This window comes from Dactylosporangium sp. NPDC006015 (assembly GCF_040614215.1).
Lineage (GTDB): Bacteria > Actinomycetota > Actinomycetes > Mycobacteriales > Micromonosporaceae > Dactylosporangium > Dactylosporangium maewongense.
On the sequence record NZ_JBEXUD010000002.1, the window covers coordinates 316,692 to 371,309 of the forward strand.

Here is a 54,618-nt window from a genome sequence, read left to right on the forward strand (position 1 = left end):
CCGTACTCGCCGATGTTGTTCCAGCTGCGGATGTCAGAGCCGTCGGAGGCCTTGATGAGGCGGATCGTGTCGTCGCCGTCGACGCTGACGAGGTCGTCGCGGGCCTTCATGTCGCGGACGGCGGGCGCGCCGGCGAAGTTGCTCGGGCCGCGGAGGTCCGTGTTCCTGGTCTGGCTGTAGATGGCGGAGCCCTTGGCGTGGTCGGGCCGGCTCCAGCTGTCCTTGCCGGCCCAGGTGACCGTCTCGATCTTCTTCCCCTCGTACCGGTGGATCGCCAGCACCGGGCCGAGACCATAGAGCACGTCGTAGGAGTTGAACGGGGCGTCCCAGAGCTTCTTGCCGCTCTTCCAGTCCAGCAGGAACATCTTGCCGGGGTCCGAGCCGGTGGCGGTGACGACGATGCCGCCCTGGTACGCCGCGAGGCTCCACTTGCTGTAGTCGCCGTCGAGGGTGACCTTCGACCAGGCGGCCTTCATGCCGTCGAGGTCGATGGCCTGGACGAAGAACTGCTTGTCGACCTGCCAGCCGATGACGGCGCGCTCGTTGAGGGTGACCGACAGCGTGGCGTCGATCTTCGAGGGGTCGTCCATCTCGAACGACTTCTCGGCCTTCAGGGTGGCGAAGTCGACGGCGGTGTTGCCGTCGCGGAAGAACCAGAACCAGCCGCCGGCGGCCACGAGGGCGAGCACGACGACCGCGGCGATGCCCGCGACGAGCAGGCCACGGCGGGAACGGCGCGGGGTGTCACCAGGAGGAATGGAGATGGACTCGGTCGGCGGAGCCGTCGCACCGTACTGACCGGGCGGGATGACCTGCGCCGCCGACATCGGAAAGCCAGTCGGCGCGGGCCTGCCGGTCGGCGCGGGCCCGCCGGACGTCGGCGCCCCGAACCCCGGCGACACCGGAGCGGACGGCGCGCCACCAAAAGCACCAGTCGAAGGATGAGCCGGCGAACCGACCGGAGAACCAGCCGGGGAACCAGCCATGAAGCCGGTCGGGCTGGCGCCGTAACCGGTCGCGGAGGTCACCTCGGCACCGCCGAACCCCACCTGCGCGGGCGGCGGCGCCACCTCAGCCAGCGCCCCTTCGGCTACAGGAAGCTCCGGCTGCTCCAGTACAGTCGGCGCGATCCCCAACTGAGCATGCAACTGCCTCGCCGCCAGCGGCAGCCGGGACGATCCCCCGACCAGGAACAGCCCGGCGAGCTGGTCGCCCCGCAGGCCCGCGGACGCGATCACCGATCCGGTCTCCCAGACAGCGCGGTGGATCAGCGGCCCGACGACCCGGTCCAGCTCCTCGCGCGTGAGGTGGATCGCCTGGTCCGCGCCGGGCACGGTGATCGGCGCGACGGTGGAGCGGGACAGCATCTCCTTCGCGCCACGGATGTCGTCCCAGAAGAGCCGGCGGTCCCGGCGCTGCGTCGTCGTCATCGGGTTGCGCAGCGCGTCCCAGGTCGCGGGCGCGAACCCGGCGATGACCTGCCCGAGGTGCTCGACCAGCGCGGCGTCGATGTCGAGGCCGCCGAGGTCCTCGACGCCGCCGGAGCCGATGACCGTGAAGCGGCCGTTGTCGTTGCGGACGACGGCGATGTCGAGCGTGCCGCCGCCGAAGTCGAACACGGCGAGGGCGGAGCCAACAGGAACCGGGCGGCGCAGTACATCGGCGAAATAGCGGGCGGCGGCCACCGGCTCCGGGACCAGCATGACCGGCGGCCAGCCCGCGCGCCGGGCGGCGGTGGCGAGGGTGTCGCGGCGGCGGGCGCCCCACGCCGCCGGGTAGGTCAGGACCGCCGTGGGCAGGAACCCGACCGCCTCCACGGCCGCGCGGGCGACCGCGGCGAGGATGGCGGCGAGCAGGTCGACGGTCGGGATCTCGCGGTCGCCGAGCAGGACGGTCGGCTCGTCGATGCGGCGCTTCGGGTTGGGCTCGAAGCGCGACGGGTCGAGCCCCGCGAGCCGGGCCGCGTCACGGCCGACGTGCAGCCTGCCGTGCTCGTCGACGTACACCCCGGACGGCATGATCGGCGCACCGTCGACCAGCAGCGGCCGCGTGCGGCCGTCGGGCCAGCGCACCACGGCCACCGTGTTGGACGTGCCGAGGTCGACGCCGATCGCGAAGCCCTGCTGAGGCTCATTCACCGGCCCATCCTAGGTGCGCCGCCAAATCGTTCGTTTAGCCTCACATCGTGGCGACCATCGAGGACCTGGTGCGGCTGGCGCCGCCGCCGGCCGAGCCGGTCGACGCGGACGCCGACTGGGCGGCGGTCGAGGCGGAGCTGGGGCTGCCGCTTCCCGCGGACTACAAGGCGCTCGTCGGGCGGTACGGCCACGGGGAATTCCACGAAATCGGGCTGCTGACGCCGGCGAACCTCATCGCGCGGGCGCGGCAGCTGCTGCCGGCGTTCGGGCCGTCCCGGGAGCGGTTCCCGGAGTACTACCCGCACCTGCTGTACCCGGAGCCGGGCGGCCTGCTGGAGTGGGGTTCGCACCCCGCCGGGCACCAGTTGTGCTGGGACACCACGAACGGCTGGACCATGGCGCTGGTGAGCGAGGACGGCGAGGCCTACCGCTACGACCTCGACCTCACCGGCCTGCTCCACGCGTACTTCAGCGGCGAGCGCGAGTTCGAGCCGCTCCTGGAGGCGCCGCCGGTGCCGTGGTTCGAGTCGTGGGTGGCCCGCCAGACCGTCACCGTGCGGTTCGGCGAGGCCGGCCTGCCGTTCGAGGAGCGGCTGCGGACCCTGCGTGAGCTGCTCGCGCCGACGGAGTACCGCCACGTCTACAGCGACTGGGCGGTGCGCTTCAAGGCGGTCGGGCGGGACTGGCTGGTCACGTACCAGGACGGGTCCACGCACCAGCTCGACATCGCGTGCCGGCCGGACGGCTTCGAGGAGGCGCGGGCGTTCGTCACAGTCGCGGCGCGGGCGATGGGCTGTGCAGTGCGCTGAGCTCATCAAGAGCGGCGCGGATGCACGCCGGGAAGTCCGGCGAGTCGGTGATCCACTGCTCGAACGCCACTTTGAAGACCGCCACACCGAGTTCGGCGGCGAGGGCGGCGGCAACGGGCGGCACGCCCCGGTCTCGGAGCGCTGCGGCGGCCGCGGTACCGAGGGTGGCCAGTTTCAGCAGCTCACGCTCGTGCAGGCTGGGGGTGGCGGCGATGATGGCGGCCCGTTGGCGGGCGAAGTCGCGGCGGTCCTGCATCGACACAGCCGCGCGTTCCATGGCGGCGCCGACGACGTCGAGCGGCGGGGCACCCAACCGCGCGTCAGCGATCGCGGCGACCACGGTGTCCTGCAACATCCCGGAGCCGTCGAAGAGGACCTCGCGCTTGTCGGCGAAGTGGCGGAAGAACGTGCGCTCCGTCACGCCGGCGCGCTGGGCGATGTCGGCGACGGTGGTCTGTTCGTAGCCGCGTTCGGTGTACAGCGCGAGCGCCGCCAACATGAGGCGTCCCCGCGCGTCCGGCTCCCAGCGTGCCATAGCTCACGAGTCTAGTGATGACAGCTCCTGACATCACGCGCTATGGTCGGTGATGTCAGCGACTGACATCGTCCAAAGAAAGGCACCATCATGCGCATCTTCGTCACCGGAGCGACGGGCTGGATCGGATCGGCCGTCGTCCCCGAGCTCATCGCCGCAGGCCACGACGTCGTGGGCCTCGCCAGGGACGCCGATAAGGCGGACGCCCTGCGGAAAGCCGGAGTCGCACCCCAACGAGGCAGCCTCGACGACCTCGACAGCCTCCGGGCCGGCGCCGCGAACGCCGACGCCGTCGTGCACCTCGCGTTCAAGCACGACTTCACCGACTACGCCGGCGCCGGGCGGACCGAGCGGGCCGCCATCACCGCCCTCTGCGAGACCCTGACCGAGGACCAGCCGTTCCTCTTCGCGTCCGGCGTCGCGCTCATCACGCCCGGCCGGGTCGCCACCGAGCACGACCAGAACCCCTCCAGCGGCCCCGACGCCCCACGCGGCGGCGCCGAGCAGCTGGCGTTCGAGTTCGCCGCAAAGGGCGTCCGCAGCGTCTCGCTCCGCTTCGCCCCGACCGTCCACGGCGCCGGCGACCACGGGTTCGTCGCCGAGCTGGTGCGCGTCGCGCGCGAGCGGGGCGTCTCGTCGTACGTCGGCGACGGCACCAACCGTTGGCCGGCGGTGCACCGTTTCGACGCCGCCGCCCTGGTACGACTGGCGCTCACCGCACCCGCCGGCGCCATCGTGCACGCGGTCGACGAGGAGGGCGTGCCGGCCCGCGACATCGCCACGGCGATCGGCGACGGCCTCGGACTGCCGGTCGCACCCGCCGCCGCCGAGGAGCTCGGCTGGATCGGCCGGTTCTTCGCCGCCGACATCCCCGCGTCCAGCACCGTCACCCGGGAGCTGCTGGGCTGGCAGCCGACCCACCCCGGCCTGCTCGAGGACCTGGCGGCCGGCCACTACTTCCGTGCAGCTTCGTGACGATCGCCGACATGTAGCCGGCGACGGTGCCCGCGGCCAGGCCGAGGCGGGTCGCGACGGTCGCGGCGGGCAGACCGGCGGCGACGAGCTCCAGCACCTGCCGCTCCTTCGCGCTCAACCCCTTCGCGCTCAGATCGGCCGCGGCGAAGTGGTCCAGCATCCGGCGGGCGACGCCGGGCCCGAAGAAGGCCCGGCCGGCCGCGACCGCCGCGATCCCGTGGCAGATCTCGTCCTGCGTGGCGCCTCTGACGAGGTACCCGCGGGCGCCGGCCAGCATCGCGTCGAAGAGCTGCGCCGCACCGTCGGACATGCCCAGCACCAGCACGGCGGTGCGGGAGACCACGGCGTCGAGGCCGGGCAGGCGCAGGTCCATGACGAGCACATCCGGGCGGGCGGCGGCCACGGCCTCGGCCGCCTCCCGGCCGGTCGCCACCGAAGCGACCACGTCGATGCCGGGCAGCGCCGCGAACAGGGCACGACTCTCGGCATGCTCGGCGGCGACGGCCACGCGGATCACGAATCCAGCGTACGGGTAGCAGTCCGGCCCGCTCTCGCGCAAGATCAGTGGCGGTGACGGATTCCTGACTTCGATCCGGCGAACAAAGTCCCCGAGGGGCGCATCGAACCCTGCGACACCGAAACAACAACCGTTCAGGGAGCCCATCATGCGTACCAAGGCCATCACCGCGATCGTCGCCGCCGCCCTCCTGCTGACCGCCTGCAGCACGTCGCCCGAGCGCAAGGACGGCGCCGCCGCCCCGGCCGGTGCCACCACCCCCACCTCGTCCGCCCCCGCCGCGCCGACGTCGGCCACCACCTCGGAGGCCGCGCCGGCCGCCACGAAGACCAGCGCCACCAGCACGACGCTGGTGCTCGGCCCGCAGGGGTACGGCGCGCTCCGGCTCGGCATGACCCGGGAGCAGGCCGTCGCCACCGGGCTGCTGACCGCGTTCGACGACTCCGGTTGCGCCCAGGCGTTCATCAAGGGCCGACCGGCGGGCCAGGGCAGGGTCTTCCTGTCCCCGGACCGGGGCATCGCCGCGATCCAGGCGTGGCCCACGCTGTCGACGGCCGAAGGGCTGCGGGCCGGCATGTCCGTCACCGAGGCGCGCGGCCTGTACTCGAACTGGACCATCGTCGACGGCACCCTCACCCAGGGCCGGCACTTCGCCAAGGTGCCCAGCAACGACAAGGCCGTCTTCCGGATCGCGACGGTCGACAACAAGGTCGCGGACGTGACCCTGCAGCTGGCGAACCAGAACTGCTACGAGTAACCGCACAGCCGCTGCTCGCGGCACCGCACCCATACACTGCACGAAGACAGGTCCGGCGCAGGAGATCCCGCGCCGGACTTTTCGCATGTCCGGCCATCGCCCCGATCGCCCGGCGTCGATCCGTGACGGATCCATGACGAGCTGACCCTCCAGCTGGGCAACCAGAACTGCTACGAGTAGGCGGACAGCCGCAGGCCGGCCAGGACCTCGTCGGTACGGTCCGCGGCGCCCACCTGCCTGACCTGCACGTACACCCCGTAGCCACGGGCGGAGAGCAGCACCTCGCTGTAGGAGACAGGTCCGGCGCAGGACGTCCAGCGCCGGACCTGCGCCTGTCCGCCGGCGACGGCCACGGTGCGGTCCGGCTGCCGGACGCAGGGGGCGGCGTGCTCGGGCAGCGTGGGTGCCGGGCCGCTGGTGGTGAAGGCGCCCGCGAAGACGCCGGGCAGCGCGCTCGCCGGGTCCGCCCAGGCGACGACGTCGGTCGTCACCACGAGGCCCGGGGCGCGGCCGCCGCGCAGCCCGAGCACCGCCGGGTCCCAGCCCGCGTCGCGCAGCTGGCCCGCCCAGGCCGGCGGCACCGCGATCGACAGCACGCCGTCGGCGTCGTGCACCCGCACCCAGCCCGGCGGCGGCCCGCCCGCGGCGGCGGAGCCCGCGCTGCCTGCCAGTACAGCTGCCACGGCGGCAACCAGCGTCACCGACCGCCACACCTTGTGCCGCCGGGTGGTCCGCCCGATCGAGTCGACGGCCGACCGCAGCTCAGCGGAGAGCTCGGCCGCCGACGCGAAACGCTTGCGCGGGTCGGGGTGCAGCGCCCGGCGCACGATGTCGTTGACCGGGCTCTTCCCGGCGATCCGCTCGCCCGCGGTGGGCGGTCGGCCGGTGAGCATGTGGAACAGCGTCGCGCCGACCCCGTAGACGTCGGCCCGCACGTCCAGCCCGCCGCCGAGCCGCGCCTGCTCGGGTGCCGCGTAGCCCGGCGTACCGGCGGCGATCGTGAAACCGGATGCGGTCGCAAGGGCCTTGGCCAGGCCGAGGTCCGCGACCAGGACCCGGTCCCGGCCGGGCGCGGGCTGGAACAGCACGTTGGACGGCTTCAGGTCACGGTGCAGCACCCCGGCCGCGTGCAGCTCCGCTACGGCGTCGGCGATGTCGGCCGCGACCAGCAGCGCCTCCTCGACCGGCAGCGGCCCGCCGGCGAGCCGGTCGGCGAGGGTGCCGCCGGCGGCGAACGGCATCACGAGATACGGGCGGCCGTCCGGCAGCTCGCCGACGTCGAGGACCCGGACCAGCAGCGGCGAGTCGGCCCGCCGCATGATCCGCCCCTCCTCCTCGAACCGCGCCCGCAGGTCCGAGTGGTACGTCCAGTTGTCCGCCAGCACTTTGATCGCCACGGATGCGTCGAGCGCGTCGTCGGCCCCGAGCCACACGGTGGCGAACGCCCCGGACCCGATGCGCCGCAGCACGCGGTATCGACCGATATTGTCAGGCACTGGCACGCCGCAATTATCGGCCATGGAGGGCTTCGTTGACCGACATCGAACAGCTCGCGGCGCGCGCCGCGACCGGCGACACGGCCGCGCGTGACGCGCTGCTGGCCGGCATCGCCCCGCAGGTCATGCGCCAGTGCCAGCGCATCCTGCCCTGCCGCCAAGACGCCGAGGAGGCGTGCCAGGACGCGCTGCTCCAGGTGGCGATGAAAATCACCACGTTCGACGCCCGTTCCCGCTTCTCCACGTGGCTGTACGTGGTGACCGCGAACTGCGCCCGGCAGACGTACCGCAGCCTGAAGCGCCGGGCGAGCGAGCAGTCGACCCCGCAGCTGCCCCTCGACACCGCCGACCCCCGCACGACGAGCGTCATCGCCGGGTCCCGGCTGGATCTGCTGGACGCCCTCGAGCAGCTGGAGGCGCACCGGTCCGAGCTGGTCGGCCCGCTGGTGCTCCGTGATCTGTGTCAGCTGTCGTACGAGGAGATCGCCGCCCACCTCGACATTCCGGTCGGCACCATCAAGTCCCGAATCCACGACGCCCGCCGCCACGTCCGGGCGTCGCTTTCATAAGCGGGCCAGCGCCCGCTCCGCACAGCCGCGCACGCTGCGGTTCTCGTCGCCGAGCAGCTCGCGCAAGGCCGCCCGCGCCGTCTCCGCCTGAGCGGCGGTGGCGGCCTTCGTAGACGGTCGCCAGGTGGGGGCGAGCAGCTGCGCGACGGCAACGCTCAGCACCTCGCGGACCAGCACCGACGGGTCCGTCCGGAGCGCGACCATGCTGTCCAGCGCCGCGAGGTCGCCGTAGTACCCGAGGCTCATCAGCGCGCCGCTGCGCAGGCCCAGCTCCGGGTCCCGCAGCATGCCGACCATCGCCGGCACCACGCGCTCGTCGCCGTGCAGCTCGGACAGCGCGCCGAGGGCCGTCCCCCGCACCCGCCGGTCGGCGTCGCGAAGGGCCGCTTCGAGGAGCTCGACGTCTGCGGGCGTGACCACATGGCCGAGGGCCCACAGTCCGGCACACCGCAGGTCGCGGTGCCGCTCGGCGGCGAACGCCAGCACCGCCGGCCGGCACCCCGCCGGGTCGGCCGCCATGAGCACCGCGAGGGTCGCCTGGAGCCCCTCCCACTCGTGCTTTACCGGCCGCGCGACCGCCCGCAGCAGCAGCGGAAACGCCCGCGTGCCGCGGATTCCGGCCAGGATCTCGGCGAGAAGCTCGACCCCTTCGTGGTCCTCGTCGTCCAGACAACGCTCCAGCGCCGCCTGCACCCGCGGGACGAGGCTGCGGTCCCCGCTCGCCGCGAGTTCCTGGACGGCACCCGGCCGGAGCCTGACGGTGATGTCATCGATGCTCGCCAGTACATCCGCCAACGCCGCCTGCATGTCGGCCATGGCGCGAACATTAGCGCCCGGCGCTGTAGGGTCGCTCGATGAGTGAGCAGGGGTTCGTGTGCCGGGGCTGCGGCCAGCGCCACGGCGGGATGCCGTTCTCCTACGGGGCGGTCGCCCCGCAGGTGTGGAGCGACGACTACGCCGGCGACGAGAGCAGCACGCTCGAGGACGAGCTGTGCATCATCCAGGCCGAGCATTTCTTCGTCCGGGCCCGCATCGTCATCCCCGTGCTCGACGCCGACACCGACTTCGACTGGGGCGTCTGGGTGTCGCTCAGCAGGGCCAACTTCGAGCGGTCGCTGGAGCTGTGGACGACGCCGGGTCGGGAGCAGGAGCCGCCGTACTTCGGCTGGCTGTCCACCGAGATCCCCGTGTACGAGCCGACGACGCTGAGCCTGAAGACCCACGTGCACACCCAGCCGGTCGGCAGCCGCCCGCGGGTCGAGCTCGAGGCGACCGACCACCCCCTCGCCGTCGAGCAGCGCGACGGCATCACGCGCGACCGGGTGCAGGAGTTCGCCGAGCGGCTCCTGCACCCGTGACGCTTGTAGATCGTCAGGAGCCCAGCTCGACGGTGTCGAGCTGGAATCCGAACGGCTCCTCGGCGATCAGGGTTTCGCCGTGCTTGGCGACCGCGTGCTCGACGTAGTGCCCGCCGTCCAAGCGCAGCAGGCGCAGGCTGACCGAGTGCGACGATTCCGGCTCGACCAGCAGATACCAGCCAATGCGGGCGGCGGCGTACAGCTGCATCTTCAGCACCCGGTCGTTGCCGGCGTTGCCCGGGGAGACGATCTCACCGACGAGCGCCACCTCGCCGGCCTCGATGACGGCGCCCTCGTTGTCGGTGTCGGCGACGACGAGGTCCGGAATGACGATCCGCCCAGCGTGCAGGCGGACGTTGACGGCTTCGAAGACCAGCAGACCGCGCGGCTTCGCCGCGCGGTGCAGCTCATACGCCAGCAGCAGGGACAGCTGCTGGTGCCGCTTGCTCGGTGCCGGGCTCACAAGCAAGCTCCCGTCGAACAGCTCGATCCGGTTGGTGGTCTCGCCCAGCGCGAAATAGTCGTCTTCGGTCCACGGCCCTACGTGATCCGCCGTCGCCACACTCATCTCAGCCGCACCTCCTGACCTTCCTCGTCCAGCGTAAGTGGCGCTACTGGGTGCGGCGGCGGTTGACCTCGGCGAGGGTGACCGCGGCGGCTACCGACGCGTTCAGCGACTCGATGTCGGAGATCATGGGAATGGAGACCTTCAGGTCGCAGGTCTGGCCCACGAGGCGGGACAGGCCGCGGCCCTCCGAGCCGACCACCACGACCAGCGGGCCGACGGCGGCCTCCAGGTCGTACAGGGAGGTGGCGCCGTCGGCGTCGAGGCCGGCGACCATGAAGCCCTCGTCCTGACACGCCTTCAGGGACCTGGTCAGGTTCGTCACCTGGGAGACCTTGACCCTGGCGGCGGCGCCGGCGCTGGTGCGCCACGCGGTGGCCGTGATCGCCGCCGACCGGCGCTCGGTGAGGAACACGCCCTGGGCGCCGAACGCCGCGGCGGAGCGGATGATCGCGCCGAGGTTGCGGGGATCGGTGATGCCGTCGAGGGCGATCAGCAGCGGCGCCGTGTGCTCCTTGGCGGCGGCGAGCAGGTCGTCGAACGGCTCGTACGCGAACGGCGGCACCTGCAGGCCGAGGCCCTGATGCAGGACGCCACCGGTCATCCGGTCGAGCTCTGCGCGGGTGACCTCGAGGATCGCGATGCCGCGCTCGGCGGCGGTGCGGACCGCCTCCTTGACGCGCTCGTCCATGTCGATGCCGAGGGCGACGTACAGCGCGGTGGCCGGCACGTGGGTGCGCAGGGCCTCGACGACCGGGTTGCGGCCGACGAGCAGCTCCGGCCCGTCCTTCGGCTGCGACGACTTCCGCCCGGGCGAGACGCGCGGCGTGGACCGTGCCCCTGCCGAGGTCGGCTTCGAGGCACCGAACGGCCCCTTGCCGGCGGTGCGCTTCGTGCCGGGCTGGCCGATCTTCGGGGCCCGGCCCTGGGCGGCCGCCGCGCGCAGCTCGTTGGCCTGCTTGCGGGCGGTCTTCTGGGGAAGCTCCTCGTCGCCGCTGTACCCCTTGTGCCAGGGGCGCTCGTCCGCGGGCAGGGTGCGACCGCGGCCCGTCAGGGACTGCCGGTTCTTCCCACCGGAGCCCTTGACGGCGCCCTTCTTCGAGACGACCCGCTTGCCGCGGCGTTCAGAATTGCCTGGCATTGTTCTCAGCTCTCCAACGTCCATCGTGGACCGGCCGGGGTGTCCTCCACCGCGATACCGGCGTGCTTCAACTGGTCCCGCACCGCGTCGGCGGCGGCCCAGTCCTTGCGGCCGCGGGCCGCGGTGCGCTGCTCCAGTGCGAGCGCCACCAGCGCGTCGACCACCCGCGTCAGGTCCCCGGCCTGCGTGTCGCTCCACTGGGCGTCCAGCGGGTCGAGCCCGAGCACGTCCAGCATGCCCCGCACCGTGGCGAGGGCCGCCGACACGGCCGCCGGGTCGCCGGCCGCCAGAGCGGTGTTCGCGTCCCGTACGACATCGTGAAGGACGGCGAGCGCGCGCGACGTGTTCAGGTCGTCGTCCATCGCCTCGACGAACGCGTCGGGCAGTTCCGACAGTTCGCCGGGGCCGACCAGCTCCACCGCGCGGGTCACGAAGTTCTCGACCCGGCGGAACGCGGCGGCGGCCTCCTCGAGCGCCTCCTGCGAGTAGTCGATCACCGACCGGTAGTGCGGCGCCAGCAGGTAGTACCGCACCTCGACCGGGCGCAGGCCGGCCTCGACCAGCGCTTCGAGGTTGATCACGTTGCCGAGCGACTTGGCCATCTTCGACCCGCCGAGGTTCAGCAGCGCGTGATGCACCCAGTACCGGGCGAACGGGTGCCCGGCGGCGTGCGACTGGGCGACCTCGTTCTCGTGGTGGGGGAACTTCAGGTCCAGCCCGCCGCCGTGGATGTCGAACTCGATGCCGAGGTACCGCCAGCACATGGCCGAGCACTCGATGTGCCAGCCCGGCCGGCCGGTCCCCCACGGCGACGGCCAGTTGGCCTCGGCCGGCTCCTCGGGCTTGGTGCCCTTCCACAGCGCGAAGTCCCGCGGGTCCTTCTTCGCCCGCTCCGGCCCGTCCGTGGCGGGCTCCATGTCGTCGGGCCGCTGCCCGGACAGCGCGCCGTACTCGGCGTGCGAGCGCACGTCGAAATACACGTCGCCGCTGCCGTCCGTCGCCGGGTACGCGTGACCGCGGTCGATGAGCAGCTGGATCAGCTCGTGCATCTCGGTGATGTGCCCGGTCGCCCGCGGCTCGTAGGTCGGGGGCAGCACGCCGAGCTTCAGGTAGGTCGCCGACAGCAGCCGCTCGTTGGCATACGCGACGGCCCAGAACGGCTTGCCCTGCTCCTCCGCCTTGACCAGGACCTTGTCGTCGATGTCGGTGATGTTGCGAATGAACGTGACGTTGTACCCCGAGCGCAGGAACCAGCGCCGCAGCACGTCGTAGTTCACCCCGGAGCGCAGGTGGCCGATGTGCGGCCCGCCCTGCACGGTGAGCCCACACAGGTAGATACCGACCTGCCCGGGCGTCATCGGGACGAAGTCCCGGACCGATCGGGTCGCGGTGTCATACAGGCGTAGGGTCACGGATGCAAGAGTAACGGTCGGACCGCTCCAAACCCGCACCAGCACTAACCTGAGCCTGTGGCTACCGAGACCGCCCAGACCCTCGACCGTGGCCTGCGTCTGCTGCACGTGGTCGCGGAGACGCCCGGCGGCCTGACGATGACGGAGGCCGCAGCCCTCCTCGGCGTCGGTCGCGCCGTCGTGTACCGCCTGGTCGCCACCCTCTCCGAGCACGGCATGGTCCGCCGCGACCGCTCCGGCCGCCTCCGCCTGGGCGCCGGCGTCCTCCAGCTCGCCCGCCGCGCCCAGCCTCTCGTCGCCGACGCCGCCCTGCCGGCCTTACGCCGCCTGGCCGAGACTGTCGGCGCCACCGCCCACCTGACCATCGCCGACGGCGGCGAGGCCTACGCCCTGGCAGTGGTGGAGCCGAGCTGGACCCAGTTCCACGTCGCCTACCGGACCGGCTCCCGCCACGCCCTGGACGTAGGCGCCGCCGGCAAAGCCATCCTCGCCGGCCGCCGCGGCGACTACACCGCCATCACCACAGTCGGCGAACTCCAGCCCGGCGCCTACGGCGTGGCCGCAGCCGTCGCCGGCGTCGAGGGCCTGGAGGCGAGCGTGGGGGTGGTCGCCCTGACCGCCCTCGACCCGACCTCAGTCCCCACCCTCGTCACCACCGCCGCCACCACGGTCGCCTCCGCCCTGCGCTGACCCCACGCACCGGGCCAGCTCTGGAAACCGGTTCTCCCAGAGACCGCGAAGCCGAGCGGGCAGCCACATCGCCCGCCAGAGCCCGACCAGCAGCACACCGTCGAGCCAGGCCCGCAGATCGTCCTCCGTGGCAGCCTCGACCAGCACCGTTCGATACATCGAGGCGAGCCGGGCCGGCCGGTCCAGGTCGTGCTCGGCGCTGCCTGACCAATCCAGGTGGCGGGGCAGCACGACCGTGCCGCTCGTCGGACCACGCAGCTCGGTCAGGCTGTCCGCAACGACGTATGGCCTGCGGTCGCCGTACGGCACATAGTCGGCCGGCGGTCGTTCAGAAGCCGTCTTGGATCGTGGCGCTCGCCGGCCAGTTCAAGCCACGTGGAGTTGAATGTTGCCGATGCGGGCCACGATGTCGAGGTGGCCGCCGAGCCCGGTCACGTAGGCACGCAGCGTCTCCAGCCCCACGGCATCGCCGTTCTCGATCTGGCTGATCCGTGCCTGGGTCAGGCCAGCCGCCTCGGCGAGCTGTACTTGCGTCATGCCGAGTTGCTGGCGGATCTCGGCGAGCTGCGCGCCACTGACCGAGGCAAGCATCTGCTCACGCATCTCGCGGCGACGAGCGACGCGTTCGGCGCTGTCCCACGTCGGGTCGGCGGCACGAGCCTTCGCTTTGACGTCGCGCCAGTTCGCGGCTTCGGTCATAACCCGTTCTCCTCTTTCAGCGCCGCAAGATGCTCGGTGAACCGCTCGTCGGCCAGCGGGATCGCCTTGCTGTACCAAGTCTGCCATCGGCCTGACTTGTCGCCTGCGATCAGGAAGATCGCTTCACGTGCCGGATCGAACGCGAAGATCATCCGAACCTCGGTTGTGCCGGTTGAGCCGGGCCGTAGCTCTTTCATGTTGTGATAGATGCTGCCCTTCAACCGGTCCACCAGCGGGCGACCGAGCGCTGGCCCCTGCTCGGTGAGCACGTCGACGGCCTCGGCGACGAGATCGGCGGTGCCTGGGTCGGCCTGGCAGAGCTCCAGAAACCATGCCTCGACCTCTGGGTGAAGCCTGACCTCCCACATGCCGACAGTATAAGCCCGGCTTATGCCGCATGTGCCGAGTCAGGTGCGTGAATCAGGTGGCTTACAGCGGTGGGGCGGGGTCGGTGCGGAGGCGGCTGTAGAGGTAGCCGTCGTGCCAGCGGCCGGCGCGGAATTCGCAGGCTCGGACGATGCCGTCCAGAGTGAAGCCGGCCTTCTCCAGGGATTTCTGTTCGGCGATGTTCTCCGGGTGGGTGCCGGCCTGGATGCGCTGGACCGGGGAGTGGGCGAAGAGGTGGTCGCACAGCATGGCCTGGGCGCGCCAGCCCAGGCCGCGGCCTCGCCATTGCGGGAGGAGGGCGATGCCGATCTCCCAGTAGCCGATGGGGCCGCTGTACTTGCCGGCGACGTAGCTGACGAAGCCCGCCGCTACGCCGTCCGGGTCGGCCTCCACCATGAGGCGGCCCGATTCGGGGCCGAGGTAGCCGTCCTGGGCGAAGCGCCGGTCGGCCGCGTGTGGGTCGCGGTAGCCGGACCAGTCCAGGCCGATGAGGCCCGGCTCGGTGGCGAACCGGTGGAACATCGCCAGGTCCGATTCGGTCACCGGGCGGAGGCGGATGGCGCTCATCGAGCCTCATCCGGAGCCGGAAACGAGTCCGCAGCCGAGTCCGCAGCCGAATCCGCAGGCGAAGAAGAAGGCGAAGAAGAAGGCGAAGGCGGCGCTGAGGCGAGGAAGGCGCGGCTGATCGTGGCGAACAGCAGGCCGAGCAGCAGGGCCACCGTGGCGAGGGAGAGGTCGGTGTCGGCGGAGTCGATGGCGGGGTTGCCGGCCAGGGACGTCATCGCCGCGCCGACCGCGGAGCCGATGAAGTACAGCAGCAGGTACGCCGGAATCAGCGCCAACGCGCAGGCGCCCGTGATGGCGAGGAGGCGCAGCGGGGGCACGTCGCCGGTGGCGGTGACCGCGGCCGCGGCGGCCGACGGCAGGAGGACCAGGCCGAGGGCGCCGAGCCAGCCGTACGCGGCGGTGGCCGGCCACGCGGCGAGCGCGGCCAGCGCGGCGAACGGCAACGCCCACAGGAGACGGTCCAGCGGCAGGAGCCCGACCGTGACGGCCGCGAGCATGACGATGAGGACGACCTTGAGCAGGGAGAGGCCGTTCTCGACGCGGACGTCCGCGGCGTCGGTGACCGGCTCGTCCCACGGCGTCGTGATCAGCACGGTGACCGCGGCGGCCACCGCGAAGACCGTCGTCAGGAAGTGCGCCGGTCCGGGTTCGGGGGTCGCCACCGTACGGGCGGCGAACACCATCCCGGCGAACGCCACGGCGCCACCGACGGCCAGCCAGACGGCCGCCGCGCCACCGCTGACGCCGGCCCGGTCGAGCGCCAGGTCAGCCCCGACCCAGATCACGGCCCCCACGGCGGCGGCGAGGACGGCCCGCAGGTCGGCACGGAAGATGAGGACCACCCCGCCGAACGCGAGCAGGATCGCGAGCTGCCGGATGTCCCGCGGCCAGTACGTGTTGTTGCCGACGAACTCGGCCGCCGGAGACGGCTCCATGTACGGCTGGTAGATCGCCAGGCACACCGCCCAGATCACCGCCGCGGCGAGGCCGCTGAGCCCGCCGATCACGCTCCGCCAACGCATCCCCATCGCTGCATCCTGATCCCTGCCCGCCCCGAGCGGAACCCCTCCGGCCTGCCTGTCCGTCAGGAGGAGGCATGCAGGAGTACGGGCCGCAGACCAACACCGTGCACAGCGGCGACATGTACGTGACGCAGGGTGGCGACATCACCGTCACGGGGCGGTCGACGCCGGTGCCGGAGCGGAAGATCCGGGTGCTGATGCTGGCCGCCAACCCCGGCAGCACCGAGCGGCTCGCGATCGACGAGGAGGCGCGGCAGGTCACCGAGCGGCTGCGGCTCGCGCACGACCGGGACGTGTTCGAGCTGATCACGTGCTGGGCGGTCCGGCCGTTGGACCTGCTGCAGTACCTGAACCAGCACAACCCGCAGATCGTGCACTTCAGCGGGCACGGCAACCGCGCCGGCGAGGTGTACCTGTCCGCGGGCGACGGCACCGACCGGCGGGTGTCCGCGGCGCGGATCGGGGAGCTGTTCCGGACCGCCGGCGAGCAGATCCGGGTCGTCGTGCTCAACGCCTGCCACTCCGCCGCGCAGGCCGCCGAGATCGGCCGGCACGTCGACCACGTCGTCGGCATGAACGCGTCCGTCACCGACGAGGTCGCCACCATCTTCGCCGCGTCGTTCTACTCCGCGCTGGGCTTCGGCCGCCCGGTCCCGCAGGCGTTCGACCAGGCGGTCGCCGTGCTCGGCATGCACGACCCGGCCAGCCACACCATCCCGCAGCTGGTGTCGCGCCCCAACGCGAAGGAGCACCTGTGAGCAACGGCGGCCAGAACAACTCGGTCAACAACGGCGACCTGTACGCCACCCAGAGCGGCGACATCCACATCAACCACGGCGCCCCGCCCGCCAGGCGCGGCCCGCGCACCGACACCAAGGTCCTCTTCGGCACCCTGCTCGCCGACGCCGGCTACTTCCTCTATGGCGTGAAGGCGTACACGGGGAACAACACCACCGCGGACATGTGGCGCTCCTGCACCTTCCTCCTCCTCTTCCTGGTCACCTGCGCCCTGCTCGGCCGCTGGGTCCGCCGCCGGATCTGACCAGGTCCTCGAACTCCCGCCGGAGGTCGAGGAGGCCGCGGCCGGACCGGCCGGTCGCCTGCTGGATCAGTTCGGTGAGCGGCCACTGTACGAGGCAGCCGAACCGGGCCGCGTAGATGCCGGCGCCGCGCAGCGCGTACCGGTCGCTGAAGTCCATCAGGGCGTAGCCGAGCAGCTGGTACACGTCGGTGGCGGCGAGCGCCGGTGACCTGGTGCCGTCCAGGCGCGGCCGGCCGCCGGAGCCCGACTTGATGTCGATGAGGAGCCCCGCGACGACGAGATCGGCGTCCGCCGCGAGCAGCTCGCTGCCGTCGAACGTCGGTCCACTGTGCACGGTCACGGCCGCCAGGCACGGCAGCAGCCGCGTCCGGGCGAGGTCGCGCATCGCGATCAGGTCGGCCACCTCGTCGTCGTTGGCGAGGGCGAGCAGGTCGTCCGCCCTGCTGCCGGCGGGGAGGGTGAACAGCCGCGAGCCGGTGGCCATCGGGTTGCGGAACCGCTCGACCAGCAGCGCCAGCGCGTAGCAGGTCCGCGCCCACCACTCGTCCGGCCGGCCTTCGTGCAGGCCGGCCTCGAGCACGGTGGGGCGGCGCGGGCAGAGCACCTCCAGCAGCTCCCGGCCCGCCCCGTCGAACGCCGCCCGGCGGTCCCACAGTCCCCGGATCGGCAGTTCGAGGGACACCCGCGGGTCGACCAGCAGGCGGATCCACCAGTCGATCGCCCCGCCCTGCGTACCGAGGGCGACCGCCGCCGACGCGGTGACCGCCAGTTCGTCGGCCGCTTCCCGGACGGCCTGCTGCAGCGGCGCCAGGTGCGGGAACGTGGCCCGCATCCACCGCCCCACCGGACTGTCGGCCCGCTGCACGGCGGCGGTGAGGCTCGGCATCCGTGCAGCCTAAGTCCGCGTCAGGGATGCGTCATCGACAGCAGGTCGAGGGCCTCGTCGAGCTGGGCCTGGGTGAGGGTGCCCTTGTCGAGGTGGCCGCGGGAGATGACGACGTCGCGGATGGTGTGGCCGGTGGCGAGGGCCTCCTTGGCGATGGCGGCGGCCTCGTCGTAGCCGAGGTAGCGGTTCAGGGGCGTGACGATCGACGGGGAGCCGGCGGCGTACGAGTGCAGGACCTCCTCGTCGGCCTCCAGGCCGTCGACGCAGCGGGCGGCGAAGAGGCGGGCGGCGTTGGCGAGCAGGCGGATGGACTCCAGGAGGTTGCGGGCGATCACCGGGAGCATGACGTTGAGCTCGAAGTCGCCCTGGGAGCCGGCGAACGCGACGGCGGCGTCGTTGCCGATGACCTGGGCGACGACCTGGCGGACCGCCTCGGGGACGACGGGGTTGACCTTGCCGGGCATGATCGACGAGCCGGGCTGGAGGTCGGGCAGGCGCAGCTCGCGCAGGCCGGCGCGCGGGCCGGAGCCCATCCACCGGATGTCGTTGGCGATCTTGTACAGGCCGACGGCGATGGTCCGCAGCTGGCCGGAGGCCTCGACGAGGGCGTCGCGGGCACCTTGGGCCTCGAAGTGGTTGCGGGCCTCGGTGAGCGGCAGGCCGGTCGTCCCGGCCAGGGCGGCGATCACCGCGGCGGAGAACGACGGCGGGGTGTTGATGCCCGTCCCCACCGCCGTGCCGCCGAGGGGCAGCTCGCAGACGCGCGGCAGGACGGACTGAACTCGATCGATGCCATACCGGACCTGAGCGGCGTATCCGGAGAATTCCTGCCCGAGCGTCACCGGCGTCGCATCCATGAGATGTGTCCGCCCCGCCTTGACCACAGACGCAAACGAGTCCGATTTATCCGACAAGGCGTCAGAAAGCACGGAGAGAGCCGGCACCAATTCGGATGTCAGAGCCGACGCGGCGGCGATGTGAATGGAGGTGGGAAATACGTCGTTGGACGACTGCGACGCATTCACGTGGTCATTCGGGTGTACCGGCGAGCCCAGCAACCGGGACGCCAGCGTCGCGATGACCTCATTGGCGTTCATGTTCGACGACGTGCCCGACCCCGTCTGGAACACGTCGATCGGGAACTGGTCGTCGTGCACGCCGCTCGCCACGTCCGCCGCCGCGGCCACGATCGCCTGCGCGAGCCCTTCGGGCAGGACACCCAGCGAGGCGTTCACCGCGGCGGCCGCGCCCTTGATCTGCGCCAGTGCCTTGATGTGGGAGGACTCCAGCCGGCCGCCGGAGATCGGGAAGTTTTCGACGGCGCGCTGCGTCTGCGCCCGCCACAGCGCGTCGGCGGGGACGCGGACCTCGCCCATGGTGTCGTGCTCCACGCGGAATTCCATACGTTCTACAGTGCCCCGCGGCGACCGCCGTCAACGGTAGAGCGCGCCCAGATCACTGACGCCGAGCTCCTCGAAGAGCGCGACCGCCTGCTCGTGGCGGCCGAGGCCGGCCAGGGCGCGGGCCTGCTCGTACCGGTCGCCGATGCGCACGGACTTGGCGAGCGCCTCCTCGTTGAGCTGCCGGGCCTCGTCGTGCATGTCGAGGGCGCGCAGCGTGAGGGCGAGGTCGTTGGCGGTGAGGCACTGCCCGGAGACGTCGGCGACCTGGTCCATCAGCGACCGCGCGGCGCGCTGGCAGGCGAGGGCGTCGGCGAGGTGGCCCTGCAGGCGGTGCGCGGTGCCGAGCTTGCTGAGGGTCTCCGCGGAGCCGAACTGGTTGACCGAGTGCTGCTTCAGCGTCAGCGCGCGCCGCAGCAGGGCGGGCGCGACGGTGAGGTGGCCGAGGTGCAGGTGGTTGAGGCCGAGCTCGCCCATCATGATGCCGACGGCGCGCATCCCGCCGAGCGTGCGCGCGGCGGCGAGGCCGCGCCGGTTGGCCTGCAGGGCCTGGTCGTAGTTGCCGGCCTGGGTGTGCGCGATGCCGATCGTGCTATTGATCTTGAACTGGAGGTGCGCCGGGGCCTCGTCCAGGTGCAGCGCGGCGGCGGCCTCCGCGGCGGCGATGGCGGCGGCGTACTGGCCGAGCCGGCTGTGCAGCATCGCCATGTTGGTCAGCGCGGTGCCCATGAGCCGGGGGATGCCTTCGCGCTCGGCGATGGCGGTCACGAGCCGCAGCGTCGAGAGGGCGTCCGCCATGCGGCCCATCCGGAAGTACACGCCGGCGAGGTAGTTCCGGGCCTCCGCCTCCAGCTCCGCGCTGGGCAGGGTCCGCGCGGCCGCGATCGCCCGCTCGTACAGGTCGAGCTGCGCCTCGCCGTAGCCGAAGCCGAACAGGAACGGCGACACCGCTCGGGTCATCAGGCAGATCTGCCGGTGCCGGCCGAGGTCGGAGGCGAGGCGCGCGGCGCTGAGGACGTTGGGCAGCTCGCGCTCCATCCACCCGCGCGCCTCGGCGATCCCGGTGAACACCCGCGCGGCCGGCGGCGGGGTGTCCAGCCGCAGGGCGACGCGCGTGTCGGCCAGCTCCAGGAACGCGTTCGCGGCGGCCACGCTGTACAGATAGTGATCGAGCATCCGGTCGACGACGGCGTCCGCGTCGGCCACGAGCTGGGCCGCGTAGTCCCGCAGGAGGTCGTGCAGCCGGTACCGGCCGGCCTCGGGCGCCTCGACCAGGTGGACGTCGACGAGGTCCTCCAGCAGCTCCTCGGCGTCCGCCACGGGCAGCTGCGCCATGGCGGCGGCGGCGGCCGGCTCGAAGTCACCCGCCGGGTGCACGCCGAGCACCGCGAAGAACTGCTGCAGGTGTACGGGCAGCTGCTGGAACGACAGCGCGAACGCCGCCGCCACGGTCCGCCCGTCGACGGCCAGCTCGGGCAGCCGCCGGTCGGCGCCGCGCAGCCGGCGGGCCAGGTCGGCGATCGTCCAGCTCGGCCGGTGCTGCAGTCGCGCGCCCGCCAGGCGCACCGCCAGCGGCAGGCGCCCGCACAGCTCCACCACCTCGACGGTGCACGCCGGGTCGGCGACGGCGCGGGCGCCGACGGTGCGCTGCAGCAGCTCCACCGCCTCGTCGAGCGGCAGCACGTCCAGCGACACGGGCCGGGCGCCGTCGAGCCCGCCGAGCCGGCGCCGGCTGGTGATGAGCACGCCCGTGAGCGCCGTGCCGGGCAGCAGCGGCAGCACCTGCGCGGAGTCCAGGGCGTTGTCGAGCAGCACGAGCACCCTGCGGTCGGCCAGCTCGGTCCGCCAGAGCACCGCGCGCTCGTCCGAGACGGCTGGGATCCGCTCCGGCGGTACCCCCAACTGCCGCAACAACGCGCCGAGCGCCTCCCCCGGGTCCAGCGGCGCCCGATCGCTGTGCCCGCGCAGGTCGAGGTAGAGCTGCCCGTCGGGGAACCCGGGCGACACCGCGTGCGCGGCGCGGACGGCGAGCGTGGTCTTGCCGGTGCCGGCCATCCCGTCGATCGCGAGCACGGCGTGCCGCTCGTCGCTGAGCGCGGCCACGATCTCGGCGAACGCGTCGGCCCGCCCGGCGAAGTCCGCGATGTCGCGCGGCAGGCAGCGGGCGGCGCGGCGCCCCTCGTCGGCCGGCTCGGGCGGCGCGAGCAGCAGCGTCACGTCGCCGTTGAGGATCCTGCGGTGCAGCTCGACGAGCTCGGCGCCCGGCTCGATGCCGAGCTCCTCGGCGAGCATCGCCCGCCCCCGGCGGAACACGGCGAGCGCGTCGGCCCGCCGCCCCGTGCGGGCGAGCGCCGTCATCAGGTGCCCGCGGAACTGCTCGTGGTGCGGGAACCGCTCGACCAGGTCGGCGACCTCGGCGAGGATCTCCTCCGCCGCGCCGAGCCGCAGCTCCAGGTCCAGGCAGAGCGACAGGGCGGCGGTCCACTGCTCCTCCAGGTGCGCCGCGGAGGCGCGGACCGCGTCGGAGTCGACGTCGGCGAGCGGCCGGCCGCGCCACAGGGCGAGGGCGGCGCGCAGCTCGTCGCGGGCCGCGGCCAGGTCGCCGTCGGCCGCCGCGGCCCGGCCGCGCTCGACCCGGGCGGCGAAGACGACGGCGTCCAGCTCGTCGGCGCCGACCTTGATGCGGTACCCGGAAGGCTCGGTGATGACGAGCTCCTCGGGCAGCCCGGCGCGGCGCAGCAGCTGGCGGAGCCGGGAGACGCAGCTGTGCACCTGGGCCCGCGCGGTGGTCGGCGGGCTGGTGTCCCACAGGGCCGAGATGACCTGCTGGAACGGCACCAGCTGCCCTTCGCGCAGCAACAGCAGCGCCAGGAGGATCCGCTCACGGGGCGCCGCAACCGTGATCTCCGAGCCCGGCGTGCGGATCTGCACCGGCCCCAAGATCGAAAACTTGGTCGAATTGCGCATAACCACCCTCTGTGCGGCGCCTGCCTCCCCTCGAAGCTGCACGCGGTATTGCCCGATGGTAGTCAAATGAGAGCGGTGAAAGAGCAGCGCCGTGGAGTCTTTTTCGTGGAACGACATGCGTGTGCCGGAATGCGTCCAGGTCTTGCAGGCGGTTTGCTCATGAACCGGATTCGGGCTACTCAAGCCCTCTGCGGGGTTGCTCTGGACGAACGGGGACATTTCGGCGCGAATTCGCATTCTGGGGCCGCGCCCAACGCTGTGTGCGGCCCCCGTTCACCCTCCGGCCACACCGCCTTCGGCCGGCTCGCCCATCGTGTCGAGCTATGCCATTCCTGCTGCGCGCGGCCGTGACCGCCGCCGTCGCCGTCCCGGCCCTGCTGCTGTCGGCGACCCCCGCGTCCGCTCACGGCGGCGCCGCCCGGGTCACCGCGACGGCCACCCTGCCCTCGATCCCGCTCAGCACCCTCGGCGTCGCCGACGACCGCGGCGTCAACCTCGGCGGCATCGGCAGCGACATCTTCCCGGCCGGCCGCCCCGGCGAGTACTGGACGATCACCGACCGCGGCCCCAACGGCCAGATCACGGTCGGCACCGAGAAGCGCCGGACCTTCCCGACCCCCGACTTCAACCCGACGATCGTCCGCGTCCGCGCTGCCGGTTCTGTCCTGAAGGTCGTGCAGACCATCCCGATCACGACCTCGTCCGGCAAGCCCGTCACCGGCCTGCCGAACCAGCTGCCGCACGACGAGCAGCCCTACACGTACAACGCCGGCACCCCGCTGTCGATCAACCCCAACGGCCTGGACACGGAAGGCATCGTCCGCGCCGACGACGGCACCTTCTGGCTCGTCGACGAGTACAGCCCCTCGCTGGTCCACGTGTCATCCCGCGGCCGCGTCCTCGCCCGCTACGTCCCGTCGGGCCTGGGCCTGACCGGCACCGACTACCCGGTGATCGAGACCTTCCCCGCCATCTACGCCTCCCGCAAGGTCAACCGCGGCTTCGAGGGCCTCGGCGTCCTCCCCGGCGGCGACCTGGTCATCGGCCTGCAGAGCCCCCTCCTCGTCCCGACCAAGGCCGCCGGCGAGGCGTCGCTGAACACCCGCCTGCTGCGCTTCTCCCCCCGCTCCGGCAAGGTCGTCGGCGAGTACGCCTACCAGTTCGCCCCCGTCTCGGTCGTCGACCCCGGCCAGACCAACCCCGCCGAGCTGAAGATCTCCTCCATCGTCGGCCTCGGCCCCAACACCGTCCTCGTCCAGGAGCGCACCGACCAGGCCGCCCGCCTCTACCGCGCCGACCTGCGCAAGGCCACCAACCTCCTCGGCGGCCCCTACGACAACCCGGCCACCACGCCGTCCCTGGAGCAGGACGCCTCCGCGGTGACCCTCATCCCGAAGACCCTCGTCATCGACCTGAACACCGTCCCCGGCACCCAGAAGAAGATCGAGGGCGTCGCCGTCCTGAACCCGTGGACGATCGCCCTCATCAACGACAACGACTTCGGCATGACCGACGGCCCAGCCGCCTTCGACGCGTCGGGCCGCCTGATCGACAGCGGCATCAAGACCACCCTGGTCACGGTCCGCCTCGCCCACCCGCTGGTCTAGCCCGACGGGCCGCCTCCCCGGAGGCGGCCCGTCACTCGTTCAACGCCAAGCAACGGCCGCTCCGCAGCGGCAACCACGCCTGATTCCTGCCCCGCACTCTCCACCACCACTGCCCACCAGGGGTCAGGCAGCGTCGCGCTGTTCCCGTAAGGCGAGCGTGTCCGCGACCCGCTGAACGGCAGCACCCAGATGGCGAAGCTCGGCGAGCGGATCGGACTGCCGGGCGGTGACATCCTGCAGGCCGGCGACGATCAGTTCCCGCAGCATGACCGAGATCGTCACACCGCGCTGCTCGGCGAGCTCCCGCACCTGCACGTCGAGGTCATGGGGGATGCGCAGCGGCCGGATCACGTTGACCGGCGCGCCGGGTGGCGGCAGGTCCGGGACTTCCGCGGTGCCGTCGTAGGTGAGTCGCAGGTCGCCGGACGCGAGCTCGCGGGCGATGCGCTCATCCTCGGCGATCCGCTGCAGGTCGATGTCGTCACTCATGGTCCAGCTCCCACGTCTCGAGTTGGGCGATCTCAAGGGGTGTCATGGGTCGTGCCGCGACGATCGTCGAGACCGGGGAGCCAGTCGTAACCCACCCGCCAAGCTTATACGGCGCGTATACGTCCGGGTCGCTCTACTGCCCCGCTGCCGCGACTCACGAGTTGCCGCTCGCCAGCCTTCAACCCCTGAGGATGAAATATCCGCGACACGGGCTTATCGGGCGATCCACCGCAGTACGATCCGGCGCCGTTACGGTGGGCGGGTGGCTAGGGGAGCGGTCCGGAACTTTGAGACGGCGCTCGGTGCGATCGGGGTGCTGGCGCTCATCATCACGGGGATTTTGGTCACCGGGTGGAATCCGCTGCCCAAGATGTCGATGGACTTCACGGGCTGGTGGGAGAAGGTCGCCTCCAGTGGCGGGAAACTGTCGGAGCCTGAGACGTTGTGGACGGACCGGGTCGGGGGGCAGCCGTCGGCGGCCGTGATCGCCGGGGATGCCGTGGTCGTGCAGATGCGGGGGACGATCGAGGCCCGGGGGCTGCGCAGCGGGACGAAGCTGTGGGACAAGGAGGCCGACTGGGCCGCCGTCGCCGGGGACGGGGCCGGTCAGGTGGTCGTCGTCGGGCGGCGCGGGAAGGGGCTTGAGGCCGTCGACCCCGCGAACGGGTCCGTCAAGTGGAAGGACGGCGACGCGGTCGGGGCGTGGACCTACCGGGACTCGGTGCTGGCGCTGGCCTGCGGTGGGTTGACCGACTGCACCCTCACGGCGCGCTCGCCCAAGGACGGGGCGCAGATCTGGAAGCTGACGCTGCCCGGGATCGGGCGGGTGCTCGCGGGCGTGAACACGGACCTGCTCGGGACCAGGCTGCTCTCCGACACGTACGACAACGCCGTCGAGGCGAGCCCGAACGCCATTCCGGCCATGCTGGGCTTCCCGATCGACCAGCGGGTGCAGGTGATCGACACGCTCAGCGGGAAGCGGCTGCGTACCGAAGAACCGACGAACACCAGTCGGATCGTGGTCGTCGGTGGGAGGGTCCTCGTCTCGACCGCGCAGCCGAAGGACGGCAACTGCCGCTACAGCCTGGAGGCGCGGGACGCCGCGACGGGCAAGACGGTCTGGCGCAAGGACGGCTACGACCTGCGGACGTCGTCCGGGGCGGGGTGCGAGCAGCGCAGGGACCCGGCGGGGGCGGACTCGGTGATCGCGGCGACCCGCGGGGACAACCGGGAGGTGTTCCTGTCACCGCGCGACGGGCGGGAGCTGTTCGTGGGCGCGCTCGGGGACACGCTGGTCGCGGCCGACAGCCAGTACGGCCTGATCCGCGGCGCCGACAAGAAGACCCTCCAGGTGATCAACCTAACCACGGGGAAGACCGCGTGGAAGCAGGAGATCGGCGAGAAGGCGGACGTGGCGATCACCCGCTACGCGGTGCTGATCCGGGACTCGGGGACGCTCAAGGCGTACAAGCCGGACAATGGCACCCTCAGGCTCGACGCGAAGACGAGTTCTGACGTCCTCGGCGTCGGACCGGACGGGCTGATCGTCTCCCGTGGACGGAATCTGGGGTTCCTGCCCTACAGCTAGCGGTGCTCCATCACGAGCGTGAACGACGTGCCGGGTTCGAGCGCCTCGTAGAGATGCGGCACGTCGCCGGGGAACGAGCAGTAGTCGTGCGGTGACAGGTCGACGGTCGCGTCGGAAGGGCCGACCCGGAGGCGGCCGCTCATCAGGACCACGTGCTCGACGGTGCCCAGCAGGTGCGCGTCGGCCTTGCGGGGGCCGCCCATGCCGACGTTCATCAGGTAGATGTCGCGCTTCGCGCCCGGCGGGCAGGTGGCGAGCAGCGCGCCGCCGAAGTCGGCTTGCTCGGCCTGGATGGAGGGGCCCTCGCCGGCGCGGATCACCCGCGGGGCGGTCGGCGCGGGCGGCTCGACCAGGCGGCTGAACGGCACGTTGAGCGCCACCGCCAGGGCCCACAGGGTCTCGATGTTGGGGTTGCCGGCCCCGGACTCCAGCTGGTGGAGGGTCGACTTGGCGATGCCGGCCCGCTTCGCGACCTCGCTCAGCGACAGCTTCTCCCGGTCGCGCTCGCGGCGCAGCGCGGCGGCGATGAACTCCAACGGCGCGCCCATGATCCACACTCCTGTCAAGCGTTCGCTTTAACGAACGAATCATTCGGCTTGACGAACGGTTGCGACCAGTCCAGCATATCGAACTATGCGTTCGATGATACGAACACGGGATCCCATCGTCCGCGACGTCAGCGCGCTGTGTGCCGCGGCCGTCGTGGTCGGCCTCTCGTTCGGCGCGATCGCCACCGCCGCCGGCCTGCCGCTCAGCCAGATCGTGGTCATGTCGGCGTTCGTCTACGCGGGCGGCGCGCAGTTCCTCGCGGTCGGGCTCGTCTCCGCCGGCGGCACCGCGCTCGCGATCGTCCTGGCCGGCCTGCTGCTCAACGCCCGGCACCTGCCGTTCGGCCTGGCGATCGGCAACGAGACGCTCGGCGCGAGCCGGTGGCGGCGGATCGTCGGCAGCCACATCCTGACCGACGAGTCGGTCGCGTTCGCCCTGGCGCAGGACGACCCGGCGCAGCGCCGCCGCGCGTACTGGCTGACCGGTGTCGCGCTGTTCGTCACGTGGAACATCGCCTCGACCGTCGGCGCGATCGCCGGCAGCGCCCTCGGCGACCCGAACCGCTACGGCATCGACGCGGCGTTCCCGGCCGCACTCCTGGCGCTGACGCTGCCCTCGTTGAAGGATTCCGCGTCGGTACGAGTGGCAGTCGCCGGTGCCGCGATCGCGCTCGCCACCACGCCGCTGCTGCCGGCCGGGTTGCCCGTGCTGCTGGCGCTGCTCGGACTCGCGTTCGCGCTGCCCGTGCCCGGTTCCAAGCGACGGCCGTCATGAGCTGGATCGCGATCATCGTCCTGGCCGCCGGCACGTACGCGCTGCGCTTCGCCGGGCCCGTCCTGCGCAGCCGGCTGTCGGTCTCCGACACCGTCAAGCGCTACCTGACCCTGGCCGCGGTCGCGCTGCTCGCCGCGCTCATCGGCACCGCCGCACTGCTCGACGGCACCGACTTCGTCGGCGTCGCCCGGCCGGCCGGCGTCGTGGTCGGCGCCGTGCTCGCGTGGCGGAAGCTGCCGTTCGTGGTCGTCGTGGTGGCCGCCGCACTCACCGCCGCCCTGCTCAGACTGGCCGGAATCCAGTAACTACAGTCGAGGCATGCCTGAGTTCGCGTTCTCGCCGCTGCTGCCGCTCGGACCCGACACCACCGAATACCGGCTGGTCACCAGCGACGGGATCGGGCGCGACGGGCGGTTCCTCACCGTCTCCCCCGAGGCGCTGACGCTCCTCACCGACGAGGCGATGCACGACATCGCGCACTTCCTGCGCCCCGCGCACCTCGCCCAGCTCCGCTCGATCATCGACGACCCGCTGGCCTCCCCCAACGACCGGTTCGTCGCACTCGACCTGCTCCGCAACGCCAACATCGCCGCCGGCGGCGTCCTGCCCATGTGCCAGGACACGGGCACCGCGATCGTCATGGGCAAGCGCGGCCGCTTCGTCCTCACCGACGGCGACGACGAGGCGGCGATCGCCCGTGGCGTCTTCGACGCGTACACCCGCCTCAACCTGCGCTACTCGCAGCTCGCCCCGCTGACCATGTGGGACGAGAAGAACACCGGCTCCAACCTGCCCGCGCAGATCGAGCTGTACGCCGAGGGCGACGACGCCTACAAGTTCCTCTTCATGGCGAAGGGCGGCGGCTCGGCCAACAAGAGCTACCTGTACCAGGAAACGAAGGCCCTGCTCAACCCCACCCGGATGATGCAGTTCCTGGAGGAGAAGCTCCGCCTGATCGGCACCGCCGCCTGCCCGCCGTACCACCTGGCCGTGGTCATCGGCGGCACCTCCGGCGAGCACGCGCTGAAGACCGCGAAGCTCGCCTCCGCGAAGTACCTCGACACGCTGCCCACGTCGGGCTCACCGACCGGCCACGGCTTCCGCGACCTGGAGCTTGAGGCCGAGGTGCTGCAGCTGACGCGGGAGTTCGGCATCGGCGCGCAGTTCGGCGGCCGGTACTTCTGCCACGACGTCCGCGTCGTCCGCCTCCCGCGACACGGCGCCTCCTGCCCCGTCGCGATCGCCGTCTCCTGCTCCGCCGACCGCCAGGCCGTCGGGAAGATCAACGAGTCCGGGGTCTGGCTGGAGCAGCTGGAGCGCGACCCGGCCCGCTTCCTGCCCGACGTGACCGACGAGCACCTGGACGACGACGTGGTCGCGGTCGACCTGACCCGCCCGATGTCGGAGATCCGCGCGCAGCTGTCGGTCCTGCCGGTGAAGACCCGCCTGTCCCTGACCGGCCCCCTGGTCGTGGCCCGCGACATCGCCCACGCCAAGATCGCCGAACGCCTGGACGCCGGCGAGCCGATGCCCGCCTACCTCCGCGACCACGCCGTCTACTACGCCGGCCCGGCCAAGACCCCCGAGGGCTACGCGTCGGGCTCGTTCGGCCCCACGACGGCCGGCCGCATGGACGCCTACGTGTCGAAGTTCCAGGCCGCCGGCGGCTCCCTCGTCATGCTCGCCAAGGGCAACCGCTCCAAGCAGGTCACCGAGGCCTGCAACACCTACGGCGGCTTCTACCTGGGCTCCATCGGAGGCCCCGCCGCCCGCCTGGCCCAGGACTGCATCAAGCACGTCGAGGTCCTCGAATACCCGGAGCTCGGCATGGAGGCCGTCTGGAAGATCGACGTCGTCGACTTCCCCGCCTTCATCGTCGTCGACGACAAGGGCAACGACTTCTTCGCCGAAGTCACCAAGCCCGTCCTCACCGTCGGCCGCCGCTAGCCGTCCGGCTCAGGGGCGTCCTATGGGCGCCCCTGACCGGCGTCAGCAGCGACTCACGCCGGTGATGGATTCGATGGCGGCGACCGGTATGAGTCTCCGTGCAAAGATCCTCGCCCGTTGGCCGTTAGGTTCGTCGCCTATGCGCTCGTCGATTGCGACGAACTCGTGATCACTGGACGTGATCTCGCCGCATATCGATTCGTTGCTGGTCCTGATCTGCACAGAACCGGGAAGTGCAGGACCGGGAAGGCCGTCCGGCACCAACCACGAGACGAGAAGCGCGATGCCCAGCGCCGCGACACCGATACCCGCGATCGCCGGCTGGTTGGCGCCGCTGGACAGCAGGCCGGCACCGACCAACGCGAATGACAGAAATGCCACCGCCAAGGCAAGGATGACAAGGAACCGCCAGTCCGACGCCGACGCCCCGGCCACCAGATCTGTTCCGCCAAGGACGACAGCCAGGGCGAACGCCGCACTCGTCACACTCAGCCAGCGATAAGACTGGCGAGGCGGGGCATCCACAGCCGTGAGCTCCTGCGTGTCGGTCACGGCGTGAGCGTAGCGATTCAGGAGCAGCGCCACTGTCCCGCGCGTTGGCGCCGACAGCACCGGCAACGACGCTTCGCCGAAGTCACGAAGCCCGTCCTCACCGTCGGCCGCCGCTGACCTTCTTCTCGTGAAGCCCCCGCCCAGAACACCATAGACCGGTCAATCTCGCCGCCTGTCGCTGTCGGCGGCGAGGGGGCGGGAGGCGGCGTGGACCAGGGGGAGGGTGCGGTGGGGGATCTGTTCGGCGAGGGCGATGATCGTCGAAGAGCGCTCGATGCCGTCGAAGCCCATGACGCGGTCGATGACGCGTTGGAGGTCGGAGTTGGAGCGGGCGACGATGCGGCACATCAGGTCGCCTGAGCCGGTGATGGTGTGGGCCTCCAGGACCTCGGGGATCTCGGCGAGGTGGGCGGCTACCGGGTCGTGGCCGTAGCGCTGGCGGATCTCGAGGGTGACGAAGGCGGTCACGCCGTAGCCCAGGGCCGCGGGGTCGATGTCGGGGCCGTAGCCGCGGATGACGCCGCGGTCGGTGAGGCGGTCGAGCCTGGCCTGGACCGTGCCGCGGGCGACCTGCAGGCGGCGGGAGCACTCCAGCACACCGATGCGGGGCTCCAGGGCGAGCAGCGCGATCAGCCTGGCGTCCAGCGTGTCGATCGGACTGGGCAACTTGTCCACCAGTACCCCCGAAACCAACGGCAAAATGAGCAACCTGACCATGGAGAATAGCGTTCCTTGCACAGCCGCCGTGGGCGACCGAGGCTTGGCGCATGACCCAGGCTGTCGAGGACATCAACGAGCTCATCGGTGCTGTCGAGCGCGACGTTTCGCATGATCCGTTCCCGCTGACGGGGCTCGATCACGTCTTGTTCTACGTCGGCAACGCGAAGCAGGCCGCGCACTTCTATTCGACCGCGTTCGGGATGACACTGGTCGCGTACCGGGGGCCTGAGCAGGGCTACCGGGACCACGCGGAGTACGTGCTGCGGTCCGGCTCGGCGGTGTTCGTGCTGGCGGGCGGGGTCCACCGGCAGGCCGCGGCGACGCAGCACCACGAGCGGCACGGTGACGGGATCGCCGACATCGCGCTGGAGGTTCCGGACGTCGACGCCGCCTATGCGCACGCGCTGCAGCAGGGGGCGACCGGACTCGAGCAGCCGCACGACGAGACGGACGAGCACGGGACCGTCAGGGTCGCGGCGATCGCGACGTACGGCGAGACCCGCCACACGCTGATCGACCGCTCGCGGTACAGCGGCCCCTGGCGACCGGGCTTCGTGGCGAAGCAGCCGATCGTGGCGCCGCCGGCGAAGCGGTTCTTCCAGGCGGTCGACCACGTCGTCGGCAACGTCGAGCTGGGCAAGATGGACGAGTGGGTCGAGTTCTACAACCGGGTCATGGGCTTCACGAACATGGCGGAGTTCGTCGGTGACGACATCGCGACGGAGTACTCGGCGCTGATGAGCAAGGTCGTCGCCAGCGGCACCCGCAAGGTCAAGTTTCCGCTCAACGAGCCCGCCGTGTCGCGCAAGAAGTCGCAGATCGACGAATACCTGGAGTTCTACGGCGGGCCGGGCGCGCAGCACATCGCGCTGGCGACCGGGGACATCCTGCGGACCGTCGACGTGATGCGGGCGGCCGGGGTGGAGTTCCTGGTCACGCCCGACTCGTACTACGACGACCCCGAGCTGCGGGCGCGGATCGGCCGGGTGCGGGTGCCGATCGAGGACCTCAAGGCGCGCGGCATCCTCGTGGACCGCGACGAGGACGGGTACCTGCTGCAGATCTTCACCAAGCCGGTGCAGGACCGCCCGACGGTGTTCTTCGAGCTGATCGAACGGCACGGCTCGCTCGGCTTCGGCAAGGGCAACTTCAAGGCGCTCTTCGAGGCCATCGAGAGGGAACAGGAGAGTCGCGGGAACCTGTAACACTGTCGGGGTGACATACCCTCAGCCTCCTCAGCACAACCCATACCCCCAGGGCCCTCAGCATCCGCAGCACAACCCGTATCCCCAGGGTGCATACGGTGTGCCGGCGCAGGCCTACTACGGGCCTCCGCCGGTGCCCATGGCGCCGACCGGTCAGCCGCTCGCCGGATTCGGCGCTCGGCTCGGCGCATACATCATCGACGCGATCGTCTTCAGCTTCCTGTCGATGATCGTGATGATCCCGGCGATCATCGGGATCGTCGCCTGGGCCGAGTCGCAGGCGTCGCAGATCGAGACCGACCCCGTCACCGGCCAGATCACCAACTCCCCCGACCCCGGGACGTTCATCGGACCGATCATCCTGATGTACGTCGGCCTCTTCGTCGGGCTGTTCGCCCTCAGCTACGTGTACTACGTCGAGCTGTTCCCGTCCCGGCGCGGTGTCACACTGGGGAAGCGGGCGCTCGGTCTGACGCTCATCCGGCTCGACAACCCGTCGGCGCCGATCACCCGCAGCGTTGCCGCCAAGCGCTGGCTGATGCAGTACGTGGTGGCGATCTTCGTTCCGTTCTTCTCCTGGGTCGACGGCCTCTGGCAGCTGTGGGACAAGCCATACCAGCAGTGCCTGCACGACAAGGTCGCGACGACGGTTGTGGTAAAGGTCAACAGGTGACAGCTCCAGGTTGGTATAAGGACCCCGTCGACTCGGCCGTCCAGCGGTACTGGGACGGTGAAGGCTGGATCGGCGACGCCATCCCGGCCGACGCGGTCGCGCCGGCGGGGCCGCCAGCCGTCGCTCCACCGCCCGTCGAACCGCCACCGCAGCCCGTCCCGCAGATGGGCGCGGTCATCCTGCCGCCCGGCACGCCCGTGCCACCCGGCGGATTCCCACCCGGCCAGCTGCCGCCCGGCGCCATCGTGCTGCCGCCGGGCGCGCCGCTGCCACCCGGCGCCCAGCCGCAGGGCACCCTCCCGCCCGGTGGGTACCCGACCGGCGCCGTCCAGGTGCTGCTCCCGCCGCAGGCCTTCGCCGGCCTCAACCCGGCGGCGGCCATGCCGCACGGCCGCCAGGTCGCCGGCCTCGGCGCGCGGCTGCTCGCCCGGCTCGTCGACATCGCCGCGCTGCTGCTGATCAACGCCGTGGTCACCGGCTGGTTCGTCTACCAGTACCTGCGCGAGATGTGGCCGGTGTTCCAGGAGTCGTACGACCGCTACCTGGCCAACGAGTCGCCCAGCGACGTCGTGCCGCCGGACCGCGCCAACTCGCTGCAGGTGGTGATCCTCATCCTCATCGCGGCCCTGTGGTTCGCCTACGAGGTGCCCGCGATCGCCAACAACGGCCAGACCCTGGGCAAGCGCCTGCTGAAGATCAAGGTCATGCGGCTGGAGAGCGAGGAGCGCATCGGCTACGGCCGCGCCATCCGCCGGTGGAACCCGCTGGGCCTGTCGGTGCTGCTGTGGACCTGCGGCGTCGGGTTCGTGCTGCAGTTCCTCGACAGCCTCTCGCCGGTGATCGACTGGCCGCTGCACCGGGCCTTCCACGACCGTTCGGCCGGCACCGTCGTGGTGCGGGACGTTCCGCAGCAGCCTTCTGAACCTAGTGGAGATCCTTCATGACCCGCCTCACGCGACCCGACCTCGACGCCCTGCCCGCCTACGTCGCCGGCCGCACCGTGCCCGGCGCGATCAAACTGGCGAGCAACGAGGTCCCGTACGGCCCGCTGCCCGGCGTCGTCGACGCGGTCACGGCGGCGATCAGCGGCGCCCACCGGTACCCGGACCCGGGCGCCACCGCGCTGCGCTCCACGCTCAGCGACCGGCTGGGCGTGGACCCGGACCGCATCGCCACCGGCTGCGGCTCCGTCGCCCTCTTCGAGCACCTCTTCCGCGCGACCTGCCTCCCGGGCGACGAGGCCGTCTACGCCTGGCGCTCTTTCGAGGCGTACCCGATCATCGCAGCCGCCTCCGCCGCGACCAGCGTCCGCGTGCCCAACACCGCCTCGCACGAGCACGACCTGCCGGCGATGGCCGCCGCGATCACCGACAAGACCCGCCTGGTCATCGTCTGCAACCCGAACAACCCGACCGGGACCGCCGCCGGCAAGGCCGCTCTCGACGCGTTTCTGGATGCTGTACCGCCGACGGTGCTGGTCGCCCTGGACGAGGCGTACCGCGAGTTCGTCACCGACCCCGACGTGCCCGACGGCCTGGTGGAGTACGGCGACCGCCCCAACGTCGTCGTCCTGCGCACTCTCTCGAAGGCGTGGGGCCTGGCCGGCCTGCGCGTCGGCTACCTGATCGGCTCCGCCGAGGTCGCCGCGACCGTGCGCAAGGTCATCACGCCGTTCTCGACCTCGGCGACGGCGCAGGCCGCGGCCCTGGCCGCCCTGCAGTCCGCCGACGAGATGCAGCGCCGGGTCGACCTGATCACCGCCGAGCGCGAGCGGGTCGTCACCGCCGTCCGCAAGGTGTACCCGGATGTCCCCGACACCCAGGCGAACTTCTTCTGGCTGCCGCTGGGCGACGCCGCCCTGGACTTCGCCGCCAAGTGCGAGGAGTCCGGCGTGATCGTCCGCGCCTTCGCCGGCGACGGCGTCCGCGTCACGATCAGCTCCCCCGGCGAGAACGACGCCTTCCTCGACTGCCTCTGACCGCTGCGCTCATGATCCGGAAGACCTCGCCCAGCCCGAGGCCTTCCGGATCCCTGCCCGGCAAGCGCCCCTGACGGGCTACGGGAGCTTGTCGAGGAGGGTCTTCATCTCGGTGAGCTCGGCGGTCTGGGTTGTCGCGATCTCGGCTGCGAGGTGTTTGACCGCTGAGCCCTGCTCCTGGGCGGTCTTCGCGGTCTCGATGGCGCCCTCGTGGTGCTTGATCATGAGGGTCAGGAACTTGGTGTCGAAGGTGGGGCCGGTGGCGGCCGCGAGCTGGCGGAGCTCGGTGTCGGTGAGCATGCCGGGCATGCCGCCCATGTCGCCCGCTTCGTGATGCATGGGGCCCGGCAACCGGCTCGCCCCATGAGCGGAGCCAGGCGGACATGGTGGCGATCTCGGGATCCTGGGCCTTGCGGATCTTCGCGGCGAGGGCCTTCACGTCGGGGTTCGAGGCGTGGGTGGCGGCCAGGTCGGCCATGTCCACGGCCTGCTGGTGGTGGGGGATCATGTCGGTCGCGAACTGCACGTCGGTCGCGTTGAAGGCAACGGAGACCGTCGGCGACGCGCCGGCCGATGCCGTCATCCTCGGCGTGGCATCGTGACCATGGGAACTGGAACCAGAGCCAGTGCCGGAAGAGCAGGCGGCCAGCAGCGCCGCGGTCAGCGTGACGGCCGCGGCAAGGCCACCGCCGCGAACACGACCGCCACGAACAGGGGCGCCGGCAAGGGCGGGCGGCATCAGCCGATGCCGACCAGGACGACGGTGTTCATGCTGAAGTAGTACCGATCGTCGATCTCCGACGCGTTGGTGGTGTGCAGGCGCTCCACGCTGAGGTAGCCGCCGTGCAGGTACAGCTCGCTGAACACGAACCTGTCCTCCGGCCGGATCCGCAGCTCGGTGCTCGACGTGACGGCGCCGGTGACGAGGTTCAGGACCAGGAGCTGGTAGTCGCGGTTGATCAGGTAGACGTTGCGCTGGTCGGCGCCGATCAGCGTGCCCGAGACCTCCGACATCCACAGGCGCTGGCCGGACGTGCGGGAGAAGGCCCAGATGTAGCCGCCCACGACCTGCTCGGCCAGGACGTCGCCGACCACGACGACCTTGTCCTTGTCGGGCACGAGCTCCGGCTTGACGATGTGGTCGGCGCCGAGGGACCAGTACGTGGGGGTGATGCTGCCGATGCCTGAGGCGGCGTCGGCGAAGGAGACCACGTCGCCGGTCGGGGCGGCCTTGAACAGGGCGCAGCCCGAGCGGCCGAGCTGGCAGGAGGTCGGTTCCAGGTACCAGTTGGTGATGTTGTCGGGGCCGATCGACGCGCCCGGCGGGCGCCACGTGGTGAGGAGGGTGCCGGTGCCGGCGTCGTACACCTCGAGGGTCGCCGGCTTGGCGCAGGTGTCCTTCACGAAGTAGGCGTCGAGGCTGGTCCAGTCGACGGCGTGGCAGCCGGGGGTGGCGGCGAAGGAGTGGGTCCAGCGAATCTTGCCGTCGACCGGGTCGATGGCCTGCACGACGTCCTTGCCGGTGGCGATGACGACCTGCTGGTGGTCCAGCGCCGAGGTGGTGACGAAGAGGTCCTCCGGGCTGTACAGCGTCTTCGCCCCGGTGCGGCGGCCCTTGAACGTCTCGCCGTCGGCGGGGTCGATGCGCACCTGCCAGACGATGTCGCCCTTCTCGGCGTCCAGGGCGACGATCTCGCCGTCGGACCACTTGGTGACGACCACGGACATGCCGACGCCGCTGGCGGGCTTCTCGACGGCGACGACCGAGACGACCTCCGCGGGCCAGCGCCGGTACGCCCAGTGCGGCGTCATCAGCCGCTGCGCGGTCACGGGCGTGTCGGCGAAAACCCGGCGCTGCTCGGTGTAGACGCGCAGGCGGCCCTCGACGATCAGCGGGGCGGAGGGCAGCTCGGCGTACTGGATGGACTTGACCGGCTCGGGCGACGGCACCGGCTTCTTGGCGCTGCTGACCGTCTCGGCGGGCTTGAGGGTCCGGTACGCGGTGACGCCCATCGCCGCGATGACCACGAGCGCGAGGAGCGCGGTGAGCACCCGGCGCAACGACCGGGGCCAAGTCCGCGGGCGCACCGAAAGACGCCCAGCACCACCGGTCCCCATAACCACCTCCGCCGGGCACCATACCCGGCGATCGTCGCATTCTGCTCACGGTGACCGTCGATCGCCGGGCTTCTCACACCTGCGTCACCACCGTGCCGGTCACTTCACCAAAGCCAACCACGGCCCCACCCGTACACCACCCGGTGGCGGAAATCGTGACCGTGTCGCCATCGAGCAGAAAGCTACGGGTCATGCCGTCGTCGAGCCGGACCGGCTGTGCGCCGTTCCACGTCCGTTCGATGAACGAACCGGTCTGCTCGGGCGTGTCGCCGGAGATGGTGCCGGACGCGTACAGGTCGCCGGTGCGCGCCCAGGCGCCGTTGGCGGTGAGGTGGGCGAGCTGCTGCGCGGGCGTCCAGTAGATGCCGGCATACGGCGGCCGCGACACGAGCGTCCCGTTCCACCGGATCTCGCAGCGGATGTCGTACGAGTAGCGCTCCGACTCCGCGAGGTAGGGCAGGACGGGCGGGTCCTGGACCACGGCGGCCACCTTCGCGGGCTCCAGCGCGTCCAGCGGCACGACCCACGGCGACACCGACGTGGCGAAGGACTTGCCCAGGAAGGGGCCGAGCGGCTGGTACTCCCACGCCTGGATGTCGCGGGCGGACCAGTCGTTGACCAGTACGGCGCCGAACACGTGCTCGCGGAAGTCGTCGACGGCGATCGCTCCCTTGGAGGGCACGGACGGCGCGCCGACGACGAACCCGAGCTCGGCCTCGACGTCCAGCCGCCGGGACGGGCCGTAGCTGGGGCGCTCCTCGTCCGGCGCCTTGCGCTGCCCCTGGGGGCGCGGGATGTCGGTGCCGGAGACGACGACGGTGCCGGCGCGGCCGTGGTACCCGATGGGCAGCGACTTCCAGTTGGGCAGCAGCGACGGGGCGTCGGGGCGGAAGATCGCGCTGAGATTGTTGGCGTGCTGCTCGGAGGAGTAGAAGTCGACGTAGTCCGCGACCTCGAACGGCAGCGCGAGCGCGACGCCCTCCACCGGGTGCAGGTGCTGCTCGACGGTCCCGGTCACGCCGCCGGTGAAGAGGTCGGTGAGCTGGGCGCGGACCCGGGTCCAGGTGGGACGGCCGGCGGCGAGGAAGCGGTTCAGGTTCGGCGCGCCGGTGAACGCGCCGCCGGCGTCGACCAGGCCGGCCTCCTCGGCGGCGGCGAGGTTGAGGACGAGGTCGCCGGCGCGGACGCCGACCCACCCGTCACGGGTGGCGCACAGGGGCAGGTTGTGCAGGCCGAAGCGGTCGTCGGCGGCGGGCTGGATCCACGGGGTCACGCATGCACCTCTCGGGGTAGGAGGCCCAGGTTGGTCAGGTCAGTGATTGGCTCGTCGACGCTGCAGCTGCCGAAGCCGACCCACAGTGGGCGCGGCCGGTCCAGCGCGCCGCGGACGGCCGTCGCGAGCGGGAGCCCGTCGGTGGCGGCGAGGATGCCGGCCAGGTCGGCGGGCTCGGCGCCGTCTTCGGCGGCCAGGCACGCGGCGAGCACGTTGAGGAAGCCGTGGTGGACCAGGCCCGTGTCGGGGTCGGTGTGCCGCACGGCGTGGTGCAGGCCCGCGGTCAGCTTGAACGGCAGCTCCCGGTCCCGACACGCGCAGATCACGGCGGCGAGCTCGACGGGCGTCGGGAACAGCTCGGCGGCGAGCCCCCCGGTGCGGAACTTCGCGGCGACCGGCAGCCCGTCGGCCCGCAGCCTCGCCAGGTGATCGAGGGCCTGCATCAGGCCCCAGGCGAGCGGCACCTCGAAGTACCAGGACCACGGCTTGTCGCTGTGCTTCTGGGCCAGGGCGGCGAGCCGGTCGATGCCGGGTGCGGGGTCCTCGCCGCGCTTGGCGACGGGCGACTCGACCTGCCGGACGGTGAGGTTGCCGGGGATCGCGGCGAGGGCCTGGTCCACGGCGGTCGGCTCGCCGACGACGCCGATGTCGACGGTCGCGGCGATCTCGGGCAGGTCTGCGGCGGGGACCAGCAGCGGCCCGATCATCGGCGCCCACCGGCCGGCGCGGTGGCGGAGGTGGGCCGGGACGGCGTCGGGCAGCGGCATGCTCCCCGGTGGGAAGACGGCGGCGTCGTCGACCAGGGCGGCCAGCAGAGGCGGTACTGCGTTTGACACGGCTTCCGAATCTAATGGACGCTATACAGGGCGGACAACTTCGTCCGCTATCCGGACGGTTTCCATTCTTCCGGGAGGCAGCGATGCCCTACTACCGTCGCGTGGGCGACGTTCCACCGAAGCGACACACCCAGTTTCGCCAGCCGGACGGCTCACTGTTCGCGGAAGAGCTGATGGGGCAGGAGGGTTTTTCGAGCGACTCGTCCCTGCTGTACCACACGCATCGACCGACGGCTATTCTATCGGCCACCGTGGTGACGCCGTTCGCCACGACCCGCGCGCCCAACCTGCCGCTCAAGCCGCGCCATCTCCAGACGCACAAGCTCGGCGGCGGGCCCTCCGACGCGGTCCTGGGCCGGCAGCACCTGCTGGCCAACGACGACGTGCGGCTGTCCTACGCGGTCGCGACGGCGCCGTCCCCGCTGTACCGCAACGCGATCGGCGACGAGTGCCTGTATGTCGAGTCCGGCTCGATGCTGGTCGAGTCGGTGTTCGGCGCGCTGCCACTGAACGAGGGCGACTACGCGATCATCCCGACGTCGGTGATCCACCGGCTCGTGCCGGTCTCCGGCGAGGTCCGGCTGCTGGTGATCGAGGCGTCCGGGCACATCGGGCCGCCCAAGCGGTACCTGTCCAGGCGCGGCCAGTTCCTGGAGCACTCGCCGTACTGCGAGCGCGACCTCCGCGCACCCTCGTCACCCCTGCTGGTGGAGGGCACCGAGGTGCCGGTCCTCGTGCAGCACCGGCGCGGGTGGACCGAGCACGTGTACGCGCAGCACCCGTTCGACGTCGCCGGCTGGGACGGCTGCCTCTACCCGTGGGCGTTCTCGATCCACGACTTCGAGCCGATCACCGGCCGGCTGCACCAGCCGCCGCCGGTACACCAGACCTTCGAAGGCCCGAACTTCGTCATCTGCTCGTTCGTGCCGCGCAAGGTCGACTACCACCCGCTGTCCATCCCCGTGCCGTACAACCACCACAACGTCGACTCCGACGAGGTGCTCTTCTACACGGGCGGCAACTACGAGGCGCGCCGCGGGTCGGGCATCGTCCAGGGCTCGATCTCGCTGCACCCCAGCGGCTTCACCCACGGCCCGCAGCCGGGCGCGGTCGAGCGGTCGCTCGGCGTGGAGGCGTTCGACGAGCTGGCGGTCATGGTCGACACGTTCCGCCCGCTCGACCTGTGCGAGCCCGGCCTGTCCGTCGAGGACACCGGCTACGCCTGGACCTGGGCCCGCACCGTCTAGCCACAGTCCCAGCGCACAGGGCTGTTGTCCGGGAGCGACCAGCCGAACAGCTGCCGGCCGTCGTCCCGGACCGCCTCGGGCCGCGCTGTCCGGCCCTCGAACTGGTCGGGCACCGGCTGGAGGGTGCCGTTGACCCACACCGCCTGCCGGTGCTCGGGCGTGTCCGTTTCGCCGTAGACCCGCCCGTACATGTCGACGACAGCCCACCGGCGGCTCAGGCCGTTGATCGCGTCGGCGTGGCGGGTGCGGATGTTCCACCGCACCCCGGACCCGACCGCCCAATCACCAGTCAGGCCGGTGACCTCGACCTTCCCGCCGACCTCCGGCGGCACCGGCAACGGCTCGCCGGTGCCGTCGGGGTGCCACAGATACGGTGTGACGACATCACCCCTGACCAGCTCGCCGACGATCAGGCCGTCCCAGGCGATCCCGGTCGCCCGCGCGACATGACCGGCGGGAGCCTTGAGCATCCGGGGGCGGTCCGGCCGGCCGCCCGGCCACACCACCGCCTCATAACCCATGGGATTTCCCAGGTCCACCGCGCCGAGGAGATCACCGGCCTCGTTGATGTCGGTCAGCGCGAGGTGCGTCGCGCCCTTGGGGAGCGTGAGGGCCCTGAACCGGCCGTCGCGGTACACCCAGCCGCGCTCGACCTTCCCGTTGACCCCGGCGAAGTCACCCGCGCGGTTCACGTTCGTCAGCTGGAACCTGCTCGGCACGTCCGGGATCCGCTCGACGGCACCGTCCACGTACCGCACCGCCTCGACCGGTCCCGTCCCTCGCGCCTCGAGGTGCACGACCACCCGCCAGGTGTCGTCCAGCACGAACCACGGATGCCACTTCGCCCACGGCGCGGTGTCCTTGCTGATCGTGCACTCGCCGAGCGGCGGAGCGATCGTCGACGTCGGCAGCGGCACCGGCGTCCGATCCGCCGGCATCGCCTGGGGGCGGCTCCGCACGGCGCCGATCGCGACGGTCACCGCCAGCACGGCGACGGCGGCGACCGCGGCGTTCCGGATCCTGCGCCGGCGCCGGCCGGTCCGGATCGCCCGGTGCAGGTCGACCCTCGGCGGCCGCACATCGGGGTCGCGCAGCGGGGCCAGCAGATCCTCGGTCATCGTGCACCTCCGGCCGGCGCGAGCACGCCCAGCTGCTTCCTGAGCTTCGACAGCCCGTCCGACGTCTGACTCTTCACGGTCCCCGCGGAGCAGCCGACCAGCTCCGCGACCTGCTCCACCGGAAGGTCGCACAGGAACCGCAGCACCAGCACCGCCTGCTGCTTCGGCGGCAGCGTCCGCAGCGCCGCCCGGACCACCAGCCGTTCGTCGGCCGGCTGCCCCGTGACAGCCGGCCGGTCGGGCGGCGTCTCGGTCAGCACGACCCGGGACCAGAGGCGGCGGCGCTCGCTCAGGAACGCGTTGACCACGCTCCGCCGCACGTACGCGTCGAGGTTGCCGACCTGCCGCACCTGCCGCCACCGCGCGTACAGCGTCGTGACCGCCGCCTGCACGATGTCGTCGGCACGGTCGGCGTCGCCGCAGAGCATCACCGCCAGCCGGTGCAGCTGCGGCAGCCGCGGCTGGAAGTACTCCACGTACTCCCGCTCCAGTTCGTCGCGCACATCGCCTCCCACCGCATTGACGCGCGGCGGGCCGGCGGCGGTTGGGTGCGTTTTTCCGCTAGTGCTCGACGACCTTGGTGGCGGTCACCCGGCAGACCACCCTCGTCACGCCCGGGACCTTCTCGATCCAGGGTTTGCCGTCGTACGAGCGGCTCAGCTCGTCGATCAGCTCCGGCCCGCCCTCCTCGGTGATGGCGACGGTGCCGCGGAGCTCGACGTGGCGGTACGGGTTGGCGGGGTCGTACACACAGATCGACACCCGGGGGTCGCGCTCCATGTTGCGGGTCTTGCGGCGGCCGCGGATCGTCGAGAAGACGACGTCGCCGCCGTCGTGCTTGGCCCAGATCACGCTGGACTGCGGGGCGCCGTCCGGGTTGATCGTGCTGAGCACCAGGAACGCCCGGCGGTCGAGCAGCTCGCGCAGCATCTCGTTCACGTGTGTCTCTACTCCTTCGGTACGGGATAGATCAGCGCCACGGCGGTGGCGGCGAGACCCTCACCGCGGCCCGTGAAGCCGAGCCCGTCGGTGGTCGTGCCCGACAACCGGACGATCGCCCCGATGGCGGCCTTCAGCGTGTCCTCCGCCTCGGCGCGGCGCTTGCCGACCTTCGGCGCGACGCCGATGACCTGCACGGACACGTTGCCGATCTCATAGCCCGCCGCCCGGACCAGCCGCGCGGCCTCGGCCAGCAGCGTCACGCCCTTCGCGCCGGACCACTCCGGGCGGCCCGTGCCGAAGATCGCCCCGACGTCACCCAGGCCCGCCGCGGACAGCAGCGCGTCGCAGATCGCGTGGGCGGCGACGTCGCCGTCGGAGTGCCCGGCGAGGCCGTCGACCCCGTCCCACTTGAGCCCCGCGACCCAGCACTCGCGCCCCTTCTCGAACGCGTGCACATCCGTCCCGTTGCCGATCAACATCATTTCCGGATCACTTTGGGAGGGTACGACGACCGGTGCACAATCGTGAACTTCCGGTTGCTGGCTCGTCATCAGGCTCGGCATCGTGGCGTTCCGGGCCTAGGCTAGGTCGGGTGCGCAGCGACCAGACGACCCCGAAAGCCCCACAGCAGTGGTGGCGCACCGGAGCCGCCTTGCGCTTCGGGCTGCTCGCCCTGCTGGTCGCGACGTTGTCCGTGGTGATGCTGATCATCCACCCAGACAAATCGTCGCTGACCCATGCCGTGGGCCCTGACCACCCGTTCGCCCCGGCGATCGCCGTCTTCGGCACCGCCCTGCTGACCACCGCCCTGGTCCCCCGGACCCTCCTCGCCGGCGTCGGCGGCGTCCTGTTCGGCTTCGCCGGCGGCGTCCTGTACATCCTGGCGGGGGTGACCCTCGGCGCGCTGATCGCCCACACGATCGGCCGCTTCCTGGGCCGCGAGTTCATGACCCGCCACCTGAGCGGCCGCTTCCTCGCCGTCGAGCAGGCCGTCGCCAACCGCGGCATCGTCGCCGTGATCATCTCCCGCATGATCCCGTTCGTGCCGTTCTGCGTGGCGAACTACCTCTTCGGCACCACCCGCGTCCGCCGGTCCGCGTTCATCACCGGCACCACCCTCGGCGCCCTGCCCGCCACCATCGCCTACGCCGCCCTCGGCTCAGCCACCGCCCGCGGCGACCACCTGGGCATGTCCATCGCCGGCGTGGCGATCGCGACCCTGGGCATCGGCGGCTCGATCGCCTCCTACCTGGTCTGGCGCCGCCGCCCTCGCAAACAGGTCACCCCTGCCTTGGCCGCCCCGGTCTCGGCCGCCCCGGTCTCCCCTGCCGCCGCCTGACCTCTCTTTCCCGTCTCCCACCGGCCCCGCGGCGCTCATCGCCCGGGGCCGGCTTCGTTGTATACGCCTTTCGCTCGCGCACGCCGCGCCCACCCGCCGACCTCCAGACGCACGCCTCCCAGCACCGGTCTCCAGCCACTGATCTGTGAGACGCGGATCTCCGGACACCGGCCCCAGACACGCGCCTCCACAGCACGGGTCTCCAGCCGGCTTCACCAGGGAACTCGCCGACACCGTCGCGTCCGTGCGCGGCCGCCGACCTCGAGACGCAGATCTCCGGACACCGGGCCCAGACGCGTGCCTCTCCAGCACCGGTCTCCAGACGCCGACCTGTGAGACGCGGATCTCCAGGCGCGGATCTCCGGACGCAGGTCTCTGGACAACAGCCTCAGACGCCGACCTTCAAACGCGGGCATTTCAGACGTCGGCACCGGACGCGGGTCTCCAGACGCCCGCCTCCGGACGTCAACCCCAGCTGGGGCCTACAGAGGCGCGCCTCCTGGCTTCGGCCGCCGCCGGGCTCAGTCTCCAGACGCCAACCTCCTCACGCGGGTGGACGGGATGGGGGCGGCGAGCCGACGAGGGGACGAGGGGACGAGGGGACGAGGGGACGAGGGGACGAGGGGACGAGGGGACGAGGGGACGAGGGGACGAGGGGACGAGGGGACGAGCATGCCAACCTCCTCACGCAGGTGGACGGACCCTGGCTCCGGAGGCCGCCCCTCAGACGGGCATCGGCGGCGAGCCTCCAAGCGCCGACGTCCAAGCGGCCCCTCCAAGCGCCGACCACCGCCGAGCGGAGGGTCGGCCGCGATCACCTCCAGGCACCGGTCTCCAGGCGCGGACATTCGCGCGGAGATTCGGGCACCGGTGTCCGAATCGGCGGATTCCGTCAAACTCGGCCGGGCGCCGCACCCACCCCGAGCGCGGATTTCGAACGCCAGACGCCGGCATGACCCACGAGCAGACCGGCGAGTCCGACCGCGACCGGAGCGTGGGTCTCCTCCCGAGTCGACCCAGGTCCGCCTTCCGATCGCGGGTGCCGCCCCAGGCGCGTGCCGACCCCAGACGCGTGCCTGAGATCACGTCAGACCTGGGCCGCTCCAGATGCCCGACGACCTGCGCCCGGTCGCCTCGGAGGTAACCGCCGCGTGGCTGGATGATCGATCCCCGTCATGCCATCGACACTATCGCCCGGGTACGACAAAAAGGCGTGGCGGCGGGCGAAGGTCTCGATCGCGGTCAGGTCGCTGGGGCGCAGGCCGCGGCGGGGGTGCGGGCGGATCAGCAGGGCGCGGCCGCCGGCGGTCAAGGTAGTCGCCGGGACGGCGGTGTCGTCGGTCCACACCAGGCGGCGGCCGGCGGCGAGGACGCGGCGGGCGGCGGCGAACTTCAGGGCGTCGGTCGACAAAGACGCGGCCAGCTCGGCACGGGTCAGGGCCCGGCCGAGCGGCGGCAGCCCGAACAGCCGCTCCAGCTCCGCGGCGTCCGGGCACCAGGTGGAGCACCAGCGCAGCTCGACCAGGCCGGCGTCGTACAGGCGACGCATCCGGGTGATCAGCGCGGGCGCCCACCGGATCGGCCAGTCGACGCCGTCGGCGCGGGCGACGCCGCGGCGCAGGTCGGGACCCCAGAGCGGGCGACGGGTGTTGATGACGCCGTCGACGTCCACGAGCCAGACCGGCGGGCGGTGCACGGTGTCAGAACAGCAGCTCGGCGATGGCCAGGTCGAACGGCCGGGTGATCTTCATGGCCGCCTCGGAGCCCGGGACCGTGTGGACGGGCACGCCGATCTTCTCCGCCATGCCGGCGTCGTCGGTGTGCTCGTCGACGGCGGCGGCATGGGCGCTGGTCAGAACGTCGCGGCGGAAACCCTGCGGGGTCTGCACGGCACGGAGGACCGAGCGGTCGACGGTACCGACGACAATGCCGGAATTGTCGACCTCTTTGATGGTGTCGACCACAGGAAGAACGGGTATGACGGCGCCGTGCCCCCCTCGCACCGCGTCCGCGACCGTCTCCACCAGCTCCGGTGGGGTCAGTGCGCGCGCCGCGTCGTGGACGAGCACGATGCCGAACTCCGCGGGGACCGCGGCCAGCGCGGCGGCGACCGACGCCTGCCGGCTAGCCCCACCAGCGACAACGAGCAACAGCGGCGACCCGGGCAGCAGCGGAGACTCACTGGAAGCTTCCAGCTTCGGCTCAGCCGCACCACAGGTCTCGCTGGCGACAATTGGCGCAGTGGTCACAGGACCAGCGACCAGTGGACCGAGCAGTGCGGTGACGTCGTCGACGGCGTCGGAAGGAGCGGCCACGACGATGCAGCCGACGCTCGGGGCAGCTGCCACCCGGCGAACGGCGTGCACAAGCAGCGGCTCCCCTCGCAGGAGCCGCAGTGCCTTCGGGGCGCCGGGGCCGAGTCGGACCCCCATGCCCGCAGCAGGCACGAGGACCGCGACGTCACCACGCACGCGTGGGTGCGCCGTCACGTCGCGGTCCTCGGTCTCAGTGATAGCCGGGCTGAGATGTCAGGCCTCGGTCAGCACCTTGTCCAGCAGCGTCTCGGCCTCATCCTTGGTGCTCTTCTCAGCGAGCGCCACCTCACCGACCAGGATGTCCCGCGCCTTGGCCAGCATGCGCTTCTCGCCGGCCGACAAACCACGCTCCCGGTCACGGCGCCACAGGTCACGAACGACCTCTGCGACCTTGAGCGGATTGCCGGAGGCCAACTTCTCCAGATTCGCCTTGTAACGCCGCGACCAGTTGGTCGGCTCCTCGGTGTGCGGAGCGCGGAGGACGTCGAAGACCTTGGTCAGGCCTTCCTCGCCAACCACCTCGCGCACGCCGACGATCTCGGCGTTTTCGGCGGGCACCCGCACCGTCAGGTCACCCTGAGCGACCCTGAGGACGAGATACTGCTTCTCCTCGCCCCTGACGACCCGAGTCTCGATTGCCTCGATGAGTGCGGCCCCGTGGTGGGGGTAGACAACGGTCTCGCCGACACTGAAAACCATAGGTTCGAAACCCCTTTCGCTGTGTCTAGGGTAACACGGTCACGCGCTGTCGTCCCACCCCAGAGAGCAGCATTCGCGCAGGTCAGAACACATGTGAGTCCCCTTTCTCCCGCTTGACATGAATCGTGGAACCTGCTGCGTAACGGATCAACAACCCTGGGCACACGCAAATGCGCAGCCTGTGGGACATTTCCGATTGATTGCCGCGAGTACGTACAGATGCGTCGGCACACCGTTCCGACACCACTCTCCGTGATGCCACCAGCGGCGGAGCGTGGGAAACTCTTCATCCATCTCGATGGGTGGCTCCTCTGGCGCCGACGCGTCAGGTGAGGGAAAGTTAAGGCAGGTGCGAGGAGAACAGCGATGGGCACGCTGCGGGGCGACAACGGCGGTGGTGAGCGACCACAAGATGGTGGTGGCCTCCCCGACCTGCCCCCTGAGTGGGGCACGATCATCATTCCCGACGATGCGGGCGCACTCGACGATGAAGGATCATCGATCCGTCGACAATTCCGCCGTGCCGCAATCCGTCGCCGCTGGCGGCGCCGGCTGCATCTGAAGCCCGAGCCGGTCCAGCGAGCGGGAGACGATTCCCCGGGGCTCGCCGTGCCGCTGCTGATCATGTCGATCGCCGTCATCGCGACGTTGGTGAGTCTGTTCGCCGTCGCGTGGCCGCGCCGCAATCCCAACGGCACGCCGCAGGTGGCGCCGCCGTCACCACCCGCCGCGGTGAAGCTGACCGGGCACAGCCTGTTCGACGCCGACGGCGCCGCGGTGCCGCTGCATGACCTCACCCCGGCCGTTGTACTGCTGGTCGAGGGCTGCACCTGCGCGGACCTCATCACCGGCACGGTCGACGCGGTCGCGGCGAGCAAGGCACCGTCGGCCACGGTCGTCGTCGTCGCGGCCCGGGTCCCGACGCTGCCGCCGGGCCTGAACGAGAAGGTGAAGGTCCGGGCGCTCGCCGACCCCAACAGCTCCGTGCGGGCCGCGGTGCCGTTCCTCGCCCCGAGCCGCACCACGGCCGCCCTGCTGGTGGCCGCCGACGGCACCGTGATCAGGGCGGTCAGCTCCGTGACGGCGGCGTCGGCCTTCGACTCGGAGCTGGGCAACCTGGCGACCGCGGTCCCGGCCCCGACCGCCTGATCAAAAAAAGGCCTGATCAAAGCCTGATCAGGTCAGAGGCCGCGCAGGAGCGTCCCGTACAGCGTCAGCCCCGGGCCGAACGCGAGCGCGACGGTGTTCCTCGGCGGGCCGGAGGGGCGGCGGCGCAGGGCGTCGATGATGAGCAGGACCGTCGGGGACGAGCAGTTGCCGTGCTCGGCGAGGGTGTCGCGGGACTCGGCCAGCGCGGACTCTGGCAGCGCGAGCTGGTCGCGCACCACGTCCAGGATGCGCGGGCCGCCCGGGTGCACCGCCCAGCCGTCCACGTCGGCGAGGGTCAGGCCGTGCCGGGCGAGGAGGTCACCGACCAGGTCGGCGACGTAGATGGCCAGGACGTCGGGCACCTTCGGCGACAGCCCCATCCGGAAGCCGAGGTCGGTGACGTCCCAGGTCATGTGGTCCGCCGTGGCCGTGTCGGTCACGGCGGCGATCTCGGCGACCTCCTGTCCGGCCCGCGGCACCAGTACCACCGCCGCCGCCGCATCCGAGAAGAGGGCGTGCGCCACGATCTGCTGGGGATCCTCGCTGGGCGGCTGGACGTGCAGGCTGGTCAGCTCGAGGCAGAGCAGCACGGCCGGACGGCCGCGGGCGGACACGAAGTCGGTCGCGGCGCCGAGCCCGGGCAGCGCGGCGTAGCAGCCCATGTGCCCGATGAAGAGGCGCTGGGTCGTCGGCGCCATGCCGAGGTCGCGGGCGAGGAGGATGTCGAGGCCGGGGGTGGCGTACCCGGTGCAGGAGCACACCACGAACAGCCCGATCTCGTCCGGTCGCAGCCCGGCGGCGTCGAGCGCGCTCGTGACCGCATCCTTGCCCAGCGGCAGCGCCTCGGTCAGGTAGCGGCCCATGCGTTTGGCGGTCGACCAGTTCGACGCGTCCTCGATCAGCGGGTTGACCGCGCCGTGCCGGCTGACCACGCCGGAGTTGGTGAAGATCCGCTTCGCCAACCCCTTGCGGGGGCCGCTGTAGTGCCGCTCGAAGAAGCCCGTCCACACCTCGTCCTGGCGCATCGGGCCGGGGAATGTCACACCCATGCCTGCGATCGCGGCACCTGTCACTGGGTCCCCTTTCTGCCGCGCCCCTGATAGAGGATCGCGGTGGTGAACGTCGGCACGATCGGCACAGCGTTGCGGCGGGTGACGAGCCACCGGGTGAGCGCGGGCAGCGTCGGCCGGACGCCCCGCACCGCGAGCGGCACGCCGTGGCGCGCGCACTCGATTCGCAGCTTCCTCGGGGAGACGAACAGGGCCGGGTCGTGGATGCCCCGCACCGCCGGAATGATCGCCTCGGCCATCCGCACCGCGACCAGCCGCGACACGGCGGTGTCGGCGAGCGTGTCGAGCACCAGCCAGCCCCCGGGCCGCAGCACGCGGCACGCCTCGGCGACCACCGCCGGCCAGTCCGGGACATGCTCCAGCAGTTCACCCGCGCTCACCACGTCGGCGGTGCCGTCGGGGAATGGCAGCCGCCGCGCGTCCGCCAGCACGGGCAGGACGCCGTGGGCCGCGGCCTGCTCCAGCCCGGACACGACCAGGTCGACGCCGACGTGCTGGTAACCCTTGCCGGCGATGTGCGGGGCGAGCAGCCCACCACCGCACCCGAGGTCGATGAGCACGGCGCCGTCGCGCTCCGCCGGCGGGATGAGCCGGGCGCGGGCGCGGGCCAGCCAGTACAGCATCGACAGCGGCGAACCAGGACGCCACCACTCGCCGGCCAGGTCGTCATACTGACCAGGGTCGTTACGCGCCCGGCGCGTCGATCGCATGGATCGAGACTGACACGGAACCCCTCCGACAGCCACACTTGCCGAGTGTCGGTTGCTCGCGCGATTCTGCGCTCAAGCCACCCGGAGCCGGCGGTGGCGGTCACGGCCGTCGCCGCGCTGCTGTCGTTCGGACTCGGAAGACCCTGGCCGGGTGTGATTGCGGCGGCTGCTGCGGTACTGGCGAGCCAGCTCTCCATCGGGTGGGTCAACGACGCCCTGGACGCCCCGCGGGACGCCGCGGTGGGCCGCACGGACAAGCCGGTCGCCGCCGGGGTGGTGTCCCGCCGGTCGATCCTCTCGCTCGGCGTCGCGGCGGGCCTGCTCGTGCTGCCGCTGGGCCTCCTGTCCGGCGTCACCCCCGGACTCGTCGCCCTGGTCGCGCTGGTCTCCGCGCTGCTCTACGACTGGCCGTTGAAGGCGACGCCGGTGTCGGTGCTGCCGTACGCGGTGTCGTTCGGCTGCCTGCCGGCGTTCGTCGTGCTGGGTGCGGGGCTGCACCCGCCGGTGTGGCTGCTGCTCGCCGGCGCCCTGCTCGGGGCCGGCGCGCACTTCGTCAACACGCTGCCCGACCTGGACGACGACATCCGCACCGGCGTCCGGGGCCTGCCGCACCTGCTCGGCCGGCGCGGCTCGCTCGCCGCCGCGGCCGTGCTGCTGCTGCTCGCCACCGGGGCCCTGGCGTTCGGGCCGCCGGGGCCGCCTCCGCTGCTGTTCTGGCCGACCCTCGGGGTCGCTCTGACCGCGCTGTCTTTCGGCGTGTACGCCATGCGCCGCGACCCCACCTCCCGCGTCCCGTTCCTGTCGGTCATCGCCGTGGCGTTGATCGATGTGGTATTCCTGCTGGTCAGCGGCTTGAACCTGGAATGACCGGTGCAGTGTCAGGGTGCGCGTAATCGGCCGATCAACGGCATCTAGGCTGTAGTCGGCCGCCCGATCCAGATGGAGGACCCAAGGTGACGCGTACGATTCCGGCTGCCCGCCGCCGCACGGTACTGGGCGCCGCGCTGCTGGCTTCCGCCGCGCTCGGCGTCGGTCTGCTCTCGGGCTGCAGCGCCGGTCAGATCACGCAGACCGACACCCAGGTCGCCGCGGTGCCCGGCGTCAGCGCCAACAGCACCGACGGCCTGATCGCGCTGCGCGACGGCGCTGTGGCCTACTCGAACGAGTACAAGCCCGGCAGCGTCGTGCCGATCGAGGTGCGGCTGTTCAACAACGCGAAGCAGTCCGTGAAGCTGACCGGCGTGACCTCCGCCGCGGGCACCGTGGTCCTGGTCGGCGGGGCCATGCCTGCCGCTGCCGCGCCCGCGCCCACTTCTGCCGCGCCTTCGCCTTCTTCGGCCTCGCCGTCCGCGCCGCGTTCCGGGTCCGGGTCGCCGTCTGCGCCTGCCTCTGCGTCTGCGTCGAAGTTGCCTGCGGCGCCTCCCACGCCCGCCCCGGTCGGCACGGCGAAAATGGCCGTCGAGATCCCGGTCGGCGGGTTCGTCGCGCTGAGCCAGAGCACCAAGACCTACCTCGCGGTCGAGAAGCTCTCCGGCGACGTGCTGATGGCCGGAGGCGCGCTGGCGGACGTCAAGTTCACCTTCACGTATGCCGACGGCACCACCACCGAGCTCACCCTCGGCGAGCTGCCGATGACGGTGCCGCTGAGCCCGCTGCCGAAGCCGTCCTCGGTCGTGGGGCACGAGGGCGAATAGTTTTTCTGTCGTACCCCTCGGCTAGTTTTTCGGATGTGACGAAGACGAGGGGCGCTGCCTACCAGTGCGACGTGTGCGGCCACCGGCCGGCCAAGTGGATGGGGCGGTGCCCCGAGTGCGGTGAGTGGGGCTCGATCATCGAGTCCTCACCGCTGGCCGCGCTCGGCCCCACCGCCCTGCGCTCCGTCCAGAGCCGCGCCCCGCTGGAGCCGGCCCGGCCCATCGCCGAGATCAGCGCCAAGCCGGCCCAGGCCCGCCCGACCGGCGTGGCCGAGTTCGACCGGGTGCTCGGCGGCGGCATCGTCCCCGGCGCCGTCGTCCTGCTCGCCGGCGAGCCCGGGGTCGGCAAGTCCACCCTCCTGCTCGACGTCGCCCAGCAGTGGGCCAAGCACAGCGACACCCCGTCCCTCGTCGTCAGCGGCGAGGAGTCGGTGAGCCAGGTCCGTCTGCGCGCCGAGCGCATCGGCGCCCTCCACGAGCGGCTCTATCTGGCCGCCGAGAGCGACCTGGGCGCCGTCTTCGGCCACCTCGACGCCGTCAAGCCCGGGCTGCTCATCCTCGACTCGGTGCAGACCATCTCCGCCCCCGGCACCGACGGCGTCGCGGGCGGCGTCACCCAGGTCCGCGCCGTCACCGCCGCCCTCGTCGCCATCGCCAAGGAGCGCGGCCTCGCCACCGTCCTCGTCGGCCACGTCACCAAGGACGGCAATGTCGCCGGCCCCCGCGTCCTGGAGCACCTCGTCGACGTCGTGCTCAACTTCGAGGGCGACAAGCACTCCTCGCTGCGCATGGTCCGCGGCCTGAAGAACCGCTTCGGCGCCGCCGACGAGGTCGGCTGCTTCGAGATGCACGAGGGCGGCATCACCAGCCTGCCCGACCCGAGCGGCCTGTTCCTCACCCGCTATGCCGACGCCGTCTCCGGCACCTGCGTCTCCGTCGCCATGGAGGGCCGCCGCGCCCTCGTCACCGAGGTGCAGACCCTGATCGGCGCCCAGACCCCAGGCTCCCCCCGCCGCACGGTCAGCGGCCTCGACTCCGCCCGCCTAGCCATGATCATCGCTGTCCTCCAGCAGCGTGCCAAGATCCAGCTCCACGACCGCGAGGTCTATGCCGCCACGGTCGGCGGCCTCCGCGTCACCGAGCCCGCCGTCGACCTGGCCCTGGCCCTCGCCGCCGCCTCCGCCGCCCACGACCTCCCCATGCCCCCCGACCTGGTCGTCATCGGCGAGGTGGGCCTGACCGGCGAGGTCCGCCGCATCGGCGCCGTCCCCCGCCGCCTCGCCGAGGCCGCCCGCCTGGGCTTCCGCTTCGCCCTCGTCCCACCCGGCTGCGGCCCCGCCGCCACCGGCGTCACCCCACCCGGCATGCGGGTCCTGGAGGTCGCCGACGTGCGCACCGCCCTGCATTACGCCGTAAAGGCCTCCAGCGAAGCCGACCCCCGCTGACCCACCCCACCAACCCCATCCCGGCTCGACACGCACCCACGCAACCGCCCCCTCGACCTCCACCGCAGCCACTCACTCAGCCAGCCCCCGCCCAACACCCACAGCCCCCTGACCCACACCGCACCAGCCCACCAATCCAGCCCGGACCGACCCACAGCCACTCAACCAGCCCCGCACCGCACCAGCCCAGCCGCACCGCAGCCAGCACCGCTGCCGGCCGGTCGACCTCTTCTACGGCAGGCCCATCCGCCCCACTTGGTCGCCCGCCCGAAGCAGCACCAGCCGCCTGACACCGCGACCACCCGACCGACTCCACACCAGCTCGCCCGGCACTGCAGCAGCTCACCCGGCTCTGCAGCATCTCGCCCGGCACCACAGCCGGCCGACCACTTCTACGGCTGACCCGCCCACCCCCACTGGCAGACCCGCACCAACCCAGCCGCGCCGCAGCCAGCACCGCAGCCCGTCAACCACGTCAACGGCAGACCCGCGCACGCCCACTGGCCAGACCGCCCGGCACCACAACAGCCCGCCCGGCTCTGCAGCACCCGCCCGGCACCACAGCTGGCCGACCACTGCTACGGCAGACCTGCCCACCCCCACTGGCTGACCAGCACCGCACCACACCAACCCAGCCGCGCCGCAGCCAGCACCGCAGCCCGTTAACCACGTCAACGGCAGACCCGCGCACGCCCACTGGCCAGACCGCCCGGCACCACAACAGCTCGCCCGCCACTGCACGTGCTGCCCACCACCGCGACCACTCGACCCACTCCACACCAGCCCACCCGCGCCCTCAGGCCACCCACCCCACCAATCCAGCCCGGACCGACCGACAGCCGCTCAACCAGCCCCCACCCGCATCACAGCCGGCCAGCCAGCACCGCAGCCGGCCGACCACTGCTACGGCAGACCCGCCCGCCCCCACTGGCCGGCCAGCCCGGCACTACGCCAGCTGCCTGACACCGCAACCGCTCGACCGACTCCGCACCAGCCCACCCGACTTCTTAGCTGCACAGCAGCTCAACCAGCACCGGCACCATCCGACCGACCCCGCAGCAGCCCGCCCGACCCTTGCCTACCCGCTCGGCACCGCCACCAGCCTGCCCGGCACGACGGCCGCTCGTCTGGGCCACAGCGGCTCGACCGGCGCAGTGCTGTAGACCGCCAACGGCACATCACGTGGCAGCACCCCAACCAGCCGTGCGCACCCGAAGGGCCAGGCTCGGGAGACGTTCAGCGACGCGCGGCTCGGCCAATGACCCACGGGCCGTCGACATCCGGTGGCTCGGCGCGTCCGGGCGAACCCGCTGCTCCTCCCTCATCCCATGCGGTTCCGGTACATGACGGCTCGGATAGACGTTGCGCGATCTGCCTCCACTTTAGAGATCATCTTGTGAGTGGATCGCGCAACGTCGATGGCGCAGATGCCACATAGCGGGGCATTGACCAACGTCTGTCGTAGGTGCCGGAAGCCGCCCGGCCAGATGTGCGAGTCAAACGCATTCACGGCACTGCGGCAGGACGGCGGCCGGCCACAGGTTGCGGCGCGCACGCGCGATCCCAGCCACGCGCGAGCGCGGGCTGTGCGTCGCGGAGCGGCGCATTGGGGTGCGGGTGAGAATCCCCGCCGGGACCCGCCGCGAAGCGGTGGGGCGGAAGCACAGCGGTCGGGTGAGAATCCGCGCCGGGACCCGCCGCGACAGCGGTGGGGCGGAAATACAGCTACAGCGGCAGGTGGTTGGCGATGAGGACCTGGTCGGGGGCGAAGGCGGCCAAGGCCGCCAGCCGGCCGTCGGAGGTGCCGGTGAAGTCGCGGAGGCGGACGGCGACGTCGAAGCCGCGGGCGCGCTTCGACGGGGTCTTCGACAGTTCGCGGACGACGTTCTGGTCGAGCCAGCCAGGGTTGGTGCCGGTGCGGTCCAGGCCGGCCCGGAGCCTGACCAGCAGGTACCGCTCGCCGCCGACGTCCATCAGGGCCACCTGCGCGACGCGTGACCACGGCAGGACCAGCGTGCGGACCCAGCCGGGGCGCAGGGTGAGGGCGAAGTGGTTGGCGCCGACCCGGGGGCGGCGCACGACGGCGAGGACGAAGGGGGTGGCGCCGACCGCGGCGAGGGCGACGGTCCACATCGGAAGGTCGGCGAGGGGGTTGTTCGCACCTGACGGGAGGACGTCGGGCTCGTCGGCGAAGAAGCCGCGGACGAGGCCGACGGCGAGTGCGGCGGAGAGCACGTACCAGGCGAGGCTGACCAGTGCGCGGGACGGGAAGCTGCGCCGCCACTCGATCCGCTCGGGACCGGCCACCGGTGGGACCTCACAGACTGAACGCAGACATCAACTTCGATCCATCGGCTGATGGGGTCGGCCCACTCTACGGGTTGGGTCGATACCGCACCAGCACCGGATGTCCGACCATCCGTAGACTGTGCGGGTGCCGATAGACCGCGAGCCCAGCAGGGGCGGTTCCCACACCGGCCTCAACGGGGGTTGGGCCGCCGCAGACCCGCTGCGGGCGACGCTCGCCCTGATGGCGCCGGGGACGGTGCTGCGTGACGGGCTGGAGCGCATCCTCCGGGGGCGCACGGGCGCCCTGATCGTCCTCGGCTACGACAAGGTGGTGGAGCAGATCTGCACCGGCGGGTTCCC

At 71.6% G+C, this 54,618-nt stretch carries 57 protein-coding genes and 1 pseudogene (2 of these 58 running past the window's edge); 25 read left to right on the forward strand and 33 right to left on the reverse strand.

Features of this window, described 5'->3' with window-relative positions; genetic code table 11:
- Positions 1-2,138 carry the 5' portion of an Hsp70 family protein gene (locus ABZ321_RS04450; RefSeq protein ID WP_354889335.1) on the reverse strand. 610 nt of this gene lie to the left of the window's left edge, so 2,138 of the gene's 2,748 nt are visible here — the first part of the coding sequence; its start codon is at positions 2,136-2,138; its stop codon lies off the left edge, out of view.
- A gap of 47 nt (positions 2,139-2,185) precedes the next feature.
- Between ABZ321_RS04450 and ABZ321_RS04455 the strand changes: the two genes are divergently transcribed.
- On the forward strand, positions 2,186-2,947 hold the full coding sequence (locus tag ABZ321_RS04455) for a hypothetical protein (protein WP_354889337.1): 762 nt from the start codon (positions 2,186-2,188) through the stop codon (positions 2,945-2,947).
- Here ABZ321_RS04455 and ABZ321_RS04460 read toward each other — a convergent pair.
- A complete protein-coding gene (locus ABZ321_RS04460; protein WP_354889339.1) occupies positions 2,907-3,482 on the reverse strand; it encodes a helix-turn-helix domain-containing protein in 576 nt (191 codons plus the stop codon). The two genes, ABZ321_RS04455 and ABZ321_RS04460, sit on opposite strands and share 41 nt — an antisense overlap.
- Before the next feature lie 90 nt (positions 3,483-3,572).
- Here ABZ321_RS04460 and ABZ321_RS04465 point away from each other — a divergent pair, with 90 nt between their 5' ends.
- Positions 3,573-4,457 (forward strand): SDR family oxidoreductase, encoded by an 885-nt coding sequence (locus tag ABZ321_RS04465; RefSeq protein ID WP_354889341.1) that lies wholly within the window; start codon positions 3,573-3,575, stop codon positions 4,455-4,457.
- On the opposite strand, the gene ABZ321_RS04470 is transcribed toward ABZ321_RS04465, so the two are convergent.
- Positions 4,369-4,974, reverse strand: a complete 606-nt coding sequence (locus ABZ321_RS04470; RefSeq protein WP_354889343.1) for a response regulator transcription factor — start codon at positions 4,972-4,974, stop codon at positions 4,369-4,371. The genes ABZ321_RS04465 and ABZ321_RS04470 overlap by 89 nt on opposite strands.
- Positions 4,975-5,122: 148 nt before the next feature.
- Between ABZ321_RS04470 and ABZ321_RS04475 the strand changes: the two genes are divergently transcribed.
- Entirely contained in the window at positions 5,123-5,731 is a 609-nt protein-coding gene (locus ABZ321_RS04475) for a hypothetical protein (RefSeq protein ID WP_354889345.1), read from the forward strand.
- Positions 5,732-5,901: 170 nt separating this feature from the next.
- On the opposite strand, the gene ABZ321_RS04480 is transcribed toward ABZ321_RS04475, so the two are convergent.
- Positions 5,902-7,233, reverse strand: a complete 1,332-nt coding sequence (locus ABZ321_RS04480) for a serine/threonine-protein kinase (RefSeq protein WP_344509227.1) — start codon at positions 7,231-7,233, stop codon at positions 5,902-5,904.
- Positions 7,234-7,262: 29 nt separating this feature from the next.
- Here ABZ321_RS04480 and ABZ321_RS04485 point away from each other — a divergent pair, with 29 nt between their 5' ends.
- A complete protein-coding gene (locus tag ABZ321_RS04485; RefSeq protein ID WP_354889348.1) occupies positions 7,263-7,796 on the forward strand; it encodes an RNA polymerase sigma factor in 534 nt (177 codons plus the stop codon).
- Here the strand turns inward: ABZ321_RS04485 and ABZ321_RS04490 are convergent.
- Complete coding sequence (locus ABZ321_RS04490; RefSeq protein ID WP_354889350.1) at positions 7,791-8,612, reverse strand: HEAT repeat domain-containing protein; 822 nt, start codon at positions 8,610-8,612, stop codon at positions 7,791-7,793. The genes ABZ321_RS04485 and ABZ321_RS04490 overlap by 6 nt on opposite strands.
- Positions 8,613-8,650: 38 nt before the next feature.
- On the opposite strand from ABZ321_RS04490, the gene ABZ321_RS04495 reads away from it, so the two are divergent.
- Complete coding sequence (locus ABZ321_RS04495) at positions 8,651-9,154, forward strand: DUF2199 domain-containing protein (RefSeq protein WP_344509221.1); 504 nt, start codon at positions 8,651-8,653, stop codon at positions 9,152-9,154.
- Between the two features lie 13 nt (positions 9,155-9,167).
- Here the strand turns inward: ABZ321_RS04495 and ABZ321_RS04500 are convergent, their stop codons facing one another.
- Genes ABZ321_RS04500 through cysS form a run of 3 tightly spaced genes read right to left on the reverse strand, consistent with a single transcriptional unit; the run spans position 9,168 to position 12,272 of the window.
- Entirely contained in the window at positions 9,168-9,722 is a 555-nt protein-coding gene (locus tag ABZ321_RS04500) for a Uma2 family endonuclease (protein ID WP_344509219.1), read from the reverse strand.
- 43 nt (positions 9,723-9,765) lie between these two features.
- Complete coding sequence (rlmB, locus tag ABZ321_RS04505) at positions 9,766-10,860, reverse strand: 23S rRNA (guanosine(2251)-2'-O)-methyltransferase RlmB (RefSeq protein ID WP_344509217.1); 1,095 nt, start codon at positions 10,858-10,860, stop codon at positions 9,766-9,768.
- Between the two features lie 5 nt (positions 10,861-10,865).
- Positions 10,866-12,272 (reverse strand): cysteine--tRNA ligase, encoded by a 1,407-nt coding sequence (cysS, locus tag ABZ321_RS04510; protein WP_344509215.1) that lies wholly within the window; start codon positions 12,270-12,272, stop codon positions 10,866-10,868.
- 57 nt (positions 12,273-12,329) lie between these two features.
- Between cysS and ABZ321_RS04515 the strand changes: the two genes are divergently transcribed.
- The gene (locus ABZ321_RS04515) at positions 12,330-12,962 is read left to right on the forward strand and encodes a helix-turn-helix domain-containing protein (RefSeq protein WP_344509213.1); all 633 of its coding nucleotides are present in this window, start codon (positions 12,330-12,332) and stop codon (positions 12,960-12,962) included.
- 366 nt (positions 12,963-13,328) lie between these two features.
- Here the strand turns inward: ABZ321_RS04515 and ABZ321_RS04520 are convergent, their stop codons facing one another.
- The 4 genes from ABZ321_RS04520 to ABZ321_RS04535 all read right to left on the reverse strand — a co-directional run bounded on the left by ABZ321_RS04520 (position 13,329) and on the right by ABZ321_RS04535 (position 15,643).
- Positions 13,329-13,661, reverse strand: coding sequence for a helix-turn-helix transcriptional regulator (locus ABZ321_RS04520; protein WP_344509211.1), 333 nt, complete (start codon positions 13,659-13,661; stop codon positions 13,329-13,331).
- Positions 13,658-14,029 (reverse strand): type II toxin-antitoxin system RelE/ParE family toxin, encoded by a 372-nt coding sequence (locus ABZ321_RS04525; RefSeq protein ID WP_344509209.1) that lies wholly within the window; start codon positions 14,027-14,029, stop codon positions 13,658-13,660. Before ABZ321_RS04525 ends, ABZ321_RS04520 begins: the two co-directional genes overlap by 4 nt.
- Before the next feature lie 61 nt (positions 14,030-14,090).
- Positions 14,091-14,615, reverse strand: a complete 525-nt coding sequence (locus ABZ321_RS04530) for a GNAT family protein (RefSeq protein WP_354889354.1) — start codon at positions 14,613-14,615, stop codon at positions 14,091-14,093.
- Positions 14,612-15,643 carry a hypothetical protein gene (locus ABZ321_RS04535; protein WP_354889356.1) on the reverse strand — a complete coding sequence of 344 codons (1,032 nt, stop codon included), beginning with the start codon at positions 15,641-15,643 and terminating at the stop codon, positions 14,612-14,614. The genes ABZ321_RS04530 and ABZ321_RS04535 overlap by 4 nt, the downstream gene beginning before the upstream one ends.
- A gap of 68 nt (positions 15,644-15,711) precedes the next feature.
- Between ABZ321_RS04535 and ABZ321_RS04540 the strand changes: the two genes are divergently transcribed.
- Positions 15,712-16,395: a CHAT domain-containing protein gene (locus ABZ321_RS04540; RefSeq protein WP_344509204.1), complete on the forward strand. Its 684-nt coding sequence runs from the start codon at positions 15,712-15,714 to the stop codon at positions 16,393-16,395.
- Positions 16,392-16,679, forward strand: a complete 288-nt coding sequence (locus tag ABZ321_RS04545; RefSeq protein WP_344509202.1) for a hypothetical protein — start codon at positions 16,392-16,394, stop codon at positions 16,677-16,679. The genes ABZ321_RS04540 and ABZ321_RS04545 overlap by 4 nt, the downstream gene beginning before the upstream one ends.
- On the opposite strand, the gene ABZ321_RS04550 is transcribed toward ABZ321_RS04545, so the two are convergent.
- The 3 genes from ABZ321_RS04550 to ABZ321_RS04560 are packed head-to-tail and all read right to left on the reverse strand — an operon-like array spanning position 16,636 to position 21,896.
- Entirely contained in the window at positions 16,636-17,565 is a 930-nt protein-coding gene (locus tag ABZ321_RS04550; protein WP_354889359.1) for a hypothetical protein, read from the reverse strand. The genes ABZ321_RS04545 and ABZ321_RS04550 overlap by 44 nt on opposite strands.
- A gap of 20 nt (positions 17,566-17,585) precedes the next feature.
- A complete protein-coding gene (locus ABZ321_RS04555) occupies positions 17,586-18,968 on the reverse strand; it encodes a class II fumarate hydratase (RefSeq protein ID WP_354889361.1) in 1,383 nt (460 codons plus the stop codon).
- Between the two features lie 30 nt (positions 18,969-18,998).
- Entirely contained in the window at positions 18,999-21,896 is a 2,898-nt protein-coding gene (locus ABZ321_RS04560; protein ID WP_354889363.1) for a BTAD domain-containing putative transcriptional regulator, read from the reverse strand.
- 359 nt (positions 21,897-22,255) lie between these two features.
- Here ABZ321_RS04560 and ABZ321_RS04565 point away from each other — a divergent pair, with 359 nt between their 5' ends.
- The gene (locus tag ABZ321_RS04565) at positions 22,256-23,539 is read left to right on the forward strand and encodes an esterase-like activity of phytase family protein (protein WP_354889365.1); all 1,284 of its coding nucleotides are present in this window, start codon (positions 22,256-22,258) and stop codon (positions 23,537-23,539) included.
- A 123-nt stretch (positions 23,540-23,662) separates the two neighbouring features.
- On the opposite strand, the gene ABZ321_RS04570 is transcribed toward ABZ321_RS04565, so the two are convergent.
- Entirely contained in the window at positions 23,663-24,028 is a 366-nt protein-coding gene (locus ABZ321_RS04570; protein WP_344509192.1) for a hypothetical protein, read from the reverse strand.
- A gap of 262 nt (positions 24,029-24,290) precedes the next feature.
- Here ABZ321_RS04570 and ABZ321_RS04575 point away from each other — a divergent pair, with 262 nt between their 5' ends.
- On the forward strand, positions 24,291-25,616 hold the full coding sequence (locus ABZ321_RS04575) for a PQQ-binding-like beta-propeller repeat protein (RefSeq protein ID WP_344509190.1): 1,326 nt from the start codon (positions 24,291-24,293) through the stop codon (positions 25,614-25,616).
- On the opposite strand, the gene ABZ321_RS04580 is transcribed toward ABZ321_RS04575, so the two are convergent.
- Positions 25,613-26,164, reverse strand: coding sequence for an XRE family transcriptional regulator (locus ABZ321_RS04580; protein WP_344509188.1), 552 nt, complete (start codon positions 26,162-26,164; stop codon positions 25,613-25,615). The genes ABZ321_RS04575 and ABZ321_RS04580 overlap by 4 nt on opposite strands.
- 94 nt (positions 26,165-26,258) lie before the next feature.
- Between ABZ321_RS04580 and ABZ321_RS04585 the strand changes: the two genes are divergently transcribed.
- Genes ABZ321_RS04585 through ABZ321_RS04595 form a run of 3 tightly spaced genes read left to right on the forward strand, consistent with a single transcriptional unit; the run spans position 26,259 to position 28,886 of the window.
- Positions 26,259-26,939 carry an AzlC family ABC transporter permease gene (locus ABZ321_RS04585; RefSeq protein ID WP_344509186.1) on the forward strand — a complete coding sequence of 227 codons (681 nt, stop codon included), beginning with the start codon at positions 26,259-26,261 and terminating at the stop codon, positions 26,937-26,939.
- Positions 26,936-27,244, forward strand: a complete 309-nt coding sequence (locus ABZ321_RS04590) for an AzlD domain-containing protein (protein WP_354889368.1) — start codon at positions 26,936-26,938, stop codon at positions 27,242-27,244. Before ABZ321_RS04585 ends, ABZ321_RS04590 begins: the two co-directional genes overlap by 4 nt.
- A 13-nt stretch (positions 27,245-27,257) precedes the next feature.
- Positions 27,258-28,886: a fumarate hydratase gene (locus ABZ321_RS04595; RefSeq protein ID WP_354889370.1), complete on the forward strand. Its 1,629-nt coding sequence runs from the start codon at positions 27,258-27,260 to the stop codon at positions 28,884-28,886.
- Positions 28,887-28,928: 42 nt separating this feature from the next.
- Here the strand turns inward: ABZ321_RS04595 and ABZ321_RS04600 are convergent, their stop codons facing one another.
- Together ABZ321_RS04600 and ABZ321_RS04605 are read right to left on the reverse strand one after the other, a co-directional pair.
- On the reverse strand, positions 28,929-29,438 hold the full coding sequence (locus ABZ321_RS04600) for a hypothetical protein (RefSeq protein WP_344509180.1): 510 nt from the start codon (positions 29,436-29,438) through the stop codon (positions 28,929-28,931).
- Between the two features lie 159 nt (positions 29,439-29,597).
- Positions 29,598-30,113, reverse strand: coding sequence for an Lrp/AsnC family transcriptional regulator (locus ABZ321_RS04605; RefSeq protein WP_344509178.1), 516 nt, complete (start codon positions 30,111-30,113; stop codon positions 29,598-29,600).
- Between the two features lie 92 nt (positions 30,114-30,205).
- Here ABZ321_RS04605 and hppD point away from each other — a divergent pair, with 92 nt between their 5' ends.
- The 4 genes from hppD (at position 30,206) to hisC (ending at position 34,014) form a co-directional block, all read left to right on the forward strand.
- Positions 30,206-31,363, forward strand: a complete 1,158-nt coding sequence (hppD, locus tag ABZ321_RS04610) for a 4-hydroxyphenylpyruvate dioxygenase (protein WP_344509176.1) — start codon at positions 30,206-30,208, stop codon at positions 31,361-31,363.
- Between the two features lie 100 nt (positions 31,364-31,463).
- Positions 31,464-32,036, forward strand: coding sequence for an RDD family protein (locus ABZ321_RS04615; protein ID WP_354889373.1), 573 nt, complete (start codon positions 31,464-31,466; stop codon positions 32,034-32,036).
- Positions 32,033-32,980 carry an RDD family protein gene (locus ABZ321_RS04620; protein WP_344509172.1) on the forward strand — a complete coding sequence of 316 codons (948 nt, stop codon included), beginning with the start codon at positions 32,033-32,035 and terminating at the stop codon, positions 32,978-32,980. Before ABZ321_RS04615 ends, ABZ321_RS04620 begins: the two co-directional genes overlap by 4 nt.
- A complete protein-coding gene (gene hisC, locus ABZ321_RS04625; RefSeq protein WP_354889375.1) occupies positions 32,977-34,014 on the forward strand; it encodes a histidinol-phosphate transaminase in 1,038 nt (345 codons plus the stop codon). The genes ABZ321_RS04620 and hisC overlap by 4 nt, the downstream gene beginning before the upstream one ends.
- 78 nt (positions 34,015-34,092) lie before the next feature.
- Here hisC and ABZ321_RS04630 read toward each other — a convergent pair.
- Positions 34,093-34,492 (reverse strand): annotated as a pseudogene (locus ABZ321_RS04630) (DUF305 domain-containing protein).
- On the opposite strand from ABZ321_RS04630, the gene ABZ321_RS04635 reads away from it, so the two are divergent.
- Positions 34,398-34,616, forward strand: coding sequence for a hypothetical protein (locus ABZ321_RS04635; RefSeq protein WP_354889722.1), 219 nt, complete (start codon positions 34,398-34,400; stop codon positions 34,614-34,616). The pseudogene ABZ321_RS04630 and the gene ABZ321_RS04635 sit on opposite strands and share 95 nt — an antisense overlap.
- Positions 34,617-34,752: 136 nt before the next feature.
- On the opposite strand, the gene ABZ321_RS04640 is transcribed toward ABZ321_RS04635, so the two are convergent.
- The 3 genes from ABZ321_RS04640 to ABZ321_RS04650 all read right to left on the reverse strand — a co-directional run bounded on the left by ABZ321_RS04640 (position 34,753) and on the right by ABZ321_RS04650 (position 38,241).
- A complete protein-coding gene (locus ABZ321_RS04640; RefSeq protein ID WP_344509166.1) occupies positions 34,753-36,066 on the reverse strand; it encodes a PQQ-binding-like beta-propeller repeat protein in 1,314 nt (437 codons plus the stop codon).
- A gap of 139 nt (positions 36,067-36,205) precedes the next feature.
- Positions 36,206-37,405: a fumarylacetoacetase gene (fahA, locus tag ABZ321_RS04645; protein WP_354889377.1), complete on the reverse strand. Its 1,200-nt coding sequence runs from the start codon at positions 37,403-37,405 to the stop codon at positions 36,206-36,208.
- Positions 37,402-38,241, reverse strand: coding sequence for a hypothetical protein (locus ABZ321_RS04650; protein ID WP_354889379.1), 840 nt, complete (start codon positions 38,239-38,241; stop codon positions 37,402-37,404). Before ABZ321_RS04650 ends, fahA begins: the two co-directional genes overlap by 4 nt.
- Before the next feature lie 83 nt (positions 38,242-38,324).
- Between ABZ321_RS04650 and ABZ321_RS04655 the strand changes: the two genes are divergently transcribed.
- Positions 38,325-39,488 (forward strand): homogentisate 1,2-dioxygenase, encoded by a 1,164-nt coding sequence (locus ABZ321_RS04655; RefSeq protein ID WP_344509160.1) that lies wholly within the window; start codon positions 38,325-38,327, stop codon positions 39,486-39,488.
- Here the strand turns inward: ABZ321_RS04655 and ABZ321_RS04660 are convergent.
- From ABZ321_RS04660 to ispF, 4 genes are read right to left on the reverse strand one after another with little or no spacing between them, the layout of a single operon-like run.
- On the reverse strand, positions 39,485-40,606 hold the full coding sequence (locus tag ABZ321_RS04660) for a hypothetical protein (RefSeq protein WP_354889382.1): 1,122 nt from the start codon (positions 40,604-40,606) through the stop codon (positions 39,485-39,487). The two genes, ABZ321_RS04655 and ABZ321_RS04660, sit on opposite strands and share 4 nt — an antisense overlap.
- Positions 40,603-41,109, reverse strand: a complete 507-nt coding sequence (locus ABZ321_RS04665; protein ID WP_354889384.1) for a SigE family RNA polymerase sigma factor — start codon at positions 41,107-41,109, stop codon at positions 40,603-40,605. The genes ABZ321_RS04660 and ABZ321_RS04665 overlap by 4 nt, the downstream gene beginning before the upstream one ends.
- Before the next feature lie 58 nt (positions 41,110-41,167).
- Entirely contained in the window at positions 41,168-41,536 is a 369-nt protein-coding gene (locus ABZ321_RS04670) for a PPOX class F420-dependent oxidoreductase (protein ID WP_354889701.1), read from the reverse strand.
- A 17-nt stretch (positions 41,537-41,553) separates the two neighbouring features.
- Complete coding sequence (ispF, locus tag ABZ321_RS04675) at positions 41,554-42,030, reverse strand: 2-C-methyl-D-erythritol 2,4-cyclodiphosphate synthase (protein WP_344509154.1); 477 nt, start codon at positions 42,028-42,030, stop codon at positions 41,554-41,556.
- 110 nt (positions 42,031-42,140) lie between these two features.
- Here ispF and ABZ321_RS04680 point away from each other — a divergent pair, with 110 nt between their 5' ends.
- Positions 42,141-42,887, forward strand: coding sequence for a VTT domain-containing protein (locus ABZ321_RS04680; protein ID WP_344509152.1), 747 nt, complete (start codon positions 42,141-42,143; stop codon positions 42,885-42,887).
- Between the two features lie 1,087 nt (positions 42,888-43,974).
- Here ABZ321_RS04680 and ABZ321_RS04685 read toward each other — a convergent pair.
- The 3 genes from ABZ321_RS04685 to ABZ321_RS04695 are packed head-to-tail and all read right to left on the reverse strand — an operon-like array spanning position 43,975 to position 45,901.
- Entirely contained in the window at positions 43,975-44,583 is a 609-nt protein-coding gene (locus ABZ321_RS04685; RefSeq protein WP_354889387.1) for a hypothetical protein, read from the reverse strand.
- Positions 44,584-44,587: 4 nt separating this feature from the next.
- The gene (gene ispD, locus ABZ321_RS04690) at positions 44,588-45,376 is read right to left on the reverse strand and encodes a 2-C-methyl-D-erythritol 4-phosphate cytidylyltransferase (protein ID WP_354889389.1); all 789 of its coding nucleotides are present in this window, start codon (positions 45,374-45,376) and stop codon (positions 44,588-44,590) included.
- Positions 45,377-45,415: 39 nt separating this feature from the next.
- The gene (locus tag ABZ321_RS04695) at positions 45,416-45,901 is read right to left on the reverse strand and encodes a CarD family transcriptional regulator (protein ID WP_033363204.1); all 486 of its coding nucleotides are present in this window, start codon (positions 45,899-45,901) and stop codon (positions 45,416-45,418) included.
- Between the two features lie 609 nt (positions 45,902-46,510).
- On the opposite strand from ABZ321_RS04695, the gene ABZ321_RS04700 reads away from it, so the two are divergent.
- Positions 46,511-47,050, forward strand: a complete 540-nt coding sequence (locus ABZ321_RS04700) for a hypothetical protein (protein WP_354889391.1) — start codon at positions 46,511-46,513, stop codon at positions 47,048-47,050.
- A gap of 32 nt (positions 47,051-47,082) precedes the next feature.
- On the opposite strand, the gene ABZ321_RS04705 is transcribed toward ABZ321_RS04700, so the two are convergent.
- Positions 47,083-48,099, reverse strand: coding sequence for a type III polyketide synthase (locus tag ABZ321_RS04705; protein ID WP_354889393.1), 1,017 nt, complete (start codon positions 48,097-48,099; stop codon positions 47,083-47,085).
- Between the two features lie 20 nt (positions 48,100-48,119).
- On the reverse strand, positions 48,120-48,830 hold the full coding sequence (locus ABZ321_RS04710; RefSeq protein WP_354889395.1) for a methyltransferase domain-containing protein: 711 nt from the start codon (positions 48,828-48,830) through the stop codon (positions 48,120-48,122).
- 9 nt (positions 48,831-48,839) lie between these two features.
- Here ABZ321_RS04710 and ABZ321_RS04715 point away from each other — a divergent pair, with 9 nt between their 5' ends.
- From ABZ321_RS04715 to radA, 3 genes are all read left to right on the forward strand, one after another.
- Positions 48,840-49,697 (forward strand): UbiA family prenyltransferase, encoded by an 858-nt coding sequence (locus ABZ321_RS04715; RefSeq protein ID WP_344509374.1) that lies wholly within the window; start codon positions 48,840-48,842, stop codon positions 49,695-49,697.
- Between the two features lie 86 nt (positions 49,698-49,783).
- Complete coding sequence (locus ABZ321_RS04720) at positions 49,784-50,524, forward strand: hypothetical protein (RefSeq protein ID WP_354889397.1); 741 nt, start codon at positions 49,784-49,786, stop codon at positions 50,522-50,524.
- A 35-nt stretch (positions 50,525-50,559) separates the two neighbouring features.
- Positions 50,560-51,969, forward strand: coding sequence for a DNA repair protein RadA (gene radA, locus ABZ321_RS04725; protein ID WP_344509137.1), 1,410 nt, complete (start codon positions 50,560-50,562; stop codon positions 51,967-51,969).
- Between the two features lie 1,725 nt (positions 51,970-53,694).
- On the opposite strand, the gene ABZ321_RS04730 is transcribed toward radA, so the two are convergent.
- On the reverse strand, positions 53,695-54,276 hold the full coding sequence (locus ABZ321_RS04730) for a hypothetical protein (RefSeq protein ID WP_344509135.1): 582 nt from the start codon (positions 54,274-54,276) through the stop codon (positions 53,695-53,697).
- A 133-nt stretch (positions 54,277-54,409) separates the two neighbouring features.
- Between ABZ321_RS04730 and disA the strand changes: the two genes are divergently transcribed.
- On the forward strand, positions 54,410-54,618 hold the beginning of the coding sequence (disA, locus tag ABZ321_RS04735) for a DNA integrity scanning diadenylate cyclase DisA (protein WP_344509373.1). 913 nt of this gene lie beyond the right edge of the window; the window shows 209 of its 1,122 coding nt (coding positions 1-209); it begins with the start codon at positions 54,410-54,412; its stop codon lies beyond the right edge, outside the window.

What these genes read in the sequence shown, in the direction of transcription:
- ABZ321_RS04520 (WP_344509211.1), bottom strand. Translation starts at nt 13,661, where the DNA reads ATGACCGAAGCCGCGAACTGGCGCGACGTCAAAGCGAAGGCTCGTGCC.
- ABZ321_RS04465 (WP_354889341.1), top strand. Translation starts at nt 3,573, where the DNA reads ATGCGCATCTTCGTCACCGGAGCGACGGGCTGGATCGGATCGGCCGTC.
- ABZ321_RS04635 (WP_354889722.1), top strand. Translation starts at nt 34,398, where the DNA reads ATGGTGGCGATCTCGGGATCCTGGGCCTTGCGGATCTTCGCGGCGAGG.
- ABZ321_RS04710 (WP_354889395.1), bottom strand. Translation starts at nt 48,830, where the DNA reads ATGCGATCGACGCGCCGGGCGCGTAACGACCCTGGTCAGTATGACGAC.
- ABZ321_RS04490 (WP_354889350.1), bottom strand. Translation starts at nt 8,612, where the DNA reads ATGGCCGACATGCAGGCGGCGTTGGCGGATGTACTGGCGAGCATCGAT.
- hisC (WP_354889375.1), top strand. Translation starts at nt 32,977, where the DNA reads ATGACCCGCCTCACGCGACCCGACCTCGACGCCCTGCCCGCCTACGTC.
- ABZ321_RS04495 (WP_344509221.1), top strand. Translation starts at nt 8,651, where the DNA reads ATGAGTGAGCAGGGGTTCGTGTGCCGGGGCTGCGGCCAGCGCCACGGC.
- ABZ321_RS04475 (WP_354889345.1), top strand. Translation starts at nt 5,123, where the DNA reads ATGCGTACCAAGGCCATCACCGCGATCGTCGCCGCCGCCCTCCTGCTG.
- ABZ321_RS04670 (WP_354889701.1), bottom strand. Translation starts at nt 41,536, where the DNA reads ATGCTGCGCGAGCTGCTCGACCGCCGGGCGTTCCTGGTGCTCAGCACG.
- hppD (WP_344509176.1), top strand. Translation starts at nt 30,206, where the DNA reads ATGACCCAGGCTGTCGAGGACATCAACGAGCTCATCGGTGCTGTCGAG.
- rlmB (WP_344509217.1), bottom strand. Translation starts at nt 10,860, where the DNA reads ATGCCAGGCAATTCTGAACGCCGCGGCAAGCGGGTCGTCTCGAAGAAG.
- ABZ321_RS04535 (WP_354889356.1), bottom strand. Translation starts at nt 15,643, where the DNA reads ATGGGGATGCGTTGGCGGAGCGTGATCGGCGGGCTCAGCGGCCTCGCC.
- ABZ321_RS04585 (WP_344509186.1), top strand. Translation starts at nt 26,259, where the DNA reads ATGATACGAACACGGGATCCCATCGTCCGCGACGTCAGCGCGCTGTGT.
- ispF (WP_344509154.1), bottom strand. Translation starts at nt 42,030, where the DNA reads ATGATGTTGATCGGCAACGGGACGGATGTGCACGCGTTCGAGAAGGGG.
- ABZ321_RS04705 (WP_354889393.1), bottom strand. Translation starts at nt 48,099, where the DNA reads ATGGGTGTGACATTCCCCGGCCCGATGCGCCAGGACGAGGTGTGGACG.
- ABZ321_RS04530 (WP_354889354.1), bottom strand. Translation starts at nt 14,615, where the DNA reads ATGAGCGCCATCCGCCTCCGCCCGGTGACCGAATCGGACCTGGCGATG.
- ABZ321_RS04500 (WP_344509219.1), bottom strand. Translation starts at nt 9,722, where the DNA reads ATGAGTGTGGCGACGGCGGATCACGTAGGGCCGTGGACCGAAGACGAC.
- ABZ321_RS04570 (WP_344509192.1), bottom strand. Translation starts at nt 24,028, where the DNA reads ATGAGTGACGACATCGACCTGCAGCGGATCGCCGAGGATGAGCGCATC.
- ABZ321_RS04460 (WP_354889339.1), bottom strand. Translation starts at nt 3,482, where the DNA reads ATGGCACGCTGGGAGCCGGACGCGCGGGGACGCCTCATGTTGGCGGCG.
- ABZ321_RS04540 (WP_344509204.1), top strand. Translation starts at nt 15,712, where the DNA reads ATGCAGGAGTACGGGCCGCAGACCAACACCGTGCACAGCGGCGACATG.
- ABZ321_RS04565 (WP_354889365.1), top strand. Translation starts at nt 22,256, where the DNA reads ATGCCATTCCTGCTGCGCGCGGCCGTGACCGCCGCCGTCGCCGTCCCG.
- ABZ321_RS04550 (WP_354889359.1), bottom strand. Translation starts at nt 17,565, where the DNA reads ATGCCGAGCCTCACCGCCGCCGTGCAGCGGGCCGACAGTCCGGTGGGG.
- ABZ321_RS04595 (WP_354889370.1), top strand. Translation starts at nt 27,258, where the DNA reads ATGCCTGAGTTCGCGTTCTCGCCGCTGCTGCCGCTCGGACCCGACACC.
- ABZ321_RS04580 (WP_344509188.1), bottom strand. Translation starts at nt 26,164, where the DNA reads ATGGGCGCGCCGTTGGAGTTCATCGCCGCCGCGCTGCGCCGCGAGCGC.
- ABZ321_RS04695 (WP_033363204.1), bottom strand. Translation starts at nt 45,901, where the DNA reads ATGGTTTTCAGTGTCGGCGAGACCGTTGTCTACCCCCACCACGGGGCC.
- ABZ321_RS04655 (WP_344509160.1), top strand. Translation starts at nt 38,325, where the DNA reads ATGCCCTACTACCGTCGCGTGGGCGACGTTCCACCGAAGCGACACACC.
- ABZ321_RS04590 (WP_354889368.1), top strand. Translation starts at nt 26,936, where the DNA reads ATGAGCTGGATCGCGATCATCGTCCTGGCCGCCGGCACGTACGCGCTG.
- ABZ321_RS04555 (WP_354889361.1), bottom strand. Translation starts at nt 18,968, where the DNA reads ATGGAATTCCGCGTGGAGCACGACACCATGGGCGAGGTCCGCGTCCCC.
- ABZ321_RS04525 (WP_344509209.1), bottom strand. Translation starts at nt 14,029, where the DNA reads ATGTGGGAGGTCAGGCTTCACCCAGAGGTCGAGGCATGGTTTCTGGAG.
- ABZ321_RS04660 (WP_354889382.1), bottom strand. Translation starts at nt 40,606, where the DNA reads ATGACCGAGGATCTGCTGGCCCCGCTGCGCGACCCCGATGTGCGGCCG.